Consider the following 54,386-nt stretch of genomic DNA (forward strand, 5'->3'; position numbering starts at 1 on the left):
AGGCCGCGACGACAGGCCAGGGCGCGACGACCAATAAAGCGGCGACCAGTAAGGCGGCGACCGGTAAGGCTGCGATCGGTAAGGCGGCGACCAGCACGACGGCGACCGGTAAGACAGTGATCAGTGACGGTCACGTCGACATGGGACCGCAGCTCGACGGCAGCACCTGGCGGGTCCGGCTGAAGGACGACGCGACCACGCCGGCCACCTGGCGGGAACTCGCCGACGTCACCCTCAAGGTCACCGACAAGGCGAAGATCAAAATCCCGGCCGGTGACGGGTACGCGTTCCTCGGCGCGACCGGCGACCCGGTCTGGTTGCTCCCGCAGACGCAGCAGGACGGGATCGTCTGGCCCGGTTGGAACACCCAGGACAGCTCGGTGATCGCAGGCGTCAGCGGTGCGGTGACCTGGACGCTGGAGGGCGTCACCGGTCCCGGGGCGTTCAAGCTGTTCCTGACCAGCTCGTTCGGTACTCCGGATGTGTTGTTCGACTCGGCGAGGGCGCTGCCGCAGAGGCTGGCGATCCCGCTGAACACGCACGCGCACGGCAACTGGGCGTTCACGAGGGCCGGCACCTACCGGCTGGCGGTCCGGATGAGCGGCACCACCAAGGCGGGTAAGGCCGTGTCCGACACCCGCACGCTCACGATCGCGGTCGGCGACGGCACCGCGGTCGATGACGATGCGCAGCCCGGTCCCGGGGCCACGGCGCAGCCCGGTTCCGGGGCCACGGCGCAGGCCGGCCAGGGCGGTGCCCTCGCGAAGACCGGCGCGAACGTCGCCCTGGTCGCCGCCGGTGGTCTCGTCTCCGTTGCGCTGGGTGCAGTGACGATCTTCATGACGCGCCGCCGCAAGCCTTCCCAGTGAAGATGAAAACCATTATCGTTAACGCGGTTCGTCCGATGGGGACGACCGCAACATCGAAGGAGTCCGTCCGTGCGTAAATCCCTCCGACTGCTGGCCGGCAGCGGTTTCCTCGCCGCCTCCCTGGCCGGGGTCGCCGGTCCCGCGCAGGCCCACCCCGCCGTGCCGCCGACGGTGCTCAGTTCCGGCCACGTCGACGCCGTCGACGTCGAGTACGAGGACGGCCAGCTCGAACTGGCCGTCCACGACGAGGAGTCCGACGCCGAGTTCGCCCCGTCCGAGGTGGTGCTGCTCGTCAAGAAAGCCGCCCAGACCGCCGTCCCGGACGACGCGAACTACGCGTTCCTCGGCGACCCCGGTGACAGCGTCTGGATCCTCCCGGAGATCCAGAACCCGGACCTGCTCTGGGCCGGCCTGTCCACCGAGGAGTTGGAGGCCGGCGTCTTCGCCAGTGACCAGGTCAGCATCGACGTCCAGAACGTGCGGGGCCCCGGCGACGTGGCCGTCTTCACCTCGGACGCGGTCGGCACCCCGAACGTGCTGGTCGACAGCGGTGACGGCCTGCCGGACACGGTCGCCCTCGGCGCCGGCTCGCACGAGCACGTCAACTGGGCGTTCGAGCGTCCCGGCACGTACAAGCTGACCGTCAGCGCCTCGGCCACCCTCGCCGGCAGCGGCGAGACGGTCACGTCCGAGCCGGCCACGTACACCTTCAAGGTCCAGAAGTGAGGCGGGCACTCGCCGCCCTCACCGCGATCGCGGTCGTCGGACTGATCCCGGCGCCCGCGAACGCCGCCACGGTCACGCTCAGCGCCGGTCACGTCGACATCCTCGACATCGACTACGCGAACAGCGCCCTGACCCTGGACGTCCTGGACGGCACCGGCGCCACCGACGTCGACCGGCCCGCCTCCGACGTGATCCTCCAGGTCCCGGCCACCGCCAAGGTCACCGTCCCCAGCGGTACGGCCTGGTCGTTCCTCGGCACCGCCGGCGACACCGCGTGGGTGCTGCCGCAGACCCAGCAGGCCGGCCTGCTCTACGCCGGCTGGAACACCCTGGGCGTCCCGTCCGGTGCGGTCCAGTCCGACTCGGTGAACCTGCGGCTCACCGGCGTCACCGGGCCGGGACGGTTCAGCACCTACACCACCGGATCGTTCGGCACCCCGTCGAAGTCGTTCGACTCCGGTGACGGGCTGCCCGACACGCTCACCGTGGCCCGCAACAGTCACGCCCACGCCAACTGGGCCTTCAGCGCGGCGGGCACCTACATCGTCACGTTCGAGGTCACCGCCCAGCTGGCGACGACCGGGGCCACCGTCACGAGCGGCCCCACCGCGTACACCTTCACCGTCCTGAACTGACGAAGCGTGGGTCCGCCTCACCCTAATTGAGGCGGACCCACCACCCCAGCGTAGAGAACGGAACTCCCATGTGGCACCGCCCGGCCCGGGTCTGTGCGGCGGCCGTCCTGGCGGTCCTGCTCAGCGCCTGCGCCGCCCCGCCCGCCTTCACCGGCGCCGACGACCGGATCCAGGTGATCACGACGACCGGCATCCTCGCCGACCTGGTTCGCAACGTCGGCGGCGACCGGGTCCTGGCCGACGCGCTGATCCCGGACAACGCCGACCCGCACGCCTACGAGCCGTCGTTGCGCGACGTGCGCAACACCGTCTACGCCGACCTGGCGTTCAGCAACTACCTGCTGCTCGAACCGCAAGCCGTGATCAAGGCGCTGGACGCGAACCTGCGCGACGGCGTCCCGAACATCTCCCTCGCCGAGGGCGCCACCAAGTACGCCGCCGAGATCATCCCGCTGGTCGAGGACACCTCCCTCGACACCATCTGGCTCGGCCTGCGCGCCCGCGGCACCGGCGCCGCCCGCGGCGTGACCCGGCTGTCCGAAGTGCGGCTGACGGCCACCGCCGTCGACGGGCCGGGCACGCTCACCGCCTACCTGACCCAGTCGTTCGGGCAGCCCGACGTCACCTTCGACGCGAACGGCGGCACCGCGATCCTGCCGCCCGACGCGCACACCCACATGAGCTGGGCGTTCTCCGAGCCCGGCGTCTACCGGCTGACGCTGCGCGCGGAACTGGCCGTCACCGACGACACCGCCCCCGTCCCGCTCGGCGAACAGACGTTCACCTTCGCCGTCGGGGTGGATCCGCATTCGGTGCCCGGTGCGACCGTGCTCGGCCAGGGACACGCCGACCTGACCGTCGACATCGACTCCGGGGAGCTCTACCTCTACGCCGATCCGGAAGGCGGCGGGGACCACACGCAACAACGGTACGACGCCGGTCGCACCGTCATCGAGGTCCCGGCCAAAGCATTGCAGGAGATTCCCGCCGGTCCCGGATTCCGGTTCCTCGGCCGTCCCGGCCAGCAGATCCACCAATTGCCGCAGGCCGTTCTCGGCCGGCACGTGCACGGTGAGATCGACCCGCATCTGTGGCAGGACGTCGGCAACGCCCAGGCCTACACCGAACTGATCCGCGACACGCTGATCGGCGTGGACCCGGCCGGCGCCGCCGACTACCGCGCCAACGCCGACCGCTATCTGCGGGAACTCAGCGCGCTCGACACCTATCTCACCGACAGCATCGCCGCCATTCCGGTCGCGAACCGCCACCTGGTGACCACCCACGACGCCTTCGGCTATCTGGCACACGCCTACGGCATTCCGGTCGCCGGTTTCGTCACCCCGAACCCGGCGGTCGAACCCAGCCTCGCCGACCGCCGCAAACTCACCGGAACGCTGCGGAACCTGAAGATCAAAGCGGTCTTCCTGGAACCCAACCTGCGCGCCCGCTCGTCGACGCTCGTCGAGGTCGCGGCGGAGCAGGGCGTCGCGGTCTGCGACATCTACGGCGACGCCTTCGACGCCACCGTCCACACCTACGTCGCGATGATGCGCTTCAACGCCGACTCCCTCAGGACATGCCTCTCATGACACGAATCCTCGCCGTCCTCGCGGCCGTCCTGCTCATCGGCTCGCCGGCCTCGGCCGACCCGGGCGACGGGCTGTCCCAGAGTCTCGACCCGAGCCAGTCCGTGGCGACCGGCCCGGCGGTCCTGGAAGCCGGGCATGCCGACATCGGGCCACGCTATCGCGACGGCGCATGGTCGGTGCAGATCCACGACGATGCGACATCCCCGGCGGTCTGGCGCCATCCCGAGGAGGCGATCTTCCGGGTACGCGACACCGCACGCCAGCAGATCCCGGCCGACGACGCGTACGCGTTTCTGGGCGAGGCACCGGGCAGCGAGGTCTACGTGGTCCCGCAGACCCAGCAGGACGACGTCGTGTGGATCGGCTGGAACACCCAGGACCCCGGGGTGATGTCCGCGATCGACCGGGGCGTGACGATGACCCTGCGAGGTGTCCAGGGACCGGGCAGCCTCACCGTCTACCTGCAGTCGGGCAACCTCGGCGCGCCGCAGGTCCTGTGGGCCTCGGCCAAGCCGCAGGCACAGAGCATCTGGGCCGAGACGAACACGCACACCCACGCCAACTGGGTGTTCAGCAAGCCCGGCGCCTACCTGGTCGCCGTGGACGTCACCGCGGACCTGGCGGACGGCGGCACCATCGCGGCGAGCACGATCCTGCGGTTCGCGATCGGCGACACCACCGATCCGGCCGCAGCGCGCGCCGCGACCTATGCCGGCGATCTCCTGCCGGGCACGACACCGGCGGCGGCTCCGGCCACCACGGAAGCGACCACCGGTTCTCTCGTCGTCGCCGGTGGCGCGGCCGTCGCGGTGCTCGCCCTCGTCGTCCTGCTCGTCGCCCGCGGCGCGGCCGCCCGGCGGCGTGCCGAACGGGACCGGTCATGAACCCGGACGTGCTGACCCTGACCGGGGTGACCGTGCGGCTCGGCGGCCGGACCGCCCTCGAGGACGCCACCGTGTCGGTACGGCGCGGCGCGTTCACCGGGCTCGTCGGGCCGAACGGCGCAGGCAAGACCACCCTGCTGCGGGCCGCGCTCGGCCTCGTCCCGCTGACCGCCGGATCGGTGACGCTGTCCGGCGGCGGCGCGGGATACGTCCCGCAACGGCACGAGTTCGCCTGGGACTTCCCGGCGTCGGTGCAGGACGCCGTGATGAGTGGACTGGTCCGCCGGATCGGCCTGTTCCGGCGCCCCGGCGTGCGGCACTGGACGGCCGTGTGGGACGCGCTGGACCGGGTGCGCCTCGGTGAACTGCGGAAACGTCCGGTCGGTGAACTGTCCGGCGGACAGCGTCAACGGGTCCTGGTCGCGCGGGCCCTGGTGGTGGACCCCGCGGTGCTGCTCCTCGACGAGCCGTTCACCGGACTCGACATGCCGTCCCAGGACCTGCTCACCGGACTGTTCACCGCCCTGGCCCGGGAACGATCGGTCCTCATGGCCACCCACGATCTGAGCGCCGCGGCGTACACCTGCGATCGTTTGATCCTGATGAATCGCACCGTCGTGGGAGAAGGGCCGTTCGCGGACCTGAAAGACCCCGGCATCTGGATGCGGACGTTCCAGGTCGGCGCGGACAGCCACCTGCTCAAGACGCTCGGCCTCGTCGCCGTGGAGGCCTGACATGACACCCGTCGACTTCCTCGCCGACCTGGTCAACCCGGACCTGGCGTTCCTGCCCAAAGCCCTGGCCGTCGCGGTCATGGCAGCGATCATGTGCGGGGCGGTGGGCTGCTACGTGGTGCTGCGCGGCATGGCGTTCATCGGCGACGCGGTCGCCCACGCGGTCTTCCCCGGCCTGGCCGTCGCGTTCCTGCTCTCCGGCAGCCTGGTGGTCGGCGGCACGATCGCCGGCGTCGTCACGGCGCTGCTGGTGGCGGTCTTCTCGCAGAACCGGCGGCTCAAGGAGGACTCCGTCATCGGGGTGTTCTTCGTGGCGGCGTTCGCGCTGGGCATCGTGGTGATCTCCCGGGCGCCGGGGTACGCCGGATCCCTGCAACAGTTCCTGTTCGGCTCGATCACCGGCATCCCGGACCGGGACCTGTACGTGGTCGGAGGCACCGGACTCGCGCTGCTGCTCGTGATCGTGCTCCTGCACAAGGAGTTCGTCGCCGTCAGCCTGGACCGGGAGACGGCCCGCGCGCTCGGGCTGCGGGTGTTCCAGCTCGACCTGGTGCTGTACGTGCTGGTCACCCTTGCGGTGGTGATGGCGGTGCAGACGATCGGCAACATCCTGGTGCTCGCGCTGCTGGTGACACCGGCCTCCACGGCCCGGCTGCTCACCGACCGGCTACCGGCCATGATGCTGCTCGCCCCGGCGATCGGCGCCGGATCCGCCCTGGTCGGGCTCTATCTCTCGTGGTCCTGGGACCTGCCGGTCGGCGGCACGATCGTGCTGGTCCTGACCGCGGTGTTCCTGACGGCGTACCTGTTCGCACCCCGGCACGGTGTCGTCATGCGGACTCTCGAATGAGGTGTGTCCGCCGCCCCGACGGCGGTATGAAGGCGGGGTGAGCGAAGAGACGCTACCGGGCGGCAACACTGTCGGAGCTGTGCGGATCGGGGACGTCGTCCACAAGGAGGCCTCACCGTGGACGCCCACCGTGCACGCGCTGCTGCGGCACCTGGAGGACGCCGGTTTCGAGGGTGCGCCACGACCACTCGGGTTCGACCGGCAGGGCCGGGAGATGCTGAGCTACCTGCCCGGCGAGGTGATCGGCGACCGGCTGCCGTGGCCCGGCTGGGCCTTCACCGACGACATGCTGGTGCAGGTCGGGCAGTGGCTGCGCCGGCTGCACGACGTGACCGCGCAGTTCCGGCCACCGGCGCGGGAACAATGGTTCGCCGGGGCGGCGTGGAAACCCGGCATGATCGTCGGCCACCAGGACGCGGCGCCCTACAACGCGGTGGTGGACGACGGCCGGCTGGTCGGCTTCTTCGACTGGGACACGGCGGGCCCGTCCACCCGTGAGTTCGACCTGGCGTTCACCGCCCTGTCGTGGGTGCCGCTCTACACCCCGCCGGCGGCCGCGGTCCTCGGCTTCCACGAGCCCGGCGACCGGTCCCGGCGGCTGCACCTGCTGCTCGACGCGTACGGATACTCCGGTGACCGGCCGGCCCTCAGCGCCGTGCTGATCCGGCGGGCCCGGCGGCAGGCCGCGGTGATGCGCAGCATGGCCGACGCGGGTGATCCGGCCGCCATCGCGCTGCTGCCGGTCGCCGACAACCTGGAACGCTCCGCCGCCGACCTGGAAGCCCTGCCGGCCGCCTTCTGGCACCGGTGACCCGGATGTCCACGGTCGACACCGCCGGCCTGCTGGCCGCCTACGACGCGCGGATGCGGATGCCGTCGGGCGCGGCACCGCCGGGGCTGGTCTACGAGCGGGACGGTCCGCTGCTGCGCATCGTCGGCGGGCCGGTGGGGCGGATCCGGGCGCCACGCGACGTCGGCGTCACCGGCGCCGCCCTCGACCGCCTCATCATCCGCCAACGCGACTACTTCCGGGACCGCGGCGAAGGCGTCGAGTGGAAACTGCGCTCCCATGACCTGCCCGCCGACCTGCCCGGACGGCTGACCGCGGCCGGTGCCGTCGCGGCCGGGCCGTCGGCTGTGCTCCTCGGGTACGCCGACGAGGTGGCCACCGTGCCGGTGCTGCCCGACGGGGTGACGCTGCGGCGCGTGACCGGCGACGACGACCTGCGCCGCGTCGCCGACCACCAGACCCGGGTGTGGGGGTTCGACTGCTCGTGGGTCGCGGCGGATCTGAGCGCCCGGATCGCGTCGGCGCCCGGCGAGGTGACCGTCCTGGTCGCGGAGGTCGACGGTCACCTGGTCTGTACGGCCTGGTCGGTGTACGAGCCGGGCACCGAGTTCGTCGCCCTGCTCGGCGGCACGACCGTGCCGCGGTGGCGGGGGCGTGGCCTCTATCGCGCGCTGCTCGCGGCCCGGGCCCGCGAGGCCGCCGACCGCGGATTCCCGCTGCTGCACGTGGACGCGTCGTCGGACAGCGCGCCGATCCTGCGGCGGTGCGGCTTCCACGAGATCACCACGTCCACCCACTACGAGTGGGCCGTGCACTGAGCCCGGTGCATTCGTCGCCGGTTGGTCGATGGGGTTCAGGTCGGCCGCCACCAGCCCCGGAGACGAGGGTTCCCCGCATGTCGTCGCCGAGGTCGCCGACCTGCCGTGATCGCGGGTCCGGGCAGGGTGCTGCGCCCCAGCAACTTGCGTGGACGGTGCCCGAGTGGGCGGTCAATGCGGTCGCAGGTGTTGCCCGTGGCCCGCTAACCTCATGCGGTGATCACCCTGACGCCGGTGGTGGAGCGATGGTTCGCCGACTGCCCGTTCTGGCCGGCCGAGCAGACCGGCTTCACCGTCGCGGTTCCGCGCACGCCGACGTCGCAGCAGGTGGGGGCGGTGGTCTGGGCGTTGATCGGCCGCGCTGTGACCGCCGATGATGTCTCGATCACCGCGGCGAACGCCGCCGAGGCGATCGACGGGTATCTGGCCTGTGCCGACGAGGATTACGCGCCGGGTGGGTTGCGGGTGCGCGACGGTGACGTCGTCATCGACCCCGGCTGCTGCGTCGGCCTCGACGAATGGCGCGACTGGCTGCGCGTGATCGACGGCGCGGTGATCGACCTCGGCCATGACCCGGATCCGCTGATCGAGCACCGAGGGCCGGTGATCCGAGTGTGGAAGGACTGCGGCCAACGGTCCTTCGGGCAGGTTCCCGGCCCGGACGAACCACATGTGGACGTCCCGCGCCACGTTCTGCCGAACTTGCTGGGCGCGGTTCAGCAGGATCTCGCCGGTTTCCTGACCGCCCTGCGTCCCTGGGTGCAGGGCATCCGCGCCGATCTGGCGGATCCGCTGGTGGCGGCCGTGGACCGGCGCCTGCAGATCAGCGCGCCTCTCGGCATCTGATCGACTTCCTCACGTCTGGCGGACACCTTCCCGTCGGTTCGCCCCGGTAGAACTTGAAGGGTCAACGAGCGGAAGGGGCGGAATGTATCTGTCGGACGGGGCGCGACGTGCGCGCCGAGTGGCCTGGCTCGCGGCCGCCGTGGTCTGGGCCGGCCTGTTGCTGCTGCCGTGGTGGCCGATGGACTTCGGCGACCCGTACTTCATGCAGTATCGCCTCGATGCGATCGAACGCTACCGGGAGTACGGCGACGACTGGTGGGACGTGGTTCCCTACGGCTACTACCAGGCGGGATATCTGCTTCACATGGCGGCCGTGGTCGCGATGCCGCTGCTGGTGGCGCGGCGTGGCTGGCATTGGCCGGCCGGCATCGTGGTGCTGCTGGCCAGCGTGTGGGAGTTCATCGCGGTGGTGCCGTACAGCCTGATCAATACGACAGTGGTCCCGTACCTGCCGATGGTTGCCGGAGCGGCGCTGATGGCATCGTGGTTGATCGTCCGCAACGGCGTCGAGGACAGCGTCATGGCTCCGGCGAGGGGCTGACCGCACCCGGTTTTCGCGGCGCCGTCCCGTCCCGGCGTCGCTCCGTCCCGGCGCCGTCCCGTCCCGCTGGCGGGCCGACGCCGGCTGCTCGCCGGCGGGTAGGTGAGTCGCGATTGATCAACACCGTGTCGTGGGTGACGAGCCGGCCTGCGAGCTACCCCGCAAGGCGGTCAGTCGTCGCCTTATGGCTGCCGGGCGGAGTTGAGCGTGGCGGGCCGTCGCCCATGGCACTGCCCGCCACGCTCGGCCGACCACCGATGACGGCTCGGAATCGCCAGCCGTCGTTTGCGGTCGTTTTCGGCTCACGGATGGACCACGGCTGACGGCTGAGTCGGGCGAGCCGTCGACCACGGCTGCCCGCAGGGCGAAACGCAGCCGCCGGCGACGGCCCGGGGGTTGCCGGCCGTCGGTCATGGTCGTCTTCGGCTCATCGACGGACCGTGGCCGACGGCCGGGCATTCCGGGCGTCTTCGACCTGGCGCTGTTCACGTTCGGGCCGTCCGGTCCGCCGCCGATGACGGCCTCCGCGCTACCGCGGTCTTGGCCGACGTGCGGAGTGTGCCAGGGTGGAGGAGACCCGGATCGGTTCGCCGCCGAGCGATGAGTTCTGACGCCGTCGGGGGTCTGAAATCCGGAGGCCGATGGCGGCACGACGTGAAGTCGCGGTTCGGTGTCCGGCTTTTCGAACTCGTGACGAAAGGTTGCGGAATGACGGTTATCGCCAGCTTCTGTATGTCGCTGGACGGCTTTGTGGCTCGTCCGGACAACAGTGTGGGCCCCCTGTTCGACTGGTATTCCCGTGGTGATGTCGAGGTGCCGATGGCCGGCTACCCGATCACCTTCCGGGTCTCCGCGGCCAGCGCGGACTACCTGCGCGCCCAGACCGACCTGGCCCGGAGCAGTGCCTTCGTGTGCGGCCGCCGGGTCTTCGACCACACGGGCGGGTGGGGTGGCAACCCGCCCGGCAACGGCCGCGCGTTCGTGATGACCCACCGCGAACCTCCCGCGGACTGGCCGGCTGAGCGGCTCGCACCGTTCACTTTCGTCCCCGACGGTGTCGAGAGCGCGATCAACCAGGCCAAGGCTGCCGGAGACGGCAACGTCAGCGTGTCCGGCCCCGCGGTCGCCCAGCAGTGCCTCAACGCCGGGCTGTTGGACGAGATCCGCATCGACCTGGTGCCGGTGTTCCTCGGCGAGGGGATCCCTTACTTCGCGAACATCGACAACGACGGCGCCGAACTCGAACGCGTCGAGGTCGTCGAAGGTGACGGCGTCACACACCTGCGGTATCGCGTGCATTACCGCTGACCGGGGACCCTGGTGATGAACGGTTTCGTGACCGGCAGCCCCTACCCGACCGCCCTACCCGGCCGGCCTTGCCTGAGGCGGTTGGGCCAGGCGCAGCAGGTCGTCGCCCTCGGCGCGGTACATCAGCTTCGACGGCATGTGCAGGTCGCCCAGGCGGCGATAGAAGCGGCGCGCCTCGACGTTGTCGGCGTCGGTCGACCATTCCATGCGGCTGCAGCCGGTGCCGACCGCTATGGCGCCGAGCCGGGCCATCAGGGCGGTGCCGACGCCGTGTCTGCGGAACGGCTCGCGGACGTACAACTCCTTCAGGAACAGCGACTTGGTGATCCCGGCGGCCGGCCACAGGAAGCTGTAGCTGGCGAAGCCGCGGACCACGCCGTCACCGTCGGCGGCCAGCAGCACCCGGGCGGCGGGTCCGTCGCTGAACAGCAGGGAGGCGATCTGGCGTTCCCACTCGTCGCGGGGTGGGAGTTCGTCGGCGCCGTAGAAGCGTTCCACCTCGGCCAGCAGTGCGGCCACGGCCGGGAGGTCGTCGGCGGTCGCATGCCGGTAGCGGTTCACCGAAGATCCCGAGGCAGATCAAGAGCAGTCCATGATGGTACGAGACGCCGACGCGTACCGTGGCTGCGGCGCGGGTGCGGGAGTTGCCGGTCGGGTTCCACAGCTTCCAGGATGGCCGCCGGATGCGGTGGCGGGCCGTCGCCGGGCCGGTCGACACCGATCGTGGCGCCACCGAGGGAGAGTGGCTCGGCCGGGTGTGCGGGCAGCACCGCCGGGCGTGCGGGCACCAGCACCGGGTGTGTCCTCCGGCCGCCCACCTGCCGGGTCAACACGACACGAGGTGGGCTGCCAGACGGTGACGCAGATGGGCGCGGCAGGTCGGCCACTCCGCCGCGATGATCGAGAACATCGCGGAGTCGCGGAGCAGGCCCTCCTCGCCCGGCGCCCACGACCGGGACCAGCGCCGCAGGACGCCCTCGAAGGTGGCGCCGGTCGCGGCCAGGGCGGCCCGGGCCCGGGCGTTACGGGCGTCCGTCTTCAGGTCGACGCGTTGCACGTTCCACTGTTCGAAGGCGTTCGTGAACAGCAGCAGTTTGGCCTCGGCGTTGATGCCGGTGCCCTGCGCGGAGGCGGACAGCCAGGTGAAGCCGACCTCGACGGCGACCAGGTCGCCGGTGTCCGGCTGGTAGCGCGGATCCCAGTAGGCGGTGGCACCGACGGCCCGGCCGGTCGCCGCGGAGATCTGTGCGTACGGGGCGAGCCGCCCGGTCGCGGCGCGCCCGAGTTGTTCGTCGATGTAGGCGTACACCTGGGCGGGGGTGGGCACCCAGGTCCACCCGTAGGAGTCGCGGTTCTCGGCGACGGCGGCCCGCAGGTCGGGGGCGTGCCGGTGGGCGAGCGGTTCGAGGCGGACGAGGGCGCCGTCGAGGGCAGGGCCGGGCAGGATCACGCGAACTCCAGGGTCGTCGCTTGTCCGGCGGGGCTGCCGGACCTGGTCATCACCCGGAGCACCCACCCACGACAGGGGTTGCCGGCCAGCAAGCCGGGGCTTGACGCTGGCACTCGTGACCCGCCAGACCCTACCGGACGGGGATGGGGCGTGTTCAGCGCGTACACCCGAACGAGATTTTAATGATTCGGTCTGATATTTCGGGCAATGGCCGGAAATAGGGTCGGCATCGAGTACGCCTACGCTGGCACCGTGTTCGCTTATGAAACAGGTTCGGGTACGCCGCTGGTGCTGCTGCACGGATTCGGCCTGGACCATCGCAGCCTGCTGCCGCTGGAGCCGACGTTCACGGGTTCGGGGTGGCGGCGTGTCTACCTCGACCTGCCCGGCGCGACCGGAACCCCGGCAGGGGATGTGACCAGCTCGCAGCAGGTCGCCGACGCGGTCGTGGACGAGATCCGCGCGCGTCTCGGCGACACGCCGTTCGCCGTGCTGGGCTGCTCGTTCGGCGCGATGATCGCCCGCCACGTCGCGCACGAGCTCCGCCCGCAGGTCCTCGGGCTCGCCACCCTGGTCGGCGTCTTCGTCGCCCGGCGCAGCGAACGGACCCTGCCACCCCGGACGGTGCTGCGAACCGATCCGGAGATCGAACCGCTGCTCGGTGCGTCCATCGGCCACTACCGGGAGGACGCCGTGGTGGAGTCCACGGACGACGCGGAGACGTTCCTGAAATACCTGCTGCCGGGCATCGACGGCGCCGACCAGGAGGCGCTGGCACGGATCGCGCACGACTACACCCTGGACCGGGAACCCGAGGACGCCCACCCCGAGCCTTTCACGCAGCCGGCCCTGCACGTCACCGGCCGGCAGGACGACGTGGTCGGTTACGCCGACGCGTGGCGCCGCGTCGAGCACTATCCGCGGGCGTCGTTCGCGACCCTGGACGCCGCCGGTCACAACCTCGTCTCCGAACAGGGCGGCCTGTGCTCGGCCCTGATCGCCGACTGGCTGCGCCGCATGAGGGGTCACGTCTCGAGCAACTGCCGGACGATGTAGCCGCCGACGGAGGCCGCGGCTACCAGGAACGACACGCCCACCGCGGTGGTGGCCGCGCGCCGGGCCCGTTTGCCGAGCCAGGCGGCCATGACCAGCCCACCGCCGAACGGCAGCCCGAACTTCAGGAGAAGCTCGCCCGCCATGGTGAGCGCCTCCAGAGCGCCGAGGCCGATCGACACTGCCATGACGGCCAGGCCGCCGACCAGCAACCGGGCGCGGAGAGGGCGCCAGGCTTGCCACCCCCGCCGCGGTTCCCGCCAGAGCAGGGCGAGGGCCACACACGTGGCGACGGTGCCGACCAGAGCGAGGATGGCCGACTGCGCCACCCAGTCCGCCATCTCGGTCTGGGTCGGGGTGATGGCGTCCGCGCCGGCGGCGTTGAACACGTCGCGGATGCCCACCGTGCCGTGTCCGGCCAGGTGAGCGGCGCACACCGTGACCGCCGCCGCCGTGGGCCGTCGCAAGCCGGGGAACAGCGCCACCGTCAGGCCGCCGCCGATCAGGCCCAGAACACCGAGCCAGAGTACGGACGACCAGTACGGCTCGGGGGCCAGGAACAGGACGGCGGCGGCTGGTACCGCGCAGAGCACGAGCACGGCTCCCGCCACGGTGGTCGTGACACGACGTTGCATGCCATCCTCAACGCGTCACCTCGTGACGGGTGTCGTCCGGTCCCCGAGGATGGCATCGTCCCTTTCGGGTAGTTCGGGAACGGCCAGCTACAAATGGCACGGTCCCGAAACGTCAGCGGGACGAGGCCGCCAAAACCTGCGTGGCGCGGTCGGCCACGGTCGCGTCGACGACCAGGTCGTAGTGGTCCGGGCGGAGCCGGCCCGGCACACCGGCGGGGCGGCGGCCCAGCGCCATGCCGTACCCGATCAGGCCGATCGCAGCACCCGAGGCGGTGCCGGTGGCGGCGGCGGCCAGGGCGATCCGGGTGTCGTCGTCGTGGTTCGGCACCACCAGCTCGAAGGAGGTCAGCAGGTGCCCGACCAGGATGCCGACGAGCAGCCCGAGCAGTCCGCCCCGCACGGCCGGCCGGCGGGCGGTGACGGCGGGCGCCTCGTGGCTGCCGCAGGCGACGATGGTGGCGCTGTCCTGCGGGATGCCGCCCTCGGTGAGCCGGGCGGACGCCCGCGCGGCGGTGGAGAAGTCGGCCGCGGTGGCGACGACGCGGCGCGGGCCGTCGGTGTCGTGGTTCATGAGCACTCCTTCCGGCTGCCTGAGTGTCCATTCGTACCCGGATTCGCGGCCATCGCCATCGGGAGCAGCGGAAACGTCATGTGAGTGACATATTGTGACGGAGCACGTCGAATTCGCAGCCGGGCGCGTCCGGGTCGAAGCCGTGTTCGATCAGCCAGCGCGACGCGGTCAGGCTGCGCAGGGCCCACCAGGCGCGGATCACCTCCCGGTCGGCGCCGGGGCCGTACCCGGTGAGTAGGTCGTCCAGGCGTTCCTCGTGGCCGAGGGTGAGGATGGCGAGGTCGAACATGGCGTCGCCGGGGGCCGCCTCGGACCAGTCGATGACCCCGGTGACCTGGTCGCCGTCGACGAACACGTGGGTGATCTGCAGGTCGCCGTGGACGAACACCGGCTGCCACGGCCGGAGTGCGGCCTCGGCGATCGCCCGGTTGTGCCGGATCACCTCGGTGGGCAGCACGGCGTTGGCGAGCAGCCACGCGCATTCGGTGTCGAGTTCCGCCGCCACGTCGTCGAGCCGGGTGCCCGGCCAGGGCGGCAGGGGCGCGTCGTGCAGCGTGCGGACGGCGGCGCCCGTGGCGGCCCACGCCGCCGGTGACGCGGGGGACGGTTCGCCGAGGACGCCGAGCGCGGTGCCGGGGACGGCGGCGACGGCGAGCACGGGTGGCTGGTGCCAGAGGACCGGCGGGGTCGGGATCGGCGCCATGGCCATCGCGCGGACCTCGACGGCGGCGTGCGCCGGATCGCCGTCGACCTTCAGGAACACGTCGCCGACGCGCAGCGTGGCCCGCTGCCGGTGGGCGACGACGACCTCCACCTCGTCCATACCGCCATGATGGCCGGGCCGTCCGCCGGCCGCACGCCGTTATCGGCGGTGCCAGGAGCGCAGAGCGGTGGCCGCGTCCTCGGGGGAGAGGCCACCCCGTTCGACGTGGAGGTTCTGCAGGAACCGGATCGCGGCGCCGACCTCACGCCCGGGCGGGATGCCGAGGATCCGCATGACGTCCGCCCCGGTGAGGGGCACCGGAACGCCGGGCAGCCGGCTGTACACGGCGCGTTCGGCTGCCACGCGTTCGGCAGCAGCCCGCTCGGCCGCCCGTTCGGCCTCCCGCGCCGTGTTCCAGTCGTCCCACGTCGCGTACTGCCGGGCCTCCAGAGAGTACGGCCGCCAGTCCTCGTGCTCGCGTTCGTCGCCGAACCCCACCTCGTCGAACAGGTCGAGATGGCCGGATTCCACGACGACACCGAGCCGGGCCAGCACGGCGTTGACCGGCCACTCGTGCCGGGGACCGGTGAAGTCCCGGGTGTACGACGGACCCCAGATCCGCCGTCCGTCGCGCCACAGCGACGCGGTCTGGTCCCCGTCGCCCCCGGAGAAGTCCACCTCGACCTGACCGATCAGCGCGGCGTGCGACCACTCGGCCATCGCCTCTTCCGGGTACGCCCCGCGGCTCTGCGACACCAGCCAGGAGGGGAACGGGACGAAGCCCATCCGCTGCCGGAGCGGGACGACCGACGGCCGGACCTCCTCCGGGACGACGCTCCGGAGCAGGTCGAACGGGCCTACTGCCGCATTCAGGCGATAGGACATCGGGCCTCCACGGGTACGCGTTCGCGACGACCGTTCTGACCGGCGTGCATGTCGCGGTGTACGGCTGGAACACTTGCGCGATGATCACGACGATAGCGGCGGGTCTCCTGTTGTCGGCACTGGCGTCGCCGGACTCCGTCTGCGGGGTCGGCGACGACCGGTTGCGGGAGATGTCCGGGCTGGTCACGATCGCCGACGGCTATGTGACGGTCAACGACAGCACGACCAAGAACAAGCGCCGGGACATCTTCTTCCTGGACGCCGACTGCGAGGTGGAGCGGACGGTGGCGTACCCGTCGAAGCCGGTCGACACCGAGGACCTGGCGGTGGCGCCGGACGGCACCCTGTGGGTGGCTGACATCGGCGACAACGACGCGGCCCGCGCGACCGTCGGGCTGTGGCGGCTGGCACCGGGCGCCGAGGAGCCGGAGCTGTTCGCGATGCGGTACCCGGACGGGGCGCACGATGCGGAGACGCTGGTGCTGAACGGCGACGGGACACCGATCATCGTCACCAAGGACAAGGCCGGGGCGCGGGTCTACACGGTGGACGGCGCGCTCGCCGACGGTCGCCTGCGCGCGGCGGGGGAGTTGTCGATTCCGGTCACGACGACGAGCAACCCGCGCGGCGCCGACGGCCGGCTCGTGCTGACCGGCGGCACGAACTCGCCGGACGGCGCCAAGGTGGCGATCCGGACCTACGCCGACGCCTTCGAGTACCCGGTGGCCAACGGCGACGTGCTGGCGGCGCTGACCACCGGCACGCCGCAGGTCACCGCGCTGCCGGACGAGCCGCAGGGCGAGTCGATCGCCTACTCGCGGGACGGGACGTACCTGCTCACGGTCTCGGAGTGGAGCGACGACAACGAGGATCCCGAGATCCTGCGGTACGCGTCGAAGCTCGCCCCGACCCCGGCGGCCGGCTCCTCGCTCCCGGTGGGCTCCTCGCTCCCGGCCGTCCCGATCGCCGGCGGCGTGATCGTTCTCGGACTACTCGGCGGCTGGCTGCTATGGCGCCGGTTCCGCTGAGCCGGTCGGCGGGCTTTGGGAAAGTCGTTGGCCGGGGTCGCCCGACGGTTGATCATCATGACGAGAGTCGGCGAGAGGGAGCATCACCATGAGGCAGGCGCGACGTCTGAAGAGCATCCGGTACGACCTTCGCGGTCCCGTCCTGCGGCGGGCGCAGGAACTCGAAGCCGTCGGGAACCGGATCATCAAGCTGAACCTGGGCAACCCGGCGCCCTGGGGGCTGAGCACTCCGGAACCGATCGTGGCGCACGTGGTGCACAACCTCGGCGCCGCGCAGGGTTACAGCGACGCGCGGGGCATCTACTCGGCCCGGGTCGCGGTGGCGCAGTACTACCAGAGTCAGGGCGCGACCGACATCCAGCCGGATGACGTGATGCTCGGCAACGGGGTCTCCGAGCTGATCACGATGGGTCTGCAGGCGCTGCTCGACAACGGTGACGAGGTCCTGGTGCCGAGTCCGGACTACCCGCTCTGGAGTGCCGCGGTGACGCTCTCCGGTGGCCGGGCCGTTCACTACCGCTGCGACGAGAGCGCCGGGTGGATGCCCGACCTGGAACACCTCGCGGCGCAGGTCACCGAGCACACCCGGGCCATGGTCATCATCAACCCGAACAACCCGACCGGTGCGGTGTACGACCGGGAGACGCTGCTCGGCATGATCGAGATCGCCCGCCGGCACGGTCTGCTGATCTTCGTCGACGAGATCTACGACAAGATCGTGTACGACGGTGCCCGCCACCACACCCTCGCCGCCCTCGCCGACGACGTCCCGATCGTCAGCCTCGGCGGACTGTCCAAGACCTACCGCGCCGCCGGATTCCGCTCCGGCTGGCTGGCGCTGAGCGGGTTCGCCGCCGGTGACAACGACTACTTCGACGGGCTGCAGCTGCTGGCCAACATGCGACTGTGCCCGAACGTCCCGGCGCAGCACGCGATCCAGACGGCCCTCGGCGGCTACCAGAGCATCGAGGCGCTGATCAAGCCCGGCGGCCGCCTCCACGAGCAGCGCGACCTGGCCTGGCGGGAGCTGACGGCGATCCCGGGTGTCGACTGCGTCCGGCCCGACGGCGCGCTCTACCTGTTCCCCCGCCTCGACCCGGCGATCTACAAGATCCACGACGACGAGCAGCTGGTCTTCGACCTGCTGGAACAGCAACATGTGCTGCTCTCGCACGGCACCGGCTTCAACATCGACAAGCCGCACCACCTGCGCCTGGTGTTCCTGGCGGACCCCGAGGTGCTCAGCGAGGCCATCAGCCGTCTCGGCGTGTTCCTCGCCGGTTATCAGCAGTGACGTCCTCTCCGTCCTGAAGGAACGGAGCTTCCCCCGGTCCGATGCACGCCCCGTTCGCCCGCATCGGTCAGCGCCTCCTCGCCCTCGCCGCCGTGATCCGGCACGACACCGACATCGGCGCACCCCACCCACGATCACTCATCGCCCACGACCATTGACCGGCAACGATTCAGGACTCGATCATCTAGGATCGTCGTCCATGGATCATCGGCGCCTGGGACGCAGCGGCCTGTACGTCAGTGAGATCACCTACGGCAACTGGCTGACCCACGGCGAACTCGTCGGCAGGGAGGCGGCGCTGGCCTGCATCCGGGCCGCACTGGACGCCGGGATCTCGACGTTCGACACCGCCGACGTCTACGCGCAGGGCGCCGCCGAGGAGGTGCTCGGCGAGGCGCTGCGCCCGGTGCGCCGGTCCTCGGTGGAGATCGCGACGAAGGTGTGCCTGCCGACCGGCGACGGGCCGAACGACCGGGGACTGTCCCGCAAACATGTCATGGAGTCGTGTCACGCCTCGCTGCGGCGGCTCGGCACCGACTACGTCGACGTGTACCAGGCGCACCGCTTCGACGACCGGACCCCGCTGGACGAGACACTGATCGCCTTCGACGATCTCGTACGCCAGGGCAAGGTCCTCTATCTCGGCGTCTCCGAGTGGACCGCCCCGCAGATCCGGGAGGCGCTCGACCTCGCCGAGGGGATGGGGTTGCGCAGCCGGATCGTCGCGAACCAGCCGCAGTACAACATGCTGTGGCGGGTCATCGAACCGGAGGTGCTGCCGCTGTGCCGGGAGGCGGGCATCGGCCAGGTGGTGTTCCAGCCGCTCGCCCAGGGGGTGCTGACCGGTAAGTACCTGCCCGGCCGGCCGCCGCCGCAGGGGTCGCGGGCCGCCGGCGCCGGCCGGGCGCCGCGGTTCATCGGCCGGGTGCTCGGCGACGAACTCCTCGACCGGGTGCGGCTGCTCCGGCCGATCGCCGACGACGCCGGGCTGTCCATGGCCCAGCTCGCGATCGCCTGGACGCTGCGGCAGGACGGCGTCACCTCGGCGATCATCGGGGCGACCCGCCCGGAGCAGGTCACCGAGAACGCCGCCGCGTCCGGTGTCCGCCTCACCGACGACGCGCTCGCCGCGATCGACGAGGTGCTCGGTGACCTGGTGGACCGCGATCCGGCCAAGACCGCCCGGATGATGTCGGTGAAGGCGTCCTGGAGCCGCGGCGACAAGTAGAACACCGCCGGTCAGCGTCCGCGTCCCGGCCGGGACGCGGCGAGCAGCACCAGCAGGCAGGCCCCGCCGACCGGGATCCGGGATCAGCGCGCGCTGGTGACGTCCGCCTCATTGCGGTTTGGGCCCTTAATGCCGGGGAACTGCCGGGTCCTTGTCAGGTTTGGGAAGGATCCCCGGTGGATATTGATGCCCTTCTTGTCGGTGTTGAGGGCCGGGCCCGGCTCCACGGACGCCGCCACAGCCTGCGGATGGTCACCGGGGTGCTGGGTGCACTCGCCGACGTCCTTCCGGAGCGGGCGTCGGAGCTGCTCAGCCCGCACCTGCCCGCCGAGCTCCGTGCCGGGCTGTCCGGGCGGGCCCGGGTCGAGACCCCGGCGTCCTGCCGCGCTTTTCTCGACCGGGTCACCGCGATCCTGTACGTGGAGCAGCCGGACAACGCGTTCCTGGCCCGCGTGGTGCTGGAACACCTGAACGCGGCGCTTCCGGTGATCAGCCCGGCGGCGTTCGCCCACCTGGTCGCCGCCGATCTGCGCCCGCTGCTGCTGGCCGGGCGGCCCGCCGTGGTCCGCAATCAGCCCGCCGCCGGGGCGCTGACCGGCCGGATCCGGGTGCCCGCTCTGGTGCCGGCGCCCCGCAAGCAGCCGGCCTGACGCGGTTCAGGGTTCGGCCCGCAGGGCGAGGGTGGCGTGCACCTGGGCGAGCTGGGTGGTGGCGGTGAGCATCGCCAGGTCGGCGCCGGGAACGTACGGCTCCTCGGAGTGATCGTCCTCGTTGATGTTGGTGTGGTAGTCGACGAGGCAGATCTGGTAGAGACGTTCGGCTTCGGCGGTGAGTTCGGCGGCACGGGCGGCGTGCTCCTCGGGAGTCATGCTGATCATGGTGCCATCCCGGGCGGGGGGCTCCGCCGGCTCAGGGCTGCGCCAGGATGTCCAGCATGCCCACGATCTCGAGGACCCGCCGGACGACCGGTTGCGGGTCGACGGCGCGGAACCGGATCCCGTGCTGGGCGGCCACGCCGAATCCCTCGTCGAGGACGGCGATGCCCGACGAGTCGCAGAACGTCACGCCCGCGAGGTCCACGGCGATCTCGGTGACCCCGGGGGTGTCGAGGGCTTGCCGGACGGCCCGCTGCACGTCGTCCGCGGTCGCCATGTCGATCTCGCCCGACACGCGTATCCGGACGGTGCCGCCGGCGACGGGATCAGTAGTGACGATCATCGGGGGACCACAACCTCACGGTCTTCAACTCTGAACATCTGTTCGAGAGCTGACAATAGTGTCACCCGGCGGCGGAGTCCGTGATCCGGTCCAGCCAGTCGGCGAGCAGGGCGATCTCCGCCGGGCTGAGGACCGTGACGTCGGGGAGCGCGGCCCGCATCGTGACGGCCGCGGTGGCCGGACCGGACGGTCCGGCCGGCTGTGCGTCCAGCAGGATCGTGCCGCAGACCGCCTCCCAGGCAAGCTCGGCGAGGGTTTCGTCGCGCTGGTCCTCGGGCTGGTCGATGAGGGCGAACACGACTCCGGTGCCGGCCGCGTGGATCAGGTCGACGGCGCGCTGCTCGGGCACCCGTAGGCGGCCGGCCCGGGCGACGCGCCGCACCCGCTGCCGCAGCACGGACGTGCCGGCGTCCACGGTGGCCTGCCCGGCCGGGGTGCGCCGGGTCGTGTGCATGAGCCGGAACAGGGCCGGGTTGGCCAGGCCGAACCCGACGTGCAGATCCCAGCCGGCGCGCAGGTCCGTGACCGGTTCACCGCCGGCGTCGACGACGGGCTTCTGCGCGACGTAGCTCGCGAAGCCGTGCTCGGCGACCGCCTCGAGCAGCCCGTTCTTGTCCCCGAAGAGACGGTAGATCGACGGCGCCTGGACGCCGGCCGCGAGCGCGACCGAGCGGGTGGTCACCGCCTCGGGGCCTTCGGTGGCGAGCAGATGCGCGGCGACGTCGACCAGCCGGGAGCGTACGAGATCACGGGCCGGCGGTGCGGTGGGCTCCTTCACGTTTCCAACGTTAGCGGCTCCTTGCTATCGCTGAGTTTCCAGTGTTAGCGTTTTGCTGATATCAGCGATAACAACCAGGGAGTGCCGCATGATCGTCATCACCGGAGCCACCGGCGCCCTGAACGGCGCCACCGTCGACCGCCTCCTCGACCTCGTCCCCGCCACGGACGTCGCCGTCGTCGCCCGCGACGTGACGAAGGCCCGGCGGTTCGCCGACCTGGGCGTGACCGTGCGCCACGGCGACTACGCCGACCCGGCCTCGCTCCCCGGCGCGTTCGACGGCGCCGACCAACTGCTGCTCGTGTCGTCGAGCGACCCGGGCGCCGACGCCGTGGCCCTGCACCGCACCGCGATCGACGCGGCCGTCGCCGCCGGGGCCGGCCGGATCCTCTACACCAGCCACCAGAACGCGGTCCTCGAAACACCCTTCAAGCCCGGGCGCGACCACGCCGCCACCGAACGGCTGCTCGCCGAGTCCGGCCTGCCCTGGACGTCCCTGCGCAACGGGTTCTACCTGCACAGCCTCGCCTGGCTGGCCGGACCGTGGCGGGAGACCGGCGTGATCAGCGTGCCCGGCGACGGCCCGGTGTCGTGGACCTCCCGCGACGACGCCGCCGCGGCCGCCGCCCAGATTCTGGCCTCGAACGGCAAGTACGACGGCCCCACCACGATCACCGCGACCAGCGCCCCGACGTTCGCGGAGATCGCCGGGATCGCGTCCGAGGTCACCGGCCGCACCATCACCCTGGACATCCTGGACGACCAGGACTGGCTCGCCGCCCAGATCGCCGGCGGCACCCAGGAGTTCATGGCGCGCTTCGTCCTCGGCTTCTACCAGGCGGCCCGGCGTGGCGACTTCGCCGGCGTGGACCCGCTGCTCGGCACACTCCTCGACGGTGAGCCGGCCACGGTCCGCGACTTCCTCAGCCGCTGACGGTCAGGACGCCACGATCACCGCGTACGGCGGCTGCAGGTCGACGACCGCGGACCGGCGCAGGCCGGCCCGGGAGAGCAGGTCGTCGAACTCGGCCAGGGTGCGCTCCCGGCTGCCGGTCATGGCGAGCATGGCGATGTCCATCAGCGGCGCGATCCCGGACGGCCGGTCGGCGATCACGATCTCGGTGATGACGATGCGGCCGCCCGGGCGCAGGGCGTCCCGGCACGTCGTCAGGATGCGGACACAGTCGTCGTCGGACCAGTCGTGCAGGACGGTCTTCAGCAGCAGGATGTCGCCGTCCGGGACCGCGGTGAAGAAGTCGCCGGCCACCGCGGTGAACCGGCTGCTCAGGCCCGCCTCGTCGGCGGCCGCCCGGGCGCCCGCCATCGCGTGCGGCAGATCCAACACGGTCGCGCGTAGATCGGGGTGCCGGGCCAGCAGGGCCAGCGCGAACGACCCGTGCGCCCCGCCGACGTCGACCACCGTGCGCGCGCCGGTCACGTCGAGCGCCGCCACCGCCTCGCTGATCACCGGCGCGGACATGCTCGTCATCGCGGCGCCGAACAGCGCCCCCTCGTCCGGGTGCGCGGCCAGATAGTCGAAGAACGGCATGCCCAGGGCCTGCCGGGTCTGCTCCTCGCCACTGCGGATCGCCTCCGGGATCCGCGCCCAGCTCAGCCACATGCACGGGCTGGACTGCGCGGCCGCCATGTCCCGCAGCGACATCGGCGCGTCCCGGTGCAGCACGGCCAGGACCGGGGTGATGGCGAAGCCTTTCTCCGCGTACGCGACAAGCCCGATCGCAGCGCAAGCACGCAGCAGGCGTGCCGTGGCGTCCGGGTCGGAATTCTCCGCCTCGGCGATCTCCGCGGCGGTCCGTGGCCCGTCGGCCAGATGCTCGGCGAGCGACAGGTCGACAGCCGCGCGCACGGTCTGCGCCAGCCACGGGCCGACGAGGAAACCCATGACCGTCTCGTAAGGACTCACCGTCATGCCCCGGAACGTAACGCCGCGCGCCCCGCCCGTCAGCCCGGCCTCAGACCCTGCGAATTCGCCGCTGTACGGTGGGCGTCGTCAATCGAAGACTATCGAAAGAGACACATGCGCCCACCCGTCATCGTGACCGCCGTCCTGTTGCTGGCCGGTTGTTCGTCCGCCCCGGATGCGCCCTCGCCGGAAGCCGCGCCGTCGAGCGCCGCCGCGGCCCCGTTCCGGTTCGAGGTCCCCGAGAAGATCGAGGGCCTGCCGCGGACGGCGAGCCCGAAGTGGCTCAAAGAGGCGGAGAGCTCGGCGGCGTTCCTGAAGGGCAAGGTCCTCAACCCGACGGACACGGTCGCCGCGGCGTACCTCGACACGAAGAAGCCGCTCGACGGCATCGAGGTCAGCGCCGCCGCCGGCCGGGTCGCCGCCCCGCAGGTCACCCTGCGGCTGATGACGCAGAACGCCGCCGACCTGGACGACGTCGCACCGGTCGACCTGGGCGTCGAGGGGGCCGTCGCGACCTGCGGCATCTCCCACGCGAACGACCCGTCGGTGGACACGGTCTGCCACTGGGCCGGACCGGACACCGTCGGCATGGTCCGGATCTGGGGGCTCGAGGAGCGCAAGGCCGATTTCCCCGCCGTCCATGCGGCCATCCACCCGGCTTCTCGCTCGAACGGGGGATAGATCCGGTGATTCTGCGCAATCCGACCGGCGTGCATGCCCCGGTCGCCGACTACAGCCACCAGATCGAGGTGCCCGCCGGCGGTCGCTGGCTGGTCCTGTCCGGGCAGATCGGCATGACGCCCGACGGCACCGTTCCCGGCGACCCGGTCGAGCAGATCACCGAGGCGCTGGCCAACATCAGCCGCAACCTCGAGGCCGCCGGGATGACCGTCCGCGACCTGGTCAAGCTCACGTTCTACCTGGTGGGGGCGGTTGATGCGGCAGGTCGCCGGGCCGCTGTCACCACATGGCTCGGCGGTCACGAGCCGTGCACCACGCTCCTCCATGTATCGGCGCTCGCCGATCCAGCGCTCGTCGTGGAGATCGACGCATGGGCGTACACGGCCTGACACCCATGAAACCGATGTCGTAGCTGGGTGGTGGGTACAGACCGCTGCTCCCGCCGAGGGCCTCGGAGAGCTTCGCCGGCCGCTACGCGTCCGGAACGCGAAGCCCTCCGAGGCGGCCTGCGTGAGTCCTCCGCGGTGGCCGGGCCGGAGTTTCCGGAGCGATCTGCCCTCTCACGACGGCCTGCTCTCGCGGTGTTCTGCTGGCGTTTTCGCAGCGGCCGTTTTCGCAGCGGGCTGTTGTCGTGGCGGGCCGCGTGAGTGGCCGGCGTCGTTCGTCAGGCGATCACGCGGTCGGCGGTGAGCTTGCGGGACGCGCCGGCGAGCAGCGTGCGCAGTCGGTCCGCGGGGAGCGGGGCACCCGGGTCGGGCGCGTACGCCTGCGGGGGAGTGCCGGTGCGCAGGGCTTCCGCGAGCTGCGTCCACGCGGCCCAGAGGGCGTCGGGGTCGGCGCAGTACGGCGCGGTGTAGGCGTCGGTCTCGGGTTCGAAGCGCCAGCTCTCGGCAAGGGGGCCGGCATCGACGGTGTCGAAACCGAGCCGGCTGATCAGCTCATCGGCGGCGGCCTTGGCCTGCGGGTCGTCGCCGGCGATGGGCAGCGCGGTGCGGTCGGCCGCGCCGGCCGGGCGGGCCAGTGCCGTGATGTGGTGCGCGCTGAGGTTGTTGAACGCCTTGACGAGTGTGGCGCCGCCCAGATGCTGTTGGACGAGTTCGCTGGTGGTGAGTTCCCCCGCGTCGAGGGCGGGGAGGTGGCCGTCCCGCGACGCGTAGTAGTTGCTCGCGTCGAGCACGACCTTTCCCTCCAGTGCGGCGGCGGGGAGTTGCCGGTACGCGGCGAGCGGGATACTCACCACCACCTGATCGTCGGCGAGGGCGGCTTCCTCGGGGGTCGCGGCCCGGGCCCGCGCGCCGAGCCGCTCCACTGTCGCGGCGAGGGTCTGCGGGCCGCGGGAGTTCGCCAGGACGACGTCGAAGTCCGCCGCGATCGCCAGCCGGGCGAGTGTGGTGCCGATGGCGCCGGCGCCGATGAAGCCGAGTGTTGCCATGGGGAGTCTCCTCAGTTCGCGGACGGATCGCGTCCGCCGGGTGGTGCCGCCGACTAATCGGAGCGGCTGCTCCGCTTCAAGCTAGCACCAAGCGGAGCGCCTGCTCCTGTTGTTCGGGTCACAAACGGAGCGAGCGTTCCGAAACGGGCGCCGTGTCGTAGGCTGAACCCGTGACGCTCGCCGACCACGCCACTCCCGCACCCCGGCCCGGCCGCCGCGCCGACGCCGAGCGCAACCGGGCCGCCATCATCGAGGCGGCCGGCAAGGTCTTCGCCGAACACGGCGGCGGCGTCGACGTCCGGGAGATCGCCCGGCGCAGCGGTGTCGGCATGGGCACGCTCTACCGGCACTTCCCGACCAAGGACGAGCTGCTCGCCACCGTCCTCGAGCGGCAGTTCGACGGGTGGCTCACCGACGCCCACGAGCAGGCCATGGCCACCGAGGATCCGTGGCAGGCGCTCGACGGCTTCTTCGACCGGCTGCTCACCAACCAGGCCGGCAACCGTGCCGCCGTCGAGAGCTTCGCCGCCACCGGCGGTCCGAGCGCCGCCTGCATCCAGCGCTGCTACTCCTGCATCGACCAGCTGCGCGCCCGCTGCGCGGACGCCGGCGTTCTGCGTCCCGGCGTCACCACCGACGACCTGTTCCAGCTCAGCGGCTCCCTGAGCCAGGCCGTGCTGACCACCGCCGAGAGTCACCCGGGCCAGTGGCGCCGTCTGCTGCGCATCTCCCTCGACGGCCTCAGCAGCCGCAACACCGGGCCCCTCCCGCCCCTCGCATAGCGACCCCGGCCGCCGCGGCCGGTGGCACACGTCGGTCGTGTCGTCCCCACCCGGGGCCTGCTAGATTCCGGGCATGCGCGGACCATCGACCGCCATCGTTGCGGGAACCCTGCTGGCACTCTCGTTCACGACGCCCGCCCGGGCCGACGCGCAGGGCGAGGGCTGGGAGCGCATCCCCAGCCCACCCTTCGACTATCCGGCCGGAGTGCCCTGTGCCTTCGCCATCCACGCCGACCCGGTCGTGGACGCGGTCTACTACAAGACGCTGACCACGTACCCGGACGGTTCGGTGCACACCGAGGCCGCCACCGGCCCCCTCGTCTACCGCCTGACCAACGTCAGCACCGGCGCCACCGTCCGCGGCAACGCGAGCGCGAGCGGCACGGCGACCCACCACGAGGACGGCGCGGTGACGATGCGCAACCACGGTCCGCTGCTGGTCGCCTTCCGGGCCGGCCAGGGCAACCTGCCGCCCGGCTACTACCAGCTCGACGGCCCGAACTGGCGCCTCGACATCTCCGCCACCAACTACCGCACCGTCTCCGGTGACTACCGCATCGCCAAGGACCTGTGCGCCGCCCTGTCCCAGTAGATCAGCTTGCTGTTCACCCTCGGACCCCTCACCGGTGCTACGGCGGAGCAGCCCGCTGCGTCGTCAACGGCTACTACGGTGGAGAGGCTGATCTGATTGTCGCGGGCGAGCTGGCGCATAGGTGTGCTGTCGAGAAACCAGCGCCGCACCAGGATCGCCTGGTCACGGCAGGGCAGAGAACGGGTTCCGGCACGGGTGCCGCGGCGAGCGCGTTCGGTGGTGAGCAGTCCGGCGAGTACGTCCACGGTGTGTTCGCGTACCGGCAGGACAGCGGTGTATGTGACACTCATCGTCGCGCAGGACCTCTATTATGAAGTTGAGCTGTAGGAGGCCACCTTCTTATCGAGGTTCTGCGCCGTTTCTACGTAGCCGTGATCATCTGGCGCGTCTCGGACTTAGCGTCTTGCCAGCTACGGACAGCAACCGCAACGTTGCGCGGAATGGCTCACTGATCCGAACGTTCTGAAGGCGCGGACCTGCGCGGTTGGTCCCCTGCTTGGTGACGCGGCGGCACCGTACGATTCCCGGGTGCCCAACGACTCGATTACGCCCGACCTGGACGTCACCAGAGTGATGCCCGCGTCACCTGACCAGATCTGGTCGGCTTGGATCGACCCGACGGCGATCGCCCGCTGGTGGGGACCTGACGGGTTCACCAGCACGGTCCGTGAGCTTGATGTCCGCGAAGGTGGACGATTCGACGTGGTGATGCAGGGCCCGGATGGTTCCACATTCGAAAACCTGTACCTGTTCGACACCGTCGAAGCGGGTATGCGGGTCACGTATGTCCATCAAGGCGCGCCAGAGCATGGCTTGGCTCCTTCCCGTTCGGTGGTAACGATCGAGGAGGTGGATGCTGGAAAACGGACCTCTGTGACTCTACGGTCGTTCTACGCTTCGGAATCGGACCGGAAGAAGCATCTTGTGGTCTTTCAGGCGGCAGCCGGGGCGCAACAACTCCTCGAGAGGCTCGAACAGGTTGCCGTGGGCGGCACGGGTTGATCGTGGCCTCGCCGAAGTCGAGGTCGACGCGGATCGGCAAACCAGTGGACCTGATCAAGGTCGGCGACGATCACGTACGGGCCTCGGGTCGGTGTCCTCGGCGTAGCTGATCTCGATGTCCGGCAGCTCGTTCTGCAAGGCGAAGGTGAGGATCAGACCTTCCCGCCGCCAGGTCTGCTCCTCATGCGCGCTGGTGAACTCGAAGTCTGTCAGCGCGATGCTGTCGAAGCGCTCGTTCCATGCCTGCAACCGCTGGATGAGCTGCGTGCTGACGCCGAGATCCTGAAGAACGACGGGACCCGCATGGGCAGGATCTGAGTCCCAGACCGGGTCGTCGGTCATGTACTCGGCCATCACACGGAGAGCGTGAGGGCGGTACGACTCCTCCATCCGGTGATCATGGCACGGCCGGGGGCCGGATTCGGTGCCGACAGCTGGACAGAGGGGCGGCAACTTCGAGGAGTAGGCAGCGGCCGCGCTGCCGGTCGGCGATTGATCACGATCCCGGCGCGGGGTGACGAAGGTCAGAAGACGGCGAGGGGGTTGACCGGCAGGCCGGTGGTGCCGGCGATCCGGGGCGCCGCCACCACGAACTGGAACGTCCAGCGTCCCAGCTCCGCGCACGTCACCGCCAGCTCCGACAGGTCCGGGCCGTCGATCAGCGGGATCGCCAGTCTGCCCAGGCCGAGCCGGTGCAGCGCCCCCGGCACCTCCCCGGGCAGCGGCGGCATCGCGTCGCCGACGTCGCCGGCGAACACCGCCACGCCCTTCTCGTGCAGCCAGCGGACCGCGCCGGCCGTCATCCCGGGATAGGGCGGTGCGTCGGTCGCCCGGTCCCAGCCGCCCCGCACCGTCAGGGCGTCACCCGGCAGCACGTCGACGCCCGCGCGGGCCGCCGCCTCGTCCAGATCGTTGGCGGTCACCGGGTGCGCCGGGGCGAGGCGTCCACCGGGGGCCAGGTCGAGCAGCACGCCACGGGTGAGGATCCCGCCGCCGTAGACGTCGGCGGCGCCGTGGCGTACCCCGGTGGGACCTGAGCTGTCGGCGACGTCGACGCCGGGATAGACTCGGCCGTTCTCGGCCCAGTGCCCCAGACCGTCCAGATGGGTCACCTCGGGGTGATGGGTGGTCACCGTCATGACCTCGGCCATCGCGGGCGCGCCGAATCCGGTGAACAGCATCATCGTCTGCACGGCGGTGGTCGGTGCGGTGGCCGGTGCCGTCGGTCCGCCGGTCAGCGGGAACGGCGTCGTGACCCGGGCCAGGGACACGGTCCGTCCGGTGCGTGCCTCGGCCGCCCCTCGTGCCCGTGCCTCGTCGGTGATGAGGTTGACCGCGCCGAGCTGGTCGGTGTCACCCCACCGGCCCCAGTTGTCGGGAAAATCTGTCATGCCGAGAATCGTGGCCGCTGCGGGCCCGGCCCGACAGCCCACCCGGTGCCCATCCGGTGCCCGATACAGTGCGGGCGTGACATCGCTCCGGGATTCTCTGCGTGAGCTGCGACGGCGGTCCTTCACCGGGCGCGGCGACGAGGTCGCGGTGTTCCGGGCGGCGCTCGGCACCACCGGGGTGCTGTTCGTGCACGGTCCCGGCGGCGTCGGCAAGAGCACCCTGCTGGACGCGTTCGCGCAGGTCGCCCCGGATGCCGTACGCGTCGACGCCCGGCATTTCGCCCACGTTCCGGAGACGCTGCCGGTGCCGTCCGCCGGTCCGTGCCCGGTGCTGCTCCTCGACACGTACGAGCTGCTGGAACCGGTCGACGACTGGATCCGGGACCACTATCTGCCGTCCATGCCGGACCACTGCCTGGTGGTGATCGCCGGACGGCAGCCGCCGGGACCGCGATGGCGGGCGGATCCGGCCTGGCGGGTGCTGACCCGGGTGGTGGCGCTCGGCAACCTGCCGGATGCGGACGGCCGCGCCTACCTGGACACGCAGGACGTGCCGGAGGCGCTGCACGAGCGGCTGCTGACGATCAGTCGCGGTCATCCGCTCACCCTGTCGATGATCGTCGACGCGGTCCGCCGTGGCACCGTCCCGGACACGCTCGACGACCTGCCCGACGTGGTGGGCGCGCTGCTCGGTCAGGTGATCGACGAGGCGCCGACGCCCCGGCACCGGACCGCCCTGGAGCTGTGCGCGCAGATGCCGGTCACCACCGAGGACGTGCTGCGGCCGGTGATCGGCGACGACACCGCCGCGGTGTTCGCCTGGTTGCGGGCCCGGCCGTTCGTCGACGAGAGCCCCTACGGCCTGCACCCGCACGACGTGGTCCGGGACGCGCTCAACGCCGACCTGCGCTGGCGCGATCCGGACCGGTTCGCCGAGCTCTACCGCCGGAAACTCGTCGCGGTCCGGGACCGGATCCTGGCCACCGCCGACGAGCGCGAGCGGGTGCAGCTGGTCGTGCTGGCGGTCGTCCTCAACGGCCGGCGCTCCCCGCACGACGCGCTGCGGTCGCTGCCGCCGGCGATGGGCGCATACCCGGACGGGCTCCGCGACGGCGACCAGGATCCGATCGTCGCGATGACCCGCCGATGGCAGGGCGAGCAGCAGGCCGGGCTCTGCGCGTACTGGATGAGAAAATGCCCGACGGCCTTCCGGGTCTTCCGCGACCGGCGCGGCGACGTCCGCGGCTTCGCCGCACGTCTGGATCTGACCGAAAGAGATCTAGGTGCGGATCCCGGCGCCGACACCCTTTGGGGGTACGCGTCACAGCACAGTCCCGCCCGCCCCGGCGAACGGGTGCGCGCGTGGCGGTTCTTCCTCGACGCCGAGCACGGGCAGGGACCGTCGCCGTCGCTGACCCTGTTCGTCGCCTGCCAGATGCTCGACATCATGCTGCTCGACGACGACACGGCGTGGACGCTGGTCGGCGCGTTCGAGGACGCGCAACGATGGACGCCGGTGATGACGCTGCTCGACTTCCGGGAGGCCGGGGCGTACACGATCGGCGACACGACCTATCCGGTGTACGCCCACGATTGGCGCCGCGCCGGCTTCACCGCGTGGGTGGACAGGTTGCACGCCCAGCAGTTCGGCGCACCGGCCCGGCTCGCCGACGCGGATGACCACGACCCGGTGCTGTCCGAGAACGACTACACCGAGGCGGTCCGGTCCGCGCTGCGTGACCTGCACGCGCCGGAGCTGCTGCGGTCCAGCCCGCTGACGGGCACCCGCCTGGTCCGTCGGCAGTCGACGAACGGTCGTCCGCCCACGGAGGCCTTGCGCGAGCTGCTGGGCGAGGCCGCGTCGTCGCTGACACCGGACCTGCACCGGCTGGTCGAGCGGACGTTCCTGCAGCCGGTGTCCACCCAGGAGCGGGTCGCCGTGGAGTTGCACCTGTCGTTCAACACGTATCGGCGGCACCGGGACAAGGCGGTCACGAGGATGGCCGCTTGGCTGTGGGACCGGGAGACTGCGGCTTCCGCGTACACCTGAGATGTGTCTTTAATCTTGACCCTATGCTGTTGCGCGTGACGGGTGGCAGTGATGGTGCGCGTGTCCTGGAGGCTCTGCTCGCGGCTCTGGGCCGGTGGCCGGACGTCGGGAGCCAGCCCCGCATGAACCTCGAGCAGTGGAACGCTCTCACCGTGAGTGAGGTGAAGGCCTACCAGGACAAAAGCATCGCCGCCGTCCGTGCTGTCGACGACCTGTGGCCGCTGACCGACCAGATCCGCGAGGTCGGCCGGTTGCGGCACGAGCCGGCCGTGCCGACCTTGATCCGGCTGTGGCAGGAGTGTCCCGTCAATCCGGTCATGGTGGCCGCCGGTCATGCGCTGTTCGCGATCGGGAGTGCCGAGGCCCGTGATGCCCTGCGGAGCGGGATCCATGACCACGACCACCTCGGCCGTTTCCTGGCCCTGAAGGTCATGTTCACCGACGACGGCACGCCCTGGGACAACGTCGGGCACCTGTTCTCCGACGCGTCCCTGGCGACCGCGGCGGGGGTGGCGGCCGCTTACGATGCTCTCGGCCACCTGCCGCCGGTATCGCAGGACCGCCGCTGGCTCGACCTGTGTGTGGGGCTGCGCGACCACGAAATCCTGGGCGGCCCGGCCCGCGAGGTGCTCCAGCAGGCCGATCCTGCCGTCATCGCTCCGGCGCTGGACGCCGCCCGGGCCGCCCGGCCGGCACCGGCGCGACCCCCGCACCTGCGGCCGGGGGACCTCGTCACCCGCTACCGGGACGGGGACCATCGCGGGGTGTGGCGCGACCTCGGGGCCGTCGCCCACCTCGACGACCGGTGGCGTGCGGAGGCCGAACAGGTGGCCGCGCTGACCATGGAACGGGTCCGGCAGAACGCGGTCAACCTGACCGCCGCTCTCCAGGCCCGCGGCTGGCCGGTCACCGTCGCGAAGGCGCTGCCCGGCCCTGCCGCGGATGTCGAGGACCGGCTGCTCGAGCTGGAACAGATCACCGGGTCGGCGGTGCCGCCGGCGCTGGCCGCCTACTGGCGCATCGTCGGAACGATCGACCTCGTCCCGCGCGACACGTGGGACGGCCCGTTCCCGGCCGGTGTCCCCGAAGAGCTGACGATCGCCGACCCGCTGGAGATCGTCGACCGCGGTTTGGCTTTCGCGGTCGAGAGGTGGCAGGACAAGACGAAGAACCTGCACCCCGAACTCACCGGGCCGATGGAGATCGCCATCGCCGCCGACCACCTGCACAAGGCCAACATCAGTGGCGGCGCGCCGTACTCGGTCCGGCTGCCCGACACCGGCGCCGATCCTCTGGTACGCGACGAGGAACACGGCCTGGCCTTCACCGACTACCTGCGGCACGCCTTCGCCGGAAAGGGTTTCCTGCGGCTCGACCGGCAGGACGAGTGGCGCGCCTCCTACGGCTTCACCTCCGACGATCTGGCGGAACTGACCGGCTGGCTGGACGGCGTCGACTACGAACACCTGGACTTCTGAACCACGCCGGATAGGGTGACGGCATGGGTTGCTTCGCCGCCATGCACATCCGCGCCGCCGCTTGACGGCGGTCCCGCGGCCTCACCGCGCGCCTTTGGCGCACCGCCGGATCAGCGTCCCCGATCGTCTGGTGATCCGGAAAGCAGACCCATGTCCCTGCTCTTACTCATGGTCGGGCTTCCCGGCGCCGGGAAGTCCACCCGCGCCGAGGAGCTCGCCGCGGCACACCGCGCGTTGCGGCTGACCCCCGACGAGTGGATGCTCACCCTGTTCGGTGAGTTGGAGGTCGACCGCAAACGCGACCTTCTCGAAGGGCGGCTCATCGCGCTGGCATTACGAGCGCTGCGCCTGGGAACCCCCGTCGTTCTCGACTTCGGACTCTGGAGCCGCGACGAACGGTCGGCCCTGCGCTGGTTGGCAGCCGCCGCCGGGGCCACCTGCCAGGTGGTCTACCTCCCCGTCGATCCCGGTGTGCAACGCGCCCGCATCGCCCACCGTCAGGCGACCGCGCCGCACACGACCGTCCCGATGAGCGAGGCGGACCTGGAAACGTGGCGTCGCTTGTTCCAGGCCCCCGACCTCGCCGAACTCGGTGGCGCCGACATTCCCGGCCCGCCACCGGGATGGCCGGGCTGGCGCGAATGGGCCGCCGACCGTTGGGGTCTACGCCTCGAGTGATCCGTGAGGGCTGATGCCGTGGAAGGCCAGAGCCACCAGACGGTCCGCCTCCCCGGCAGGGTCGCGGTGCTGCTCGGTGGCAAGGACGATGCCGGTGACCGGGGCCAGCAGGTCCGCTGACGTCACCTCCACGGCTACGGCACCGGCGGCGATCGCCCGTTGCACCAGCGGCTCACCGGCGTCGGTGACGTGCACGCAGGTGTATCCCTGGGCGGCCGTCTCGCCCTCTTCGCGCATCCACGCCGCCGCCAGCCCCTGGGTGGGAGGTGGCGTACTCCACGAGGGCCGCGAGCCGGCCGAGCAGGGCGGCCCGCGCGTCCCGGGTGTCGGCGAGGTCGCGGGCCCGGGCTTCGAGGGCGTCGACGCGCTTGCGGAAGGCGGCGTCGAGCAGGTCCCGCTTGATCGGGAAGTGCCGGCGGACGGTGGCCGATCCGACGCCGTCGCCGCGGGCGATCTGTTCCATCGACGCGTCCGCGCCGTGCGTGGCGATCTCCTGCGCGGCAACGGCGAGGATCCGCGTGTAGTTGCGCTGGGCGTCGGAGCGCTGTGTGGGCATGACCACCGCCAGGAGCCCAAGTGGCAGGCCCCGCCACTTCGTGGTGGCAACCACGCTCACAAGGAGAAACACGTTGTCGACTCTCGGCATCATCGGAACGGGAAACATCGGCACCGCGGTCGCCCGGCCGGCCGTGGCCGCCGGCGTCACCGTGGTCGTCGCCAACTCCCGCGGCCCGCAGAGCCTTACCGGCCTCGTCGCCGAACTCGGCCCCCGCGCCGCCGCCGGAACCGTCGAGCAGGCCGCGACGGCCGGTGCGGCCACCCTGCTCAGCATCCCGATCGGCGTCTACTCCGCTCTGCCGCCCGTGCTTTCTGACGCGGTCACTTCGGACCGCACAGCGGCCTGCTCGGCCCGGTGAAGCGGGAACGTTCCTGGCCGGTGAGCTCACGGTGGGCCATCGTGCAGGCCACCGCCCGCCACGACGACGGGCGGGCGTCGGCGATCGCGGCGAGTTCCTCCGTCGGCGCGATCGCGTAGCTTCCCCAGGCGAGCAGGCCGTCCCGGCTGAACGTGAGGCTCTGCACCGCGTCGAGCGTCCCGGTCAGCACGTCGCCGAGGCGCTGCCGGCCCGGCACGTCCCACAGGACGATCCGCCGGCCCACGGCCACCGCCAGCATCGTGCCGTCCGGGGAGAACGCCACCGCGCCCAGGTCGGTCTCCTCCTGGACCAGCGGTTCGCCCCGTGGCAGGCCGGTGCCGGCGTCCCACAGCATCAGGCGGCCGTCCCCGCCGGTGGAGACCAGCGTTTCTGCGTCCGGGCTGAAACCCATGCCGTGTACGCCTCCGTGATGCCCCGCCCCCGTCACGACACCGCCGTCGGCGTCGTGCAGGACGATCCGTCCGTCCGCCCCAGCGGCGGCGATCAGTCGTCCGCCCGGCTGGAACGCCACCGTGCGTGTCTCGCCGGCCCCGGTGTCCGACGGCGCCCCGGTCCGCTGCCACGTCCGGGCGTCCCAGCTCAGGATCGTGCCGTCGGCGCCCACCGCGACGAGCAGCTTCCCGTCGGGAGTGAAGGCCACCCCGGTGACGTCGCCGTCGTGCCCGGCCGGGTCGGCCGGCAGCCGACGCCAGGTCCGGGTGTCCCAGAGCCGGACCTGGCCGTCGGTGGTCCCCGCCGCGAGCACCGTTGCGGCCGGGTTGAAAGCCACGCTGGTGTAGGTCCCGTCGAGCGGCTCGGTGACGGCCTTGCGGGTGGCCGCGTCGAACACCGTGATCTGGTCGAGGGTGACCACCGCCAGGTGCCGTCCATCCGGGGTGAAAACGACCGTCGACACCATGTCGCTCGCCCCGCCGAGCAGGCCCTGGCCGAGGCGCATGGTCCGGTTCAGGTCCCAGCGGATCGCGGCGCCTTCGGTGGTGGTGGCGATGAACGCGGCGTCCACCGGCCCGGCCGCCAGTCCGGCGACCACGCCCTGGCTCGGCAGCGGTTCGCCGATCTGCTGCTGCTCGGCGACGTCCCACCGGGTCAGCAGGCCCTCGCGGTCGGCGGCGAGCAGCTCGGTGCCGGCGGTGTCGAAGGCCATCGCGGTCATCGGCGCCCGCTCCCCGGCGATGTAGCCGAACTCCCCGTCTCGCTGGTGGTCGCCCGTCCGCCACAGGGTGATGACGCCTCCTCCTCCGCCACCGGAGGCGAGCAGCGTGCCGTCCGGGCTGTACGCCAGCGCGCTCACCCGCTGGCTGTAGTCACCGACGGCGATGGTGATGTCCGGCCCTCGAGGACGGTGGGTGCGCAGGTCGACGAAGCGAATACCGAACTCCAGCCCGTAGGCGAGGGTGCGCCCGTCGGGGCTGACCGCGATCGAGGCCACCGGTTCGGGTGCGGCGACGGGGGTGAACGCCGTGCCGTCCCAGACCGTCACGGCACCGTCGCCGAGCAGGGCCATCCGGTTGCCGTCGCGGCTGAATGCGGCGGCCTCTACCGGTTTCCCGGCGGTGGCGGGTTTCCCGAGGACCGTCCGGTCCCGGGTCCGCCACCGGGTGACCGCCCCCTGCGCGTCGACCGTGGTGACGACGGTGGCGTCCGCGTTCAGTCCGATACCGATCACGGTGGCGCCGGTCCCGGTCAGGGTGGCCGTGGGTTGCAGGGTCGTCGCGTCCGACAGCACCACGTCCCGGTTGCGCGCGGTCGCGACCAGGTTCGCGCGCGCCGACACCGCGACGGCGCCGGCCGGGCCGCCGCTGCCGTCGAGGAACCGGGTCAGCTGCGGCAGGTACTCGACGCTGCCGAGTAGGGCACTGCGGGCCTCGGCGGTGTCGCGGACGTCCAGCGCGGCCAGGCTGAGCAGCAGCGACCGGTCCAGCCGGGTGGGCCGGCCGGTCACCGCCTGGGCGGCGAGCATGCGGGAGGTGGCGGTGTCGCGTTCCGTCCGGGCCCGGTCGCGCTGGTCGACGGCGGCCCAGGCGGTCAGCGACACCGCCACGGCGAACACGGCGAGACCGGCGACGAGCGAGCCGAACCATCGCCGGGTACGCCGGAACTGCCGGACGTCCTCGCCGATCAACTCGTCCTTGGGGCGTTGGTGGACGCTCGCGGAGAGTTCGGCAACGAGGTCCCGGAACCGCGGGTTGCGCAGCGAGATGTCGGTCTCCGTCGCCACCCAGCGGGCGTCGACGTGCCGGGGTTCGTCGGTGAGCCGGCCGCGCAGCACCGGCGGCAGGGCGGTCGTCCGTCCCCAGTCGACGTCGTTCGCGGCGTGGTCCCACACCAGGTCGCCGTCGGTGAGCACGATCAGCAGCCGGTCGGACCGCCCGGCCGCGCACCAGGTGTCCAGTTCGCGGCCCACCCACGCGGATGCCGCCGCCCGGGGAGAGGCCAGCAGGACCAGCCAGCGCGACGACTGCAGCGCCTGCTCGATCCCGGCCCACAGGTGTGGGCTCGCGGACAGGCTGGAGTCGTCGCGGAACACGCGCAGCGCCCGCAGCCGGTACCACGGTTTGGCGAAGCCGTGCAGGCCGCCGCGCAGGGCGGTGGCCAGCCTGCTGTCCGCCGCGTGGCTGTAGGAGAGGAAGCAGTCGTAGTCCGGCACGCTCCGATGGGACAGCCCGCGAGTCCCCGGCGCCAGACCGTGTCCGAGATCCGACCCTCAGGGCCTGCGGTAGATGCTCGTCGCGTCGTCCGGGCGTACCACCGAGGAACCGACGGCCGTGACCGCCAGAAGCACGCCGAGCACCGCGGTGGCCCGGCGGCGACGACGGCGCATCCCGCGCCCGCCGGTCGCACAGGTGCCGGCATTAGGGTGCGCTGATGACGAAACGCGGGAGCCTGGTCGCCGCCGGCGTCCTGGTGACGGCTCTCCTCGCCGCCGGTGCCTGGTTCACGCCCCTGCCGTACGTCGTGTGGCAGCCCGGACCGGCCATCGACGTGCTCGGCGACGACGTCATCACGGTGACCGGGGCGGCGACCTACCCGTCCACCGGCAGGCTGCTGCTCACCACCGTCGCGGTGGACGGCGACACCGACCTGGCCGGGGCGCTGCGAGCCTGGTTCGACGAGGACGAGGCCCTGGTTCCCCGGGCCGCCTCCTACCCCGGCGACCAGGCACGGCGGGCCAACCAGGCGCTGTTCCAGCAGTCCTCGGCGGCGGCGGTCGCCGGTGCCCTCACCCGGCTCGGCAAGTCCGGCGGGGCGCAGGTGCGGATCAACCTGGACGGTATCGGCGGCTCCAGCGCCGGCCTGATGATCCTGCTCGGCATCGTCGACACCCTCACCCCCGCCGACCTGACCGGCGGCACGACGATCGCGGGCACCGGCGAACTCGACCCGGGCGGCGCGGTCGGCCCGATCGGCGGCATAGCCCAGAAACTGCACGGCGCCGGGCGGGCCGGTGCTCGCTGGTTCCTGGTCCCGGCCGGCAACTGCGACGAGGCCGCGGGCATCACGGTGCCCGGCCTGACGACGGTCCGGGTCGCCACCGTCGACGACGCGCTGGACGCGCTGGACGTCATCGCCGCGGGCGGCACCCCACCGCCGTGCTGAAGCCGCTTACCAGGGCCGAGATGCCGAGGGCGCAGCAGCCGAGGATCGCCGCGGGACGGAACAGCGCGTACATGTAGATGTCCCAGGGGATGAACGGGTACCGGTCGCCGACCGTGAAAACCTGCGCCCCGATACCGGCGGAGGCGACGAACGCCGCGGGCGCCGACAGGGCCAGCCCGAGGAGGAAGAGCGGCTCGGCCCCGCGGATGCGGGAGCCCAGCAGGAAACCGGCGAGCGCCCCGAGCAGCCACGCCGTCCCGGTCGCCCGGAGGACGGCCCGGGGAGTCTGCCGGTAGACCGACACCTCGACCTCGTCCGGATACGGCTGCGTCACCCACAGGGTCCGGCCCGGCATGGTCGCCGTCACGTCCTCGCCGGGATCGTGCCTGTCGACCGTCCACCCCGCCGCCCGCAGGCCCGGGCCGACATGCGCGATGACGTCGCGCGGCGACGCCACCTGGGCCGTGACGATCAGCTGGCCGGGGAAGTAGTCGTCGCCGCCGAAGAGCAGGAATCCGAACCGTCGGCTCTGCACCTCGGCGTCCTCGTATCCGGCGATCCCCGGAATCAGGTCGATCCGCACCGTGCGGGCCTCCGGGAAGAGATCCGCGGCGAGTTGCCGGCCCCACGCCTCGCCGGGGATCTCCGCCGCGGTCGCCTGCCAGGAGACGGCGGCCGCCGTCGAACCGCACGCGGCACCGAGAACGACCGCCAGCAGGACATTGCGGAGAAGACCGCCCCAACGGTTCGGCGTTCCCGGCCGGCGACTGATCTTGAGCACAGTGCAGCGTCGCACAACAGGCGACCAGGTTCCGTTCGCGTCTCCGCCTTCGGCGAGGCGGAGGCGAGGCGAGGTGAGGCGATCAACTCTGCCGGGGGCGGGGCTCCCAGGGCGGTGAATGGCGGGCGAGGTACTCGTGAGCGCGGGGGAGCGGATCACGCCAGTACTGATGCGGCATGCGATGGACGTGGTCGGCGCAGAAGGTGGGGAGATCGGAGGTGATCGTGATCCGCTCGAGCGGGCGGCCCTCGAAGTCCTGATTGGCCGTGAACAGCTGCGACTCGCGGTGCCATCCGGAGTGGTCGAACGCCCAGTCGTCCCACGTCGCGTAGACATGGCCGACGTGGTGCTCGCCGACCGCGCGAATGCCTGTGATGCCGATCGATCTCTCCGGGTATGCTGCGCGGCAGACCCAGGCCAGGATGTGGCAGGCTCCAGCCGCGAAGAACGCCTGGTCAGATCGCTCCCAGGCCACTCTCTGATCGGCGCGTTCGAGCGGTGTCCGACGAAATGCTCCTGCTGCCGTCGCCTCCACACCACGATGCTAGACACGTTTCGAAATCGCCATGCGGACGGGCTTCGCATGCTGACCGTGGAACGTGTGTAGCGCCTGCTCGGAGGGCGATTGCCAGCAGCGCTTGTATCGATACAATATCGGGGTGCCGGATGACGGCGCTGCGATGGCCGGACACCATTGACATGACCTTTCTCGCGTACGCGAAAAGCCGGTTCCGTTGATCGCCGGTGAACGGCGACGACTGCTGAGGAGGACGACAGCCGGTGACGATCGTGGTGCCGCGACCGCTCTACCGTGACCCGATCCTCGACGGCGCCGCCGACCCGGTGCTGGTGTGGCACCGGGGTGAGGGCGCCTGGTGGATGATCTACACGAACCGGCGGGCGAACGTGCCGGGCCTGCCCCGCTTCAGCTGGGTGCACGGCACCGACCTCGGGGTGGCGTCGTCCGTCGACGGAGGCGTGACCTGGCTCTACCGGGGTGTCCTGCAGGGGTTGGACGTCGAGTGGGGGCGGCACACGTACTGGGCGCCGGAGATCGTCGACGACGGCGGGACCTATCACATGTACCTGTCGGTGGTCCGCGGCGTGCCCGACCGGTGGCCCGGTCACGAGCGGACCATCCGGCACTACACCAGCCCGGATCTGCTGCACTGGACATACCGGTCCACCCTCGATCTGTCCTCACGCTACGTCATCGACGCGTGTGTGGTCGCGCTGCCGGGCGGCGGCTACCGGATGTGGTACAAGGACGAGGCCGACGACTGCCACACCTGGGCCGCGGACAGCGACGACCTGCACGACTGGCGGGTGCGGGGGATGGCGGTGGCCGGCCGCCCGCACGAGGGTCCGAATGTGTTCAGTCTCGGCGGATGCCATTGGATGCTGGTCGACGAGTGGCGGGGTCAGCGGGTGCTGCGCTCCGACGATCACGAGCACTGGCAGCCGCAGGGTCTCCTTCTCGGCGAACCCGGAAGTGCAGAGGATGACGGTACGGCCGGACTGCACGCCGACGTGGTCGTCCGCGGGGAGGACGCGCTCGTCTTCTACTTCACGCACCCGGGTCATCGGCCGGGCGGGCCGCAGGACACCCACGAATCGCGGCGCTCGTCGATCCAGGTGGCCCGGCTGACCGTGGCCGGCGGGACGCTGGTCTGTGACCGCGACGAGGTGTTGTACGGTCCGCTCCTGCCTCCCGTGGTCGGCGCGTGACCGTCATGGCGACGATTGCGGACGTGGCCCGGGCGGCCGGGGTGTCGCCGATGACGGTGTCGAATGTGATCAACGGCCATCCGCACGTGCGCGAGTCGACCCGGGTCAAGGTTCTCAGCGCGATGACCGCGCTGGATTACCGGGTCAACGTCGCCGCCCGCAACCTGCGCCGCGGCCGCACGGGGGTGATCGGCCTGGCCGTGCCGGAGATCCACCGGCCCTACTACGGACAGTTCGCGGCCGCGATCATCGCCGCCGCGCAGCGCCGTGACCTGCGGGTGAGTATCGAGCAGACCGGCGCGTCGCGGGAGAACGAGCTGGCGGTGCTGGCGGTGTCGCGCAACCGCCTCTACGACGGGCTGATCCTGAGCACGGTCGGCATGGGTGCCGCCGACGTCGAGCATCTCAGGGTGCCGTACCCGGTGGTCATCCTCGGCGAGCGGATCTTCCAGGCGCCGGTGGACCATGTGGCGATGCCCAACGTCGACGGCGCCCGGGCGGCGGTGCGGCATCTGGTCGACCGGGGGTGCCGGCGGATCGCGATGCTGACCGGCGCCGAGACCCGCGACGTCAACGTGTCCCGGCTGCGCCTGACCGGCTACCGGCTGGCGCTGGAGAGTGCCGGCCTGGCGTACGACCCGGCCCTGGTGCAGCGGATGGACGCCATGTCGATGGCCGCCGCCGCCGAGCGGGTGCACACGATGGTCGCCGCCGGCCTGGACTTCGACGGCCTGTTCTGCCTGACCGACACGGCCGCGATCGGCGCGCTGCGGGCCTTCGCCGACCTGGGGGTACGCGTCCCGGCGCAGGTGAAGGTGATCGGGTTCGACAGCATCGAGGAGGGCCGGTTCACCGTCCCGTCGCTGTCCACCATCGACCCGGATCACACCGCGATGGCCGACCGGGCCGTCGACCTGCTGGTCCGCCGGATCGAGGGCGATCGTGGCCACGAGGAGTTCGTCAGCGGCTTCTCCCTGGTGGCGCGCGAGTCCACCGGGGACTGATGACGGCACCGTTTCCGCGGCGTTGCCGAGCGCGTATTGTGTCCCACGCCACTCTCATGTAACGATACAAAACCATGATGGTCGATCGACGTCAGCTACTCGTGCTCGGTGCGCTGAGTGCCGCCTCCACCACCCTGGCCGCCTGCGGGGGAGGGGACGCGGACGACGGCTCCGGCGCGGCGACGCTGAACTTCGCCTTCTGGGGCAACGACGACCGCGCCACCAAATACCAGCAGGCCATCGACCTGTTCCAGCAGCAGAACCCGGCGATCAAGGTGCAGACCTCGTTCGCCGCGTGGGACGTCTACTGGCAGCAGCGGTCCACCGAGGCCGCCAGTTCCAGCCTCCCCGACGTACTCCAGATGGATCTCGCCTATCTCGCCAAATACGCCCGGACCCGGCAGCTGCGCCGGCTCGACGACGACCTCGGCGACGGCCTGACCGTCAACGGCATCGACCCGAACATCCTGCCGTCCGGTAGGTACGACGACGGCACGTACGCCGTTCCCACCGGCACCAACGCGTTCGCGATGTTCTACAACGCCACCCTGCTCGCGGACCTCGGCATCCCGGCGCCGACCACCCCGCTGACCTGGGCGCAGTACCAGCAGTTCATCACCGACGTCTCGGCCAAGGGCGCCGGACGCCCGGAGAGGGTCTACGGGTCGGTCGACTACACCGGCGTCTTCTGGATCTTCCTGCACCACATCCGCCAGTCCGGCAAGGACCCGTTCACCGGCAACAAGCTCAACTTCACCGAGGCCGACCTGACCGCGTGGTGGGAGTCGACCGCCGCGCTGCGTCCCACCGCCCTGCTCCCGGCCAAGGACGTCACCGCGCTCAAACCGGTCTCGCCGTTCGCCAAGAGCCGCACCGCCAGCGAATTCGCCTGGGACAACCAGCTCGCCGGATACCTCGGCGACTCCGGCGGCAAGGGCGAGTTCAAGCAGCTCACCCTGCCGACCGACAGCGGCACCAGCGGCCTGTTCTACAAGGCGTCGATGCTGCTCGCCGTCGCGCAGAACTCCGAACACCCCCAGCAGTCGATCAAGCTGGTCGACTTCCTGATCAACAACCCCGAGGTCGGCAAGATCTTCGGTACGTCCAAAGGCGTCCCGGTCACACAGGCGCAACGCGACGCGGTGCAGGCCAGTGGCGTCGACGCGCAGGTGCTGGCGTACGAGGAGAGCGTGAAATCCTCGGTCGGCGCCTCCCAGGGCGCCCTGCCGGAAGGCTTCGGCACCATCGAGACCGACTTCCTCACCATCGCCGAAGAGATCGCCTACGGCAAGACGACCCCGGCGGACGCCGCCAAACGCTGGTTCGCCGACGCCACCGACGCCCTGACCCAGTGACCGCGACCGTCGACGTGCGCCGGCGGCGCGACATCGCCGCCGGCTACCTCTTCCTGTCCCCGTGGCTGCTGGGTTTCGTCCTGCTCACCGCCGGTCCGATGATCGCCTCGCTGTACCTGTCGTTCACCAGCTACGACCTGTTCAGCAGCCCGTCCTGGATCGGCACGCAGAACTACACCAGACTGTTCGCCGACGAACGGTTCCGGCACTCGGTCACCGTGACCCTCGGGTACGTCGTCCTGGCCACCCCGCTGAAACTGGCCGCCGCCCTCGCGGTCGCCCTGCTGCTCAACGGCCGGCGCCGGGGCCAGGGCTTCTACCGGTCGGCTTTCTACGCCCCGTCGCTGATCGGCGCCAGCGTCTCCATCGCCATCGTCTGGAAAGCCCTGTTCGGCGCGGAGGGCGCGGTCGACGAGATCGGCCGGTTCTTCGGCTGGAACTCCGGCGGCTGGGTCGGCAACCCGTCCCTGTCGATGCCGATGCTCGTGCTGCTGTCGGTCTGGCAGTTCGGCGCCCCGATGGTCATCTTCCTGGCCGGTCTGAAACAGGTCCCCGCCGAACTGTACGAAGCGGCCCTGGTCGACGGCGCCGGCCGGATCCGCCGGTTCCTGAGTATCACCCTGCCGATGATCTCCCCGGTGGTCTTCTTCAACCTGATCCTGGAGACGATCCACGCGTTCCAGATCTTCAACTCGGCGTACGTCATCTCCGGCGGCAACGGCTCCCCGGCCGGTTCGACCCTGTTCTACACGCTCTACCTCTACATGCGCGGCTTCGCCGACCTGCGGATGGGGTACGCGTCGGCGATGGCCTGGGTGCTCGCCCTCGCCGTGGCGGCCCTGACACTGATCATGTTTCGCACGTCGCGGTCGTGGGTCCACTACGGAGGTGACCCGTCATGAGCACCGTACGCGGCCGGGCCGGCAGCATCGGGTTCCACCTCGGCTCGCTGGCCGTCCTCGTGGTCGTGCTGTATCCCGGCGTCTGGACCGTCGCCTCCTCGTTCAAGGACCGCAGCCAGATCGTCGGCAGCGCCAACCCGTTCACCGCCACGCCGACCCTGGACAACTTCCGCACCGCGCTGTCCGGGATCGCCGGGATAAGCTTCTGGGAGTTCTTCGGCAACTCGCTGCTGCTGGCCGTCCTGTCGGTGATCGCCGTCGTCGTGTCCAGCGCCGTCAGCGCGTACGCGCTGGCAAGGATCCGCTTCCCCGGCCGCGACCTGTGGTTCGCCCTGATGATCGGCACGATGCTCGTCCCCGCCCACGTGATGCTGATCCCGCAGTACATCGTGTTCCAGAAAGCCGAACTGGTGAACACGTTCGTCCCCCTGCTGATCGGCAAGGTCCTCGCGACCGACGCGTTCTTCGTCTTCCTGATGGTCCAGTTCATTCGCGGCATGCCCCGCGAACTCGACGAGGCCGCCCAGGTCGACGGCGCCGGCCACGGCCGCGTCTTCTGGTCGATCATCCTGCCGCTGCTGCGCCCCGCGATCGTCACCTCCTCGATCTTCGCCTTCATCTGGAGCTGGAACGACTTCCTCGGCCCACTCCTCTACCTGAAGAAACCGGACATGTACACGCTGCCGCTGGCACTGCGCCTGTACATCGACCAGACCAGCACCTCGGATTACGGGGCGCAGATCGCGATGGCCGTGCTCGCACTCGTACCCGTCATGCTGATGTTCTTCGTCTTCCAGCGCTACCTGATCGAGGGCGTCTCCACCCAGGGGCTGAAAGGATGAACCCGAGATTCGCGCTGTTCGGCGAGGTGCTGCTCACCGGCGTGCTGGTCACGCTGGCGTCGCTGGGCCTGATCACGGCCCTGCCCGCGGCGATCGCCGGCGCCGGCCACCTGCGCCGCCACATCAACGGCGAAGGCGGATCCACGGTGTACGCCGACTTCCGCGCCGCCCTCGCCGGACTGCCCGGGCTGAGCGCCGGGCTGCCGCTCCTGGCCGCGGTGCTCACCTGGAACCTGACGGCCGGCCGGCAGGCGGGGCCCGTCGCGTTCACGGCAAGCCTGCTCGTCGCCGCCCTCGGCGCGATCACCGTTGTCCGGTTGGCCGGTTCGTGGCGGCCCGGCTCAGTTTTCGCATTCCGGTCGTCCCTGCGCCAGACCGTTTCCGATCCGGTCGGCAGCGCGCTGATCGCCGGCGCTCTGCTCGGCGCGGTCGCGGTCGGGTGGATGCTGCCGCCGCTGGCCCTGGTCACGCCCGGCCTGCTGCTGCTCGCCGCCCTCGCGGTCAACCGGCGGCAGATGCCCGCGGAGGCAGGTGGCGGCACCGGGCCGTGAGTCGGTCGGCCTGCCGAAGCATCTCGTTGTTCTGAGCGAGGAGAACCTCAAGCCGGCCTTGGACGAGCGCTATCGCCTCTGTCGTCTCGGCCTGAGCTGCCCTCATGAGAAGGAGGTTTTCGTAGAGGGCGTCCGATTCTGCCAGTAGTCGTCTGCTCGGGGTCACATCTCATCCCAGGTGTGGTGGTGTGCTTGCTCTCCTGCCACGACTCGTCAGCCTAGTTCCAGCGAATGACAGGCCGACGATGCGGCCCTCCGACGTGACCGCAGTGATTTCGTGCGCTAACGCGGGGTTCTGTCCCTACAAGCATGGATTTGGGTCGGTGCGCCTTGGTTGAGTCGCACCAGTTCGCAATCTCCGTGATCCGGGGCGCTTGGGTCAGTATTGGCTCCGTGGAGATCGTGGAGCAGTTCGTGCTGGGTAAGTTCGGGGATCCGCAGAGGTGCGAGGACGCGATCGTTGTGACCGCCGGCCATCTGGCAGTGATCGACGGAGCTACGGATGTGAGCGGCCGGACCTATGAGGGCGCGACGGGCGGGTGGTGGGCCATGGCAGCATGCCGTGACGCAATCCAGGACCTGCCGGAATACGCTGCACCGGATGTGGCAGTAGCGGTCATGACAGCGGAGCTTGGCGCCCGTATCGATCCCGAACTGGCCGCGGCCGAGCGGCCGAGCGCGGCGGTTACCGTCTACTCGCGAGCGCGGCGGGAGGTTTGGCAGGTCGGCGACGTCGGGTTTGCCTATCGAGGGCTGCCCGCCTCGGTCGGGCAGCCACGCAAACTCGTCGACCGCGTAGCGGCAGCCTTCCGGTCTGCCGTTCTAGCTGCGGAGTTTGCAGCCGGAGGAGTCACCATGGAACGGGTGGTGGAGGCTGATCCCGGACGACTCGCGGCGCGCTCTCTCACCGGGCGGCAAGGCGCCCTGCGTAACAGGGTCGGGCCGTATGGGTACGCCGCTATCGATGGACGACCGGTTCCGCCGTCGTTGGTGGTCGTGCATCAGCTGCCTGATGACATCGACGAGCTGGTGATCGCCAGCGACGGCTATCCGTTCATCGGTGAAACGCTGGCCGCGTCCGAGTCTGAGCTTGCCCGGCTGCTCGACAAGGATCCCTGGTGTGTGGCTGAGCTCGCCGGCACCAAAGCAGTGCTGCCCGGTCAGGTAAGTTTCGACGATCGCGCCTACGTGCGTGTTCGCCCTTGAACCTGCCGGAGAAGACTGGGGATCCTCGCGAATTGATGATCTTGGGGGTTGTCGGGCTGAACCGAATGCGGGGACCGGGTGTCAGCCGCTTTCAGTGCACCGGTTTCGGGGCTGGGTCCGTGTCGCCGAGGTTCGGCGCCACCTGCGTGGATCACACGACCTCCGGCTACTGCCACCACACCTTGAAACCGCCGATTTTCCCGAGGTCCACAACCTGGCCCTCGGCGTGCAAAAGCGTGAAGAGTCGATTGCCGCGCATCAGGTGCTCACGGGAAACCTGTGCGATCACGTCGATCGCACCGACCGCCCGCTGAGCGTCGGCTTCAAAGAAACGGTCAAAGTCCCGGAGGACAAGGACCCACCCAGCGACCCCGGAGAAGTCGATACAGCGGAGCGTGTCACAGAATGCATCGAGGTTCTTGGCCGACCATCCGCAGTAGCGCATCGAGACCTGGCTGATCAGGTTCGTCAAGACCGTGGACCACTGATAGTCAGCCCCGGCCAGGGCCGGGTGTGATTCGGCGCTGACCGGCGTGGCTGATGAGGCCAGGCTCGACACCTCTGCGACACCGTAACCCCGTTCGCGCAGGTCACGGATTGCACCGTCGAGTGTCTTCGCCGCCTGGAACGCACCGACACCGCCGTCGTGGAGCACCTCCCAATCGATGCGCCCTTGTTCCTCTTCTTCCTCCGTGAAGACCGCCATGTCCGCACTATCCCAAACCACTTGGCCGAGCTATGCAGGAGTATGCGGGCGCGGGGTGGCTAGGGTTGGGGTATGGCGTACTGGTACGAATCGTCGATCGACCGGCAACTGCGGGAGGCCACCGAGCGCGGCGAGTTCGATAACCTGCCGGGGCTGGGGAAGCCCCTGTCGGACCACGGCCGGGAGTACGACGACGACTGGTGGGTGAAGGAGTGGCTGGAGCGGGAGGGCGCCACCGCCGGGGTGATCCCGCCGACCCTGGCGCTGCGGCGTGAGGTGGAGGACCTGGCGGAGCGGGTCGACCGGTTGCGGACCGAGTCCGAGGTACGGGGCTACGTCGCCGAGATGAACGAGCGGCTGCGCAAGGCCCGGCTCGGCATGATGGACGGTCCGCCCACGGTGCTGCCGCCGCGGGACGTCGACGCGGAGGTCGCCGGGTGGCGGGAGCGCCGGGGGCAGGACAAGCCCTAGGCTGCTGCGGCCGGGATGAGCAGCCAGCGCGCGAAGCAGTTCGACTCGTCGAGTTGTGTGAACCAGCGGACCTTCAGGCGGTAGGCAGTCACACCGTCGGTGCTGATCAGCAGTCCCGGGTCGACGCCTCGTGACGGCGGGCTGTGTTCGGCGGGCACCGGGCCGGGGCTGGCCGGCTCGAACATACCGTTGCCGTCGACGGCCGCGGTGAACACGGCCAGTTCGCCGCTGTCGGCTCCGACCACCGGGCCGTCGAGGTCCGCATCGTCGGGATGGGCCAGCGCCGCGGCCAGCACCTTCCGGTAGTCCGGACCCGCGGCCTGCACGAACGCCAGCACACCGGAACCGTCCCGGAAGATCTCGACCCAGCTGTCGTCCCGGACCACGCCGTCCCCGCCGACGAGAGCCGCGGTGCGCGGACCGACGGTGAGGCCGACCTCCGACGGTGTCAGGTCCAGGGTCCGGTCGAACTCGTCGTCGCTGTCCCCGCGCCAGTCGGCGCGCCCGGCGCTGTCGACGGCGAGGAACTGTTCACCGTTGCTCCAGAACCGCCCGATATGAATCCACACACGGATCATCAAAGGCCGGGCCGGGCGCCGGCCGCCAACTCCCCGGCGAAGACGTCCTGCAGCGCGCGCAGATGCTCGGCGACCGTCAGGCGGCCCTCGACCAGCGGGCGGACCTGGTCCACGATCAGCGCCTCGGTCTTCGGCGGGAAGAAGGACCAGGTGGCGTACCCGTGACGCCCCGACACGACGGCCTCGGTGACACCGTCCGCGGGCTGGGCGAAGATTCGTGGCGCGATCCCGGTCAGGCTGCCGGGGGCGGCGAGCGGAATGTTCCAGTCGCCGGGGATCGCCGCGCTGAACCGGCTGCGGACGGCCGGCGTGAACAGCGCGTCGAGCACCGCGGCGGCCTCCTGCGGCACCCGCGAGGCGGCGTTGATCCCGAGCAGGCTGGCGGTGCCGAACACGTACACCGGCGAGGTGATCCCGGGGCGCAGGGCGGGAAAAGGCACCACGTCGAGCCCAGCCGGGTTCTCCGGCAGCATGCCCGTCATCGCGGGCGCCATCGCGGCCGTGCCGTCCAGCACCCGGCCGACGCCCCGCTCGATGGTGTCGGTGAAGTAGTGGTCGCCGAACCAGCCCCGCTCGAACCATCCGCACAGCGCGGCGACGGCGTCCGCGAAGACCGCCGACGTCCACGGCAGCTCCCCGCGCAGGGCGGCCCGGACGGCATCCGGCCCGGCGTGGTGGTTGACCGCCAGGGTCCACAGCAGTTCGCACGATGCGGGGAAGTCGCCGCAGCCACCCCCGAAGGGGAGCAGTCCCGCGGCGAGCGCCCGCGCGGCGGCCGTCTCCAGGCCGGCGGCGGTGACCGGCGGCCGGCAGCTGAGGCCGTCGAGGGTGGCCGGGTCGAACAGCAGGGCCATCGTCTCGGTGCTGCGCGGCACCCCGTAGAGGCCGCCGTCCACGGCCGCCATCCGCAGGGCCGGGGTGAGCAGGCGCCTGTTCCACCCGTACAAACGGGAATGCGGGGTGAGGTCGAGCAAATGTCCCTGCCGGGCCACCGACAGGAAGTCCCCGGCGCGCGGCACCATCACGATGTCGGGCCCGGTGCCGTCCCGCAGCGCCGCGACGGTCTGCTCGCGGGCGTTGGCCGTGAGCACGCGCAGGTCGATCCGGATCCGGTTCTGGCCGGCGTTGAACGGCGCGACGAACAGGTCCTGGAACTCTCGTGGGCTGGGCCCCCGGCCGAGCCACCAGGTCACGCGTGTGGTCATCGCTCGACCCTACGCTGGCACAATTCCGGCGTGACCGAGATCGATGAGGCGTTGCACCGGCTGGGCAGGGCCTTCACCGCGGGCCTGCGGGAGCCCGGCTACCAGCTGTCCACCGTGCACCGGCACGGCGTCCAGAGCCAGACCTTCACGACGGCGGGCGAGCCGTCCCTGCTGGGCCGCTGGCTCAACAAGGATCTGGACGACGCCACGTGGGGGCTCACCGAGGTCGCCGGCCGCGGCCTGGTGTTCGAGATGATCGGCGATCCGGACGGGACGTACACGATCCACTGGTCGCGGGACGTTCCGTCGCTGCCCGCGCGGATCGTCCTCGATGAGGACTTCCGCCTTCCCGGCCACGAGACGCCGCCCGCCCGGGAACCCGGCGTCCCCGACACGAGGGTCACCGACCCGGCGGTGCTGGCCGAGGTCGAGCGCCTGGTCGGCGCGTTCATTTCCGGACATCACCCGCAGGGGTACGCCCCGGGCCACACCGAGGAGGCGATCCTCGCCGCCGAGCGGGTCCTCGGGCTGCGCCTGCCGGAGGATCTGCGTGCCCTGTACCGGCTGATCCACGACGACTACGACGAGTCGGGGCTGCTGGACCCGTTTGTGCTCGTACCCCTCGACCAGCTTGTCACCTGGAGCCGGCAGGACCTGCCCGGTTATCAGGACGAGCTGTTCGACGACGCCGTGATCTTCGACTGTGTGCCGGCCGGGCATGTGCGCCGGACGTCGGCGAGCAGCGGCTGGGTGACGTTCGCCCGGGACTACGGGATGAACTTCGCGGCCGTCGACCTGGACCCGGGGCCGCTGGGCCGTTCCGGTCAGATCGTCATGCACGGGCGGGACGTGTGGGCGCCCGTCGAATACGTCATCGGTTCGGTCACCGACCTGCTGCGCCGGGCACTCACCGGTGGTGACAAGGAACGCGCGTCACCGCCGGACCCCCAGGTGCGGGCGGACAGCATCGCGGACCTGCCGCCGTCGGTGCAGGGGGCGAAGCTGCGCACGGACGCCCCGGTCGACGTCGCCGATCTGGAACCTTTCACCAACCTTCGATCTTTGGGGGTACGCGAAAAAGTCCCCTCCTTCACCATGGCGTCCCCGACCGCCCTCCCGCTCGAGCACCTGCACGTGGAGGCCGCCCGGTGGGACCTCACCGGACTGCCGCCGACCGTTTTCGATCTGCTCCTGGCCGGCAACGACGAGCCGGTGCCGGTGGCCGCACTGGCCGCCCTGCCGAACCTGGTCCGCCTGGACCTGTCCGGGGCGAAGGTGTCCGACATTCCGGTGCTCGCCACGTTCCCGGCGTTGCGCGTGCTGACCCTCGACGGCCGTCAGTGGACGGAGTTGCTGGCAGCCGGCTGGCACCCGGACCGGCTGGCCGGCGCCGGGCTGGGCGGCACCGCGGGCGTGACCGACGCCGTCCGCTGGTCGCGGGCGTTCGGCCGCCCCGCCGACGTCCACACTCTGACCGGCTCACGGTAGGCAGACGCGCGCCGCCGTCCGGGATGCGACATCCCGGACGGCGTGCCCCCGTTGGCTGCGCCCGTCAGTTGTCGAAGTAGAGCTGGGCGCCCTGGCACCCGTACGGGCAGTGCAGCTCAGCCCGGTAGTACGCGGCCGGCCAGTCCGAACCCCAGATGTCGTGCTCGTTCCCGTAGTACCTGTTGTCAGGCGGCCGTACTTCGGCGCCGGTGCTCGTGTTACGGAGGATGACGAACGAGTTGACCGGTGTCTCGTCGCCGGGGTACGGCTCTCTCGGCGCCGTCCACGGAATGTTCAGCGTCGCGGCGTGCGGGTTCGCCCCGGCCGGAACCCAGAGTGCCGTGGTGAAGCAGGTCCAGGTGGTGGTCACCGTGCAGGACCGGTCGGCCAGCGCGGTCGCGGATCCGGGTGGTGCGGCGGCGGCCGGCTGCCCGGTCAGCAGGGCGGCGGACATCGCGGCCGCGGCCATGGCGCCGGTGACGATTCTCCCCGTGTACATGCGCTCCTCCATCGTCGGATGCGTGCTGCCTCGATGGTGCCGCCGCGGGGCGGCCGCTGTCGTTGCCGATGCGCGCACGGGCGTTCCGATCCCGTGCACCCGGCCGGTCAGGGCCGCGGCCGGGCGCGCCATGCGCGGGGGGAGATGCCGTAGGTGGCCTGGAACAGGCTGCTGAAGTGGCTGTAGTTGGGGAAGCCCCGCCGGGCGGCGATCTGCCGGATCGTCCACGGCGAGCACAGTGGTTCGGCCAGGTCGGCGCGGCAGCGTTCCAGCCGGGCGCCGCGGATCGTTGCGGCGACGGTGCCGCCCTCGTCGCGGAACAGTTGGTGCAGCAGGCGGACTGAGATGTGGTGGGCGGCGGCGATCGTCCGCGGGGTCAGGTCCGGGTCGTGGAGGTGGTCGTGGATGAAGGAGTGGATCCTGGTTCGCAGCATCCGGTGCCGGAACTCCGGTGACGCCGTCCGGGTCGGTTCGGCGCCCAGTTCGTGGCCGAGCAGGGCGGCCATCAGGTCGACGACCACGGTGGCGAGCCGTCCGGCGTCCACCTGCGCCCAGTGTGCCGAGTCGGTGAGCAGCCGGTTGACGACGTCGACCATCAGCGCCCCGACGCCGCGCCGGCCGTCGATGGGAACACCGATCATGGCTTTGACGAGGTTCGCCGGCATCGGCAGCAGGGCGCGGGGTACCGTCATCATGGTCACGTGGAAGCGGCCGTCGTCCGCCTGCCGCCAGCCGCGGAACGGGCGGGACGTGTCGTAGAACGACATGTGTGCCGCGGTCAGCCGGGGTGTCCGGTCGCCCTGGGTCATCGCGATGCTTCCGTGCTGCGCCACCATGAGGCGGAAGGCGTCCGGGTCGCTGCGCCGGACGAGCCGCTGCGGCCGGTCGATCCGGACGCGGGCGTTGTCGGTGGCGGCGATCGCGGCGACTTCGATGGCGCCCAGGTCCATGGTGCTCATCCGTACCCGGATCGGCTCCTCCGGTTCGGCGTGGACGTCGACGGGCACGTCGGCCCGGGACAGCACCTCGCGGTATCCGGCGAGCCGGTCCGCCTCCGGCAGGTCGTCGCTGCTGAAGACCACGCGCATCGTCGCCACCTTCGTCGGTTCCCTGTCCGTAGGGTGACAAAGGCCGGGGACCCCGCCAAGCGGGCCGCCGCTTCCCGACACACACGCAGCACGCGCCGAATCTTTTCCATCGTTTCGTGTTATCGCGCCGCTCCCCGTGGGTCTAACTATCGACCTAGTTCAATCAACTGCAGGGGAGAATCCATGGGTAAGACCCTCGCCGCACGGGCGTTCCACCGCGCCCTGTGGCTGACCGGGGTGCTGACGCTGGTTATCGCCGTTCCCGTCCCGCAGTCCGCAGCGGCCGCCGTCCCGGTCGGCGGCGGCGTCTACACGCTCGCGTCCGGTTCCAGTGGCAAGTGTCCCGCCCCGGGTTTGATGGAGGCATCGAAACCTGGGAGATGATTCAACGATGCCGGCCCCGAAGAAGTATCCCGATGATCTGCGTGAGCGTGCGACCCGGTTGGCGATCGAGGCCCGCCGGGACCCGGCGTCCGCGGTCGGCGCGATTCGGCGGATCGCCGATCAGTGCGGGGTTCATCCGGAGGCGTTGCGCGGCTGGGTGAAGAAGGCCTAGACCGATGCCGGCGACCGGCCGGGCACTACCAGCAGCGACGCTGAACGCCTCGCCGCTCTGGAACGGGAGAATCGTGAGCTGCGGCGGGCGAACCAGATTTTGAAGTCCGCGGCGAGTTTCTTCGCGGCGGAGTTGGACCGTCCGTCGCGATGAAGGTCGACTTCGTCGACTCCCACCAGGAAGAACACGGTGTCCAGCCGATCTTGCTGGCCTTGGAAGGCACGCCCGCAGCGATCGCACCGTCGACGTACTACGCCGCCAAGACCCGCCCCGCCTCGCGACGCTCGCGGCGTGACGCCGAACTGACCGCGTTGATCAAGCAGATCCACGCGGAGAACTACGGCGTCTACGGCGCCCGCAAGATCTGGCACGAAATACTGCGCCGCGGGGTACGGGTGGCCCGCTGCACCGTCGAGCGGCTGATGCGCGAAGCCGGGCTACGCGACGTGACCTGCTGGCTGCGGCCGGAAGCTCATACCTGCCCGCAGCGGGTGCTCTGCCACACCTACGGCCGCGGCAAGGACACTCACATCATGGTTCCGGGATGGCCGTATTCGCTGGTCACGGCCTTGGAAACGGGACGAAGCTCGTGGACGGCGCCGCTGGACGCTCGCCGGCTGGCACCCGGCGACGACACGGCCACGGTTACCGCGGCCCAGCTCCGTGAGGTGGTCGAACGGCTGATCACCGCCCGACAATGGCAGCCGGCGACCCCGACATGTGGATCGTCGCGGACGCCGGCTACGACGGCCCCCGGCTGGCGTTCCTGCTCACGGATCTACCCGTGAAAGTCCTGGTCAGAATGCGTTCCGATCGGGTTCTGCGCCGCCCGCACCACCCCGGACCCCCGGCACGGCCGGCCGGCCGCCCCGGCACGGCGGCGAGTTCCTCTTCAGTGATCCCGCCAGCTGGGGTGACCCGGACGCGGCCACCGAGACCGACACCCGTCTCTACGGCACCGCCACCGCCCGAGCCTGGCACCGGCTGCATCCACGCCTGACCCACCGAACCGCCTGGATCAGCGAGAACGGCCCGCTACCGATCGTCGAAGGCACCGTGATCCGGCTGACCGTCGAGCGGCTGCCGTCCGGCGCCACTGCGAAACCGGTCTGGCTCTGGTGGTCGCACCCCGCCGCCGACGACCGTGAGGTCGACCTGGCCCGGCAGGCGTTCCTGCGCCGTGTCGACATCGAGCACACCTTCCGCATGCTCAAACAGACCCTCGGCTGGACCCGCCCGAAACTACGAGACCCGGCCGCCGCCGACCGCTGGACCCGGCTCGTCCTGGCCGCCTACACCCAGCTGCGGCTGGCTCGCGGCGCGGTCGCTGATCTACGCCGACCTTGGGAACGCCCCGCATCAGCCGAGCGACTCACGCCCGCCCGCGTCCGGCGAGGGTTTCGGCACCTACGCGGCAAGACCGGCAGTCCCGCCGCCGCACCGAA

General features: G+C 70.8%; 64 protein-coding genes, 3 pseudogenes and 1 riboswitch (2 of these 68 cut by a window edge). Of the genes and pseudogenes, 43 read left to right on the plus strand and 24 right to left on the minus strand.

Features of this window, described 5'->3' with window-relative positions; genetic code table 11:
- The 12 genes from QSK32_RS40460 to QSK32_RS40515 form a co-directional block, all read left to right on the plus strand.
- Window positions 1-869, plus strand: partial view of a TIGR03773 family transporter-associated surface protein gene (locus QSK32_RS40460; RefSeq protein WP_285474921.1) — the 3' portion only. 667 nt of this gene lie to the left of the window's left edge; the window shows 869 of its 1,536 coding nt (coding positions 668-1,536); the start codon falls outside the window, past its left edge; the stop codon is at window positions 867-869.
- 69 nt (window positions 870-938) lie between these two features.
- Window positions 939-1,595, plus strand: coding sequence for a choice-of-anchor M domain-containing protein (locus QSK32_RS40465; RefSeq protein ID WP_285474922.1), 657 nt, complete (start codon window positions 939-941; stop codon window positions 1,593-1,595).
- Entirely contained in the window at window positions 1,592-2,230 is a 639-nt protein-coding gene (locus tag QSK32_RS40470) for a choice-of-anchor M domain-containing protein (RefSeq protein WP_285474923.1), read from the plus strand. The genes QSK32_RS40465 and QSK32_RS40470 overlap by 4 nt, the downstream gene beginning before the upstream one ends.
- Window positions 2,231-2,298: 68 nt before the next feature.
- Window positions 2,299-3,822, plus strand: coding sequence for an anchored repeat ABC transporter, substrate-binding protein (locus QSK32_RS40475; protein ID WP_285474924.1), 1,524 nt, complete (start codon window positions 2,299-2,301; stop codon window positions 3,820-3,822).
- Entirely contained in the window at window positions 3,819-4,706 is an 888-nt protein-coding gene (locus QSK32_RS40480; protein WP_502872593.1) for a choice-of-anchor M domain-containing protein, read from the plus strand. The genes QSK32_RS40475 and QSK32_RS40480 overlap by 4 nt, the downstream gene beginning before the upstream one ends.
- Window positions 4,703-5,440 carry an anchored repeat-type ABC transporter ATP-binding subunit gene (locus tag QSK32_RS40485; protein ID WP_285474926.1) on the plus strand — a complete coding sequence of 246 codons (738 nt, stop codon included), beginning with the start codon at window positions 4,703-4,705 and terminating at the stop codon, window positions 5,438-5,440. Before QSK32_RS40480 ends, QSK32_RS40485 begins: the two co-directional genes overlap by 4 nt.
- A 1-nt stretch (window position 5,441) precedes the next feature.
- Complete coding sequence (locus QSK32_RS40490; protein WP_045744897.1) at window positions 5,442-6,290, plus strand: anchored repeat-type ABC transporter permease subunit; 849 nt, start codon at window positions 5,442-5,444, stop codon at window positions 6,288-6,290.
- A 79-nt stretch (window positions 6,291-6,369) separates the two neighbouring features.
- Window positions 6,370-7,101 (plus strand): phosphotransferase, encoded by a 732-nt coding sequence (locus QSK32_RS40495; RefSeq protein WP_245674118.1) that lies wholly within the window; start codon window positions 6,370-6,372, stop codon window positions 7,099-7,101.
- A 5-nt stretch (window positions 7,102-7,106) separates the two neighbouring features.
- The gene (locus QSK32_RS40500; RefSeq protein WP_285474927.1) at window positions 7,107-7,898 is read left to right on the plus strand and encodes a GNAT family N-acetyltransferase; all 792 of its coding nucleotides are present in this window, start codon (window positions 7,107-7,109) and stop codon (window positions 7,896-7,898) included.
- A gap of 216 nt (window positions 7,899-8,114) precedes the next feature.
- Window positions 8,115-8,744, plus strand: a complete 630-nt coding sequence (locus QSK32_RS40505; RefSeq protein ID WP_285474928.1) for a hypothetical protein — start codon at window positions 8,115-8,117, stop codon at window positions 8,742-8,744.
- Window positions 8,745-8,862: 118 nt separating this feature from the next.
- Entirely contained in the window at window positions 8,863-9,285 is a 423-nt protein-coding gene (locus QSK32_RS40510; protein WP_285474929.1) for a hypothetical protein, read from the plus strand.
- 708 nt (window positions 9,286-9,993) lie between these two features.
- Window positions 9,994-10,593 (plus strand): dihydrofolate reductase family protein, encoded by a 600-nt coding sequence (locus QSK32_RS40515; protein ID WP_285474930.1) that lies wholly within the window; start codon window positions 9,994-9,996, stop codon window positions 10,591-10,593.
- A gap of 54 nt (window positions 10,594-10,647) precedes the next feature.
- Here the strand turns inward: QSK32_RS40515 and QSK32_RS40520 are convergent, their stop codons facing one another.
- Together QSK32_RS40520 and QSK32_RS40525 are read right to left on the minus strand one after the other, a co-directional pair.
- Window positions 10,648-11,154, minus strand: a complete 507-nt coding sequence (locus tag QSK32_RS40520) for a GNAT family N-acetyltransferase (protein WP_045744890.1) — start codon at window positions 11,152-11,154, stop codon at window positions 10,648-10,650.
- Between the two features lie 265 nt (window positions 11,155-11,419).
- On the minus strand, window positions 11,420-12,043 hold the full coding sequence (locus QSK32_RS40525; protein WP_045744889.1) for a GNAT family N-acetyltransferase: 624 nt from the start codon (window positions 12,041-12,043) through the stop codon (window positions 11,420-11,422).
- An 11-nt stretch (window positions 12,044-12,054) separates the two neighbouring features.
- A riboswitch (SAM riboswitch) is annotated at window positions 12,055-12,164 on the minus strand.
- A 131-nt stretch (window positions 12,165-12,295) separates the two neighbouring features.
- Between QSK32_RS40525 and QSK32_RS40530 the strand changes: the two genes are divergently transcribed.
- Window positions 12,296-13,099 (plus strand): alpha/beta fold hydrolase, encoded by an 804-nt coding sequence (locus QSK32_RS40530; protein ID WP_285474931.1) that lies wholly within the window; start codon window positions 12,296-12,298, stop codon window positions 13,097-13,099.
- Here the strand turns inward: QSK32_RS40530 and QSK32_RS40535 are convergent.
- The 4 genes from QSK32_RS40535 to QSK32_RS40550 form a co-directional block, all read right to left on the minus strand.
- The gene (locus QSK32_RS40535) at window positions 13,069-13,731 is read right to left on the minus strand and encodes a hypothetical protein (RefSeq protein WP_285474932.1); all 663 of its coding nucleotides are present in this window, start codon (window positions 13,729-13,731) and stop codon (window positions 13,069-13,071) included. The two genes, QSK32_RS40530 and QSK32_RS40535, sit on opposite strands and share 31 nt — an antisense overlap.
- Before the next feature lie 112 nt (window positions 13,732-13,843).
- On the minus strand, window positions 13,844-14,302 hold the full coding sequence (locus tag QSK32_RS40540) for a hypothetical protein (protein ID WP_045744886.1): 459 nt from the start codon (window positions 14,300-14,302) through the stop codon (window positions 13,844-13,846).
- A 76-nt stretch (window positions 14,303-14,378) separates the two neighbouring features.
- Window positions 14,379-15,125 (minus strand): phosphotransferase family protein, encoded by a 747-nt coding sequence (locus QSK32_RS40545; protein WP_285474933.1) that lies wholly within the window; start codon window positions 15,123-15,125, stop codon window positions 14,379-14,381.
- A gap of 39 nt (window positions 15,126-15,164) precedes the next feature.
- A complete protein-coding gene (locus QSK32_RS40550; protein ID WP_285474934.1) occupies window positions 15,165-15,890 on the minus strand; it encodes a hypothetical protein in 726 nt (241 codons plus the stop codon).
- A gap of 80 nt (window positions 15,891-15,970) precedes the next feature.
- Between QSK32_RS40550 and QSK32_RS40555 the strand changes: the two genes are divergently transcribed.
- The 5 genes and pseudogenes from QSK32_RS40555 (at window position 15,971) to QSK32_RS40570 (ending at window position 20,090) form a co-directional block, all read left to right on the plus strand.
- Window positions 15,971-16,918, plus strand: a complete 948-nt coding sequence (locus tag QSK32_RS40555) for a hypothetical protein (protein ID WP_285474935.1) — start codon at window positions 15,971-15,973, stop codon at window positions 16,916-16,918.
- An 88-nt stretch (window positions 16,919-17,006) separates the two neighbouring features.
- Window positions 17,007-18,212 carry a pyridoxal phosphate-dependent aminotransferase gene (locus QSK32_RS40560; RefSeq protein ID WP_285474936.1) on the plus strand — a complete coding sequence of 402 codons (1,206 nt, stop codon included), beginning with the start codon at window positions 17,007-17,009 and terminating at the stop codon, window positions 18,210-18,212.
- 53 nt (window positions 18,213-18,265) lie between these two features.
- A pseudogene (locus tag QSK32_RS45790) lies at window positions 18,266-18,370 on the plus strand (IS982 family transposase); the annotation flags it as partial.
- Window positions 18,371-18,411: 41 nt separating this feature from the next.
- Window positions 18,412-19,440 (plus strand): aldo/keto reductase family protein, encoded by a 1,029-nt coding sequence (locus tag QSK32_RS40565; protein WP_045744882.1) that lies wholly within the window; start codon window positions 18,412-18,414, stop codon window positions 19,438-19,440.
- Window positions 19,441-19,616: 176 nt separating this feature from the next.
- Window positions 19,617-20,090 carry a DUF2267 domain-containing protein gene (locus QSK32_RS40570; RefSeq protein ID WP_045744881.1) on the plus strand — a complete coding sequence of 158 codons (474 nt, stop codon included), beginning with the start codon at window positions 19,617-19,619 and terminating at the stop codon, window positions 20,088-20,090.
- Window positions 20,091-20,096: 6 nt separating this feature from the next.
- On the opposite strand, the gene QSK32_RS40575 is transcribed toward QSK32_RS40570, so the two are convergent.
- From QSK32_RS40575 to QSK32_RS40585, 3 genes are all read right to left on the minus strand, one after another.
- A complete protein-coding gene (locus QSK32_RS40575) occupies window positions 20,097-20,309 on the minus strand; it encodes a hypothetical protein (RefSeq protein ID WP_245674116.1) in 213 nt (70 codons plus the stop codon).
- Window positions 20,310-20,349: 40 nt separating this feature from the next.
- Window positions 20,350-20,658, minus strand: a complete 309-nt coding sequence (locus tag QSK32_RS40580; RefSeq protein WP_045744879.1) for an STAS domain-containing protein — start codon at window positions 20,656-20,658, stop codon at window positions 20,350-20,352.
- Window positions 20,659-20,719: 61 nt separating this feature from the next.
- Window positions 20,720-21,436, minus strand: a complete 717-nt coding sequence (locus QSK32_RS40585) for a TetR/AcrR family transcriptional regulator (protein WP_045744878.1) — start codon at window positions 21,434-21,436, stop codon at window positions 20,720-20,722.
- Between the two features lie 88 nt (window positions 21,437-21,524).
- On the opposite strand from QSK32_RS40585, the gene QSK32_RS40590 reads away from it, so the two are divergent.
- Window positions 21,525-22,370: an NmrA family NAD(P)-binding protein gene (locus QSK32_RS40590; protein ID WP_285474937.1), complete on the plus strand. Its 846-nt coding sequence runs from the start codon at window positions 21,525-21,527 to the stop codon at window positions 22,368-22,370.
- 3 nt (window positions 22,371-22,373) lie between these two features.
- Here QSK32_RS40590 and QSK32_RS40595 read toward each other — a convergent pair whose 3' ends face one another.
- Window positions 22,374-23,366, minus strand: coding sequence for a methyltransferase (locus QSK32_RS40595; protein WP_285474938.1), 993 nt, complete (start codon window positions 23,364-23,366; stop codon window positions 22,374-22,376).
- A gap of 108 nt (window positions 23,367-23,474) precedes the next feature.
- Here QSK32_RS40595 and QSK32_RS40600 point away from each other — a divergent pair, with 108 nt between their 5' ends.
- Together QSK32_RS40600 and QSK32_RS40605 are read left to right on the plus strand one after the other, a co-directional pair.
- Window positions 23,475-24,041: a hypothetical protein gene (locus QSK32_RS40600; RefSeq protein WP_157411234.1), complete on the plus strand. Its 567-nt coding sequence runs from the start codon at window positions 23,475-23,477 to the stop codon at window positions 24,039-24,041.
- 5 nt (window positions 24,042-24,046) lie between these two features.
- Entirely contained in the window at window positions 24,047-24,430 is a 384-nt protein-coding gene (locus tag QSK32_RS40605; protein ID WP_045744874.1) for a RidA family protein, read from the plus strand.
- 275 nt (window positions 24,431-24,705) lie between these two features.
- Here the strand turns inward: QSK32_RS40605 and QSK32_RS40610 are convergent, their stop codons facing one another.
- Window positions 24,706-25,473: an NADPH-dependent F420 reductase gene (locus QSK32_RS40610; protein WP_285474939.1), complete on the minus strand. Its 768-nt coding sequence runs from the start codon at window positions 25,471-25,473 to the stop codon at window positions 24,706-24,708.
- Window positions 25,474-25,643: 170 nt separating this feature from the next.
- Here QSK32_RS40610 and QSK32_RS40615 point away from each other — a divergent pair, with 170 nt between their 5' ends.
- The gene (locus QSK32_RS40615; protein WP_045744872.1) at window positions 25,644-26,255 is read left to right on the plus strand and encodes a TetR/AcrR family transcriptional regulator; all 612 of its coding nucleotides are present in this window, start codon (window positions 25,644-25,646) and stop codon (window positions 26,253-26,255) included.
- A gap of 73 nt (window positions 26,256-26,328) precedes the next feature.
- Complete coding sequence (locus QSK32_RS40620) at window positions 26,329-26,847, plus strand: hypothetical protein (protein ID WP_285474940.1); 519 nt, start codon at window positions 26,329-26,331, stop codon at window positions 26,845-26,847.
- A gap of 77 nt (window positions 26,848-26,924) precedes the next feature.
- Here the strand turns inward: QSK32_RS40620 and QSK32_RS40625 are convergent.
- Window positions 26,925-27,137 (minus strand): annotated as a pseudogene (locus tag QSK32_RS40625) (IS5/IS1182 family transposase); the annotation flags it as partial.
- Window positions 27,138-27,375: 238 nt separating this feature from the next.
- Here QSK32_RS40625 and QSK32_RS40630 point away from each other — a divergent pair.
- A complete protein-coding gene (locus QSK32_RS40630) occupies window positions 27,376-27,849 on the plus strand; it encodes an SRPBCC domain-containing protein (RefSeq protein ID WP_285474941.1) in 474 nt (157 codons plus the stop codon).
- 54 nt (window positions 27,850-27,903) lie between these two features.
- Here QSK32_RS40630 and QSK32_RS40635 read toward each other — a convergent pair whose 3' ends face one another.
- Both QSK32_RS40635 and QSK32_RS40640 read right to left on the minus strand, forming a co-directional pair.
- The gene (locus tag QSK32_RS40635) at window positions 27,904-28,203 is read right to left on the minus strand and encodes an immunity protein CdiI family protein (protein WP_285474976.1); all 300 of its coding nucleotides are present in this window, start codon (window positions 28,201-28,203) and stop codon (window positions 27,904-27,906) included.
- Between the two features lie 170 nt (window positions 28,204-28,373).
- The gene (locus QSK32_RS40640; protein WP_285474942.1) at window positions 28,374-29,240 is read right to left on the minus strand and encodes a cyclase family protein; all 867 of its coding nucleotides are present in this window, start codon (window positions 29,238-29,240) and stop codon (window positions 28,374-28,376) included.
- Window positions 29,241-29,316: 76 nt separating this feature from the next.
- On the opposite strand from QSK32_RS40640, the gene QSK32_RS40645 reads away from it, so the two are divergent.
- The 3 genes from QSK32_RS40645 (at window position 29,317) to QSK32_RS40655 (ending at window position 33,446) form a co-directional block, all read left to right on the plus strand.
- A complete protein-coding gene (locus tag QSK32_RS40645; protein ID WP_285474943.1) occupies window positions 29,317-31,290 on the plus strand; it encodes an ATP-binding protein in 1,974 nt (657 codons plus the stop codon).
- Window positions 31,291-31,325: 35 nt separating this feature from the next.
- Window positions 31,326-32,768 (plus strand): hypothetical protein, encoded by a 1,443-nt coding sequence (locus QSK32_RS40650; protein WP_285474944.1) that lies wholly within the window; start codon window positions 31,326-31,328, stop codon window positions 32,766-32,768.
- 150 nt (window positions 32,769-32,918) lie between these two features.
- Complete coding sequence (locus tag QSK32_RS40655) at window positions 32,919-33,446, plus strand: P-loop nucleotide/nucleoside kinase family protein (protein ID WP_285474945.1); 528 nt, start codon at window positions 32,919-32,921, stop codon at window positions 33,444-33,446.
- On the opposite strand, the gene QSK32_RS40660 is transcribed toward QSK32_RS40655, so the two are convergent.
- Window positions 33,432-33,683 (minus strand): SbtR family transcriptional regulator, encoded by a 252-nt coding sequence (locus QSK32_RS40660; RefSeq protein ID WP_353051014.1) that lies wholly within the window; start codon window positions 33,681-33,683, stop codon window positions 33,432-33,434. The two genes, QSK32_RS40655 and QSK32_RS40660, sit on opposite strands and share 15 nt — an antisense overlap.
- Window positions 33,619-34,002, minus strand: a complete 384-nt coding sequence (locus QSK32_RS40665) for a TetR/AcrR family transcriptional regulator (protein ID WP_285474947.1) — start codon at window positions 34,000-34,002, stop codon at window positions 33,619-33,621. Before QSK32_RS40665 ends, QSK32_RS40660 begins: the two co-directional genes overlap by 65 nt.
- 73 nt (window positions 34,003-34,075) lie before the next feature.
- Between QSK32_RS40665 and QSK32_RS40670 the strand changes: the two genes are divergently transcribed.
- On the plus strand, window positions 34,076-34,363 hold the full coding sequence (locus QSK32_RS40670) for an NAD(P)-binding domain-containing protein (RefSeq protein ID WP_285474948.1): 288 nt from the start codon (window positions 34,076-34,078) through the stop codon (window positions 34,361-34,363).
- Here QSK32_RS40670 and QSK32_RS40675 read toward each other — a convergent pair.
- On the minus strand, window positions 34,326-37,031 hold the full coding sequence (locus tag QSK32_RS40675; protein ID WP_285474949.1) for a toll/interleukin-1 receptor domain-containing protein: 2,706 nt from the start codon (window positions 37,029-37,031) through the stop codon (window positions 34,326-34,328). The two genes, QSK32_RS40670 and QSK32_RS40675, sit on opposite strands and share 38 nt — an antisense overlap.
- 218 nt (window positions 37,032-37,249) lie before the next feature.
- Between QSK32_RS40675 and QSK32_RS40680 the strand changes: the two genes are divergently transcribed.
- Window positions 37,250-37,981: a S16 family serine protease gene (locus tag QSK32_RS40680; RefSeq protein WP_285474950.1), complete on the plus strand. Its 732-nt coding sequence runs from the start codon at window positions 37,250-37,252 to the stop codon at window positions 37,979-37,981.
- Here the strand turns inward: QSK32_RS40680 and QSK32_RS40685 are convergent.
- Both QSK32_RS40685 and QSK32_RS40690 read right to left on the minus strand, forming a co-directional pair.
- Entirely contained in the window at window positions 37,947-38,762 is an 816-nt protein-coding gene (locus tag QSK32_RS40685) for a hypothetical protein (RefSeq protein ID WP_285474951.1), read from the minus strand. The genes QSK32_RS40680 and QSK32_RS40685 overlap by 35 nt on opposite strands.
- An 82-nt stretch (window positions 38,763-38,844) precedes the next feature.
- On the minus strand, window positions 38,845-39,297 hold the full coding sequence (locus QSK32_RS40690) for a hypothetical protein (RefSeq protein WP_045744862.1): 453 nt from the start codon (window positions 39,295-39,297) through the stop codon (window positions 38,845-38,847).
- A 245-nt stretch (window positions 39,298-39,542) separates the two neighbouring features.
- Here QSK32_RS40690 and QSK32_RS40695 point away from each other — a divergent pair, with 245 nt between their 5' ends.
- The 7 genes from QSK32_RS40695 to QSK32_RS40725 all read left to right on the plus strand — a co-directional run bounded on the left by QSK32_RS40695 (window position 39,543) and on the right by QSK32_RS40725 (window position 46,350).
- Entirely contained in the window at window positions 39,543-40,490 is a 948-nt protein-coding gene (locus QSK32_RS40695; protein WP_285474952.1) for a glycoside hydrolase family protein, read from the plus strand.
- Window positions 40,491-40,495: 5 nt separating this feature from the next.
- Complete coding sequence (locus tag QSK32_RS40700) at window positions 40,496-41,494, plus strand: LacI family DNA-binding transcriptional regulator (protein WP_045744914.1); 999 nt, start codon at window positions 40,496-40,498, stop codon at window positions 41,492-41,494.
- A gap of 77 nt (window positions 41,495-41,571) precedes the next feature.
- A complete protein-coding gene (locus QSK32_RS40705; RefSeq protein WP_045744913.1) occupies window positions 41,572-42,849 on the plus strand; it encodes an ABC transporter substrate-binding protein in 1,278 nt (425 codons plus the stop codon).
- Window positions 42,846-43,751, plus strand: a complete 906-nt coding sequence (locus QSK32_RS40710) for a carbohydrate ABC transporter permease (protein WP_045744861.1) — start codon at window positions 42,846-42,848, stop codon at window positions 43,749-43,751. The genes QSK32_RS40705 and QSK32_RS40710 overlap by 4 nt, the downstream gene beginning before the upstream one ends.
- Complete coding sequence (locus QSK32_RS40715) at window positions 43,748-44,593, plus strand: carbohydrate ABC transporter permease (RefSeq protein WP_045744860.1); 846 nt, start codon at window positions 43,748-43,750, stop codon at window positions 44,591-44,593. Before QSK32_RS40710 ends, QSK32_RS40715 begins: the two co-directional genes overlap by 4 nt.
- Window positions 44,590-45,144, plus strand: coding sequence for a hypothetical protein (locus QSK32_RS40720; protein ID WP_285474953.1), 555 nt, complete (start codon window positions 44,590-44,592; stop codon window positions 45,142-45,144). Before QSK32_RS40715 ends, QSK32_RS40720 begins: the two co-directional genes overlap by 4 nt.
- Before the next feature lie 393 nt (window positions 45,145-45,537).
- Window positions 45,538-46,350: a hypothetical protein gene (locus tag QSK32_RS40725; RefSeq protein ID WP_285474954.1), complete on the plus strand. Its 813-nt coding sequence runs from the start codon at window positions 45,538-45,540 to the stop codon at window positions 46,348-46,350.
- Between the two features lie 166 nt (window positions 46,351-46,516).
- Here the strand turns inward: QSK32_RS40725 and QSK32_RS40730 are convergent, their stop codons facing one another.
- Window positions 46,517-47,056, minus strand: coding sequence for a barstar family protein (locus tag QSK32_RS40730; protein WP_285474955.1), 540 nt, complete (start codon window positions 47,054-47,056; stop codon window positions 46,517-46,519).
- Between the two features lie 72 nt (window positions 47,057-47,128).
- Here QSK32_RS40730 and QSK32_RS40735 point away from each other — a divergent pair, with 72 nt between their 5' ends.
- Window positions 47,129-47,527 (plus strand): DnaJ family domain-containing protein, encoded by a 399-nt coding sequence (locus QSK32_RS40735; RefSeq protein WP_285474956.1) that lies wholly within the window; start codon window positions 47,129-47,131, stop codon window positions 47,525-47,527.
- Here QSK32_RS40735 and QSK32_RS40740 read toward each other — a convergent pair.
- The gene (locus tag QSK32_RS40740; RefSeq protein ID WP_285474957.1) at window positions 47,524-48,105 is read right to left on the minus strand and encodes a hypothetical protein; all 582 of its coding nucleotides are present in this window, start codon (window positions 48,103-48,105) and stop codon (window positions 47,524-47,526) included. The genes QSK32_RS40735 and QSK32_RS40740 overlap by 4 nt on opposite strands.
- Window positions 48,105-49,310, minus strand: a complete 1,206-nt coding sequence (locus tag QSK32_RS40745; RefSeq protein WP_285474958.1) for an ABC transporter substrate-binding protein — start codon at window positions 49,308-49,310, stop codon at window positions 48,105-48,107. The genes QSK32_RS40740 and QSK32_RS40745 overlap by 1 nt, the downstream gene beginning before the upstream one ends.
- A gap of 30 nt (window positions 49,311-49,340) precedes the next feature.
- Here QSK32_RS40745 and QSK32_RS40750 point away from each other — a divergent pair, with 30 nt between their 5' ends.
- The gene (locus QSK32_RS40750) at window positions 49,341-50,798 is read left to right on the plus strand and encodes an SMI1/KNR4 family protein (RefSeq protein WP_285474959.1); all 1,458 of its coding nucleotides are present in this window, start codon (window positions 49,341-49,343) and stop codon (window positions 50,796-50,798) included.
- Between the two features lie 64 nt (window positions 50,799-50,862).
- Here the strand turns inward: QSK32_RS40750 and QSK32_RS40755 are convergent, their stop codons facing one another.
- Both QSK32_RS40755 and QSK32_RS40760 read right to left on the minus strand, forming a co-directional pair.
- A complete protein-coding gene (locus QSK32_RS40755) occupies window positions 50,863-51,297 on the minus strand; it encodes a hypothetical protein (RefSeq protein ID WP_285474960.1) in 435 nt (144 codons plus the stop codon).
- Between the two features lie 107 nt (window positions 51,298-51,404).
- Window positions 51,405-52,385, minus strand: coding sequence for an AraC-like ligand-binding domain-containing protein (locus QSK32_RS40760; protein ID WP_285474961.1), 981 nt, complete (start codon window positions 52,383-52,385; stop codon window positions 51,405-51,407).
- 183 nt (window positions 52,386-52,568) lie between these two features.
- Here QSK32_RS40760 and QSK32_RS40765 point away from each other — a divergent pair, with 183 nt between their 5' ends.
- The 5 genes and pseudogenes from QSK32_RS40765 to QSK32_RS45630 all read left to right on the plus strand — a co-directional run.
- Window positions 52,569-52,769, plus strand: coding sequence for a hypothetical protein (locus QSK32_RS40765; RefSeq protein WP_285474962.1), 201 nt, complete (start codon window positions 52,569-52,571; stop codon window positions 52,767-52,769).
- A gap of 7 nt (window positions 52,770-52,776) precedes the next feature.
- Entirely contained in the window at window positions 52,777-52,941 is a 165-nt protein-coding gene (locus tag QSK32_RS40770) for a helix-turn-helix domain-containing protein (RefSeq protein ID WP_285474963.1), read from the plus strand.
- A gap of 149 nt (window positions 52,942-53,090) precedes the next feature.
- Window positions 53,091-53,729 (plus strand): IS3 family transposase, encoded by a 639-nt coding sequence (locus tag QSK32_RS45795; protein ID WP_502872594.1) that lies wholly within the window; start codon window positions 53,091-53,093, stop codon window positions 53,727-53,729.
- Window positions 53,662-53,871 (plus strand): annotated as a pseudogene (locus QSK32_RS45625) (transposase); the annotation flags it as partial. The gene QSK32_RS45795 and the pseudogene QSK32_RS45625, both read left to right, overlap by 68 nt.
- Window positions 53,872-53,997: 126 nt before the next feature.
- Window positions 53,998-54,386: the 5' portion of a hypothetical protein gene (locus tag QSK32_RS45630; protein ID WP_353051016.1), read on the plus strand. It continues 223 nt past the right edge of the window; only the first 389 of its 612 coding nucleotides appear in the window; its start codon is at window positions 53,998-54,000; its stop codon lies beyond the right edge, outside the window.

This window comes from Actinoplanes sp. NBRC 101535 (assembly GCF_030269225.1).
GTDB lineage: Bacteria > Actinomycetota > Actinomycetes > Mycobacteriales > Micromonosporaceae > Actinoplanes > Actinoplanes rectilineatus.

Coding starts and splice junctions, on each gene's coding strand:
- QSK32_RS40655 (WP_285474945.1), top strand. CDS start 32,919: ATGTCCCTGCTCTTACTCATGGTCGGGCTTCCCGGCGCCGGGAAGTCC.
- QSK32_RS40770 (WP_285474963.1), top strand. CDS start 52,777: ATGCCGGCCCCGAAGAAGTATCCCGATGATCTGCGTGAGCGTGCGACC.
- QSK32_RS40480 (WP_502872593.1), top strand. CDS start 3,819: ATGACACGAATCCTCGCCGTCCTCGCGGCCGTCCTGCTCATCGGCTCG.
- QSK32_RS40535 (WP_285474932.1), bottom strand. CDS start 13,731: ATGCAACGTCGTGTCACGACCACCGTGGCGGGAGCCGTGCTCGTGCTC.
- QSK32_RS40705 (WP_045744913.1), top strand. CDS start 41,572: ATGGTCGATCGACGTCAGCTACTCGTGCTCGGTGCGCTGAGTGCCGCC.
- QSK32_RS40575 (WP_245674116.1), bottom strand. CDS start 20,309: ATGACTCCCGAGGAGCACGCCGCCCGTGCCGCCGAACTCACCGCCGAA.
- QSK32_RS40485 (WP_285474926.1), top strand. CDS start 4,703: ATGAACCCGGACGTGCTGACCCTGACCGGGGTGACCGTGCGGCTCGGC.
- QSK32_RS40595 (WP_285474938.1), bottom strand. CDS start 23,366: ATGACGGTGAGTCCTTACGAGACGGTCATGGGTTTCCTCGTCGGCCCG.
- QSK32_RS40700 (WP_045744914.1), top strand. CDS start 40,496: ATGGCGACGATTGCGGACGTGGCCCGGGCGGCCGGGGTGTCGCCGATG.
- QSK32_RS40475 (WP_285474924.1), top strand. CDS start 2,299: ATGTGGCACCGCCCGGCCCGGGTCTGTGCGGCGGCCGTCCTGGCGGTC.
- QSK32_RS40610 (WP_285474939.1), bottom strand. CDS start 25,473: ATGGCAACACTCGGCTTCATCGGCGCCGGCGCCATCGGCACCACACTC.
- QSK32_RS40680 (WP_285474950.1), top strand. CDS start 37,250: ATGACGAAACGCGGGAGCCTGGTCGCCGCCGGCGTCCTGGTGACGGCT.
- QSK32_RS40735 (WP_285474956.1), top strand. CDS start 47,129: ATGGCGTACTGGTACGAATCGTCGATCGACCGGCAACTGCGGGAGGCC.
- QSK32_RS40635 (WP_285474976.1), bottom strand. CDS start 28,203: ATGGCCGAGTACATGACCGACGACCCGGTCTGGGACTCAGATCCTGCC.
- QSK32_RS40665 (WP_285474947.1), bottom strand. CDS start 34,002: ATGCCCACACAGCGCTCCGACGCCCAGCGCAACTACACGCGGATCCTC.
- QSK32_RS40555 (WP_285474935.1), top strand. CDS start 15,971: ATGATCACGACGATAGCGGCGGGTCTCCTGTTGTCGGCACTGGCGTCG.
- QSK32_RS40740 (WP_285474957.1), bottom strand. CDS start 48,105: ATGATCCGTGTGTGGATTCATATCGGGCGGTTCTGGAGCAACGGTGAA.
- QSK32_RS40660 (WP_353051014.1), bottom strand. CDS start 33,683: ATGCGCGAAGAGGGCGAGACGGCCGCCCAGGGATACACCTGCGTGCAC.
- QSK32_RS45795 (WP_502872594.1), top strand. CDS start 53,091: ATGAAGGTCGACTTCGTCGACTCCCACCAGGAAGAACACGGTGTCCAG.
- QSK32_RS40540 (WP_045744886.1), bottom strand. CDS start 14,302: ATGAACCACGACACCGACGGCCCGCGCCGCGTCGTCGCCACCGCGGCC.
- QSK32_RS40620 (WP_285474940.1), top strand. CDS start 26,329: ATGCGCGGACCATCGACCGCCATCGTTGCGGGAACCCTGCTGGCACTC.
- QSK32_RS40720 (WP_285474953.1), top strand. CDS start 44,590: ATGAACCCGAGATTCGCGCTGTTCGGCGAGGTGCTGCTCACCGGCGTG.
- QSK32_RS40765 (WP_285474962.1), top strand. CDS start 52,569: ATGGGTAAGACCCTCGCCGCACGGGCGTTCCACCGCGCCCTGTGGCTG.
- QSK32_RS40500 (WP_285474927.1), top strand. CDS start 7,107: ATGTCCACGGTCGACACCGCCGGCCTGCTGGCCGCCTACGACGCGCGG.
- QSK32_RS40490 (WP_045744897.1), top strand. CDS start 5,442: ATGACACCCGTCGACTTCCTCGCCGACCTGGTCAACCCGGACCTGGCG.
- QSK32_RS40545 (WP_285474933.1), bottom strand. CDS start 15,125: ATGGACGAGGTGGAGGTCGTCGTCGCCCACCGGCAGCGGGCCACGCTG.
- QSK32_RS40760 (WP_285474961.1), bottom strand. CDS start 52,385: ATGCGCGTGGTCTTCAGCAGCGACGACCTGCCGGAGGCGGACCGGCTC.
- QSK32_RS40565 (WP_045744882.1), top strand. CDS start 18,412: ATGGATCATCGGCGCCTGGGACGCAGCGGCCTGTACGTCAGTGAGATC.
- QSK32_RS40550 (WP_285474934.1), bottom strand. CDS start 15,890: ATGTCCTATCGCCTGAATGCGGCAGTAGGCCCGTTCGACCTGCTCCGG.
- QSK32_RS40745 (WP_285474958.1), bottom strand. CDS start 49,310: ATGACCACACGCGTGACCTGGTGGCTCGGCCGGGGGCCCAGCCCACGA.
- QSK32_RS40580 (WP_045744879.1), bottom strand. CDS start 20,658: ATGATCGTCACTACTGATCCCGTCGCCGGCGGCACCGTCCGGATACGC.
- QSK32_RS40730 (WP_285474955.1), bottom strand. CDS start 47,056: ATGGCGGTCTTCACGGAGGAAGAAGAGGAACAAGGGCGCATCGATTGG.
- QSK32_RS40640 (WP_285474942.1), bottom strand. CDS start 29,240: ATGACAGATTTTCCCGACAACTGGGGCCGGTGGGGTGACACCGACCAG.
- QSK32_RS40560 (WP_285474936.1), top strand. CDS start 17,007: ATGAGGCAGGCGCGACGTCTGAAGAGCATCCGGTACGACCTTCGCGGT.
- QSK32_RS40600 (WP_157411234.1), top strand. CDS start 23,475: ATGCGCCCACCCGTCATCGTGACCGCCGTCCTGTTGCTGGCCGGTTGT.
- QSK32_RS40515 (WP_285474930.1), top strand. CDS start 9,994: ATGACGGTTATCGCCAGCTTCTGTATGTCGCTGGACGGCTTTGTGGCT.
- QSK32_RS40590 (WP_285474937.1), top strand. CDS start 21,525: ATGATCGTCATCACCGGAGCCACCGGCGCCCTGAACGGCGCCACCGTC.
- QSK32_RS40755 (WP_285474960.1), bottom strand. CDS start 51,297: ATGTACACGGGGAGAATCGTCACCGGCGCCATGGCCGCGGCCGCGATG.
- QSK32_RS40715 (WP_045744860.1), top strand. CDS start 43,748: ATGAGCACCGTACGCGGCCGGGCCGGCAGCATCGGGTTCCACCTCGGC.